We start from the raw sequence: 57671 nt of genomic DNA, 5'->3' as shown, positions 1-57671 counted from the left end.
CCGTGCGGGTACGCCACACACCATGCTGGGCGCCACCGCCACCATCGCCTGGGATCGTTACCTGAATAGTTTTAATCATGCCATTCCAGAATGGTTTGAAGAAAAAATTGAAGATCCGGGCGATTAAGCCGGGTTGGTTGGTTTGAGTTAGCGTATGTGTTTAAAATTGTTACTCTAGCTGAAAATATTTGAAGTTGAGATAGTGTTTTGTAGAAGGTTCGTCATGAAAAAATCCGCCATTAACCGTCAGCGGGGTTCCATTATCCTGCCCGTTGCCGTTTCTATACTGGTGGGGTTGATACTGTTGGGTGGTGTTCAGCTGGGCTATTACTTTTATATGAAGCGGGAGCTGCAGAATACAGCTGATATGGCGGTGCTAAGCGGCGTGCAAATGCTAAGCGAAAGTTGCCAGCAAGCGAAAGACACTACCAAAGCCAGTATTACGCAGAATTTCAAGCATGACACCCTGGATGATGACATGCTTGAAATGGAGTGTGGCACATGGCGTACTGACTTGCCTGCACCAAGACACTTTGTGAATACGGCAAATGCGGAAGGTTTTTATAATGCCCTTCGTGTAAGTGTTAATTACAACGCATTGCCATTTATGCCATTTTCTTCAAAATCCACCATTGCGGTAGAAGCAATTGCCAAAAGCAATATACCGGTAGCGGCATTTCAGGTTGGATCGCAATTGCTGCGGTTTGACAATAGTGCGTTGTTGGGTAGTTTGCTGGGAATTGTGGGGCTGGATGTTAATAATCTGACCTTGCTGGATTCTGACGGCTTGGCAAATACTAAAATTACTCCAGCTGGTTTGCTGGATTTATTGGGTGTGGATTTGGGTATTGGTGGTTTGGGTGTTTTGACGCCAGATGGGCTTGCCGATATTAATAATATTACCCTGTTGAACCTGGTTGATGCTTCGATTAATGCAGTAACAGACTCAACGTTGGGCGCCCAGCTTAATGTTCTTAGAACAAAACTGTTGGACCTTACCGTGGGAGCAATCAAATTGGGTGACGCTGTCATTCCCATAGGGGGAGCAGCGGGGCAGCCAGGTTTGTTTGCATTTCTGGGTATAGGAAAAGATGATCCGTTGGGTGCCGCCCTTGATGTAAAGCTGGGCTTGGGCGATATCCTGAAAACAGCGATAGCCCTGGGTGCGAACGGACATGCGCTTGATATACCAGACTTGAGTTTACTGGGGCTGGCGAAAGCAAAATTAACGATTGTGGAGCCACCGGTCATTGCGATTGGACCCGTAGGAACAACAGGACATAGTGCGCAGATACGTTTATGGGTAGATGTGAATACAGACAATATTCCCCTATTGGGAGCCTTATTGGGCATCTTGCAGACCAAGGTGCATCTGCCTGTTTCCCTGGATATTGTTTCAGGCACGGGCACGCTCGATAGCCTGCAATGCAGCAGGACTCCACCGGTTATGGATATTTCTGTGGTTTCCAGAGTGCTGAATGTGTGTGTCGGCAAGATGGATGCAGAAAGTATTATGTCTGATAAGCGTGGTTGTGAGGTAGGGTTGCAGGAACAAAATTTGATTAAATTGTTAGGTATACCTGTTTTGTCTGGCAAGTTACATGTTCCTGCATTGCAGGATAATGGTTTGGTGAAGAATCTGGCAGTTGGTCAAACCGGTGTTACGGATCCGAATAAGTTGCCGTTGGGAGATACCGTCGATGACTTGGTGACTGGTTTGCTTAATTTATTGAGTGGTCTCCTGAGGGAGCCGGTAGGACTTCCCGGAAATTGGAGTGGTTCGTATTCGGGTCCTGATTTGCTGCCCCAACTGGCAAAGTCTTACCTGGAGGCATCGAAAAAAAATGGACTTTATAATGTCGATGGTGTTACTGATCTGGTGCTTAACGGGAAAGGTAAGCCAGGGAATGATGATTATTTGCCGAAGCTGTTAACTAGTGATTTTGAGTTTGATAATGCAATTCCCAGAACTTGTGTACTGGATACTTGCCCCCAATCCATGTGGAAAAAAGGTCGCTTCAGTGAGGCTTTTAAGGCCTATACCAGTGATCCAGGAGGGCTGTTAGGTGTTTTGGGATTATCCATTTCGTCTTGGGGGGCAGGTTACAGTAATTGTGCCGGCTTACTGAATAATGTGGTTGGCGGTATAGTGGGTGCGGGTTGGAATACTTGTGTTGAAAATAATTTGGTTAAATTGATGGGGAATCATTCATCGTATGTCAATACTATTGACCCAAATAACAAGGAGATTCAGTCAATACTGGACAGAAATTCAAATGAAGTGACATGTAATGGGCTGTTGTGTATTGTTTTGAAGCCCGTTTTACTTGTTTTGAAACCAATCCTGAACGGTTTGGGTATTATTTTAACTAACTTGCTTGATGGCCTGTTAGGACTCGAACTGGGTCGTACAGAAGTCTCGGCCCTTGCCATTGAATGTGATCCGGCCCAACTGGTTTATTGAGTCTTACAAGAATCCGGTTATTTTCAAACAATAAAAATACCTGTAAAAATTTACAGGCATTTTTATTGTTTTTTCTTTTGGAAATTAATGAAATTAGGGCCAACTACTATAGAGGAAGAGATACGTGATGTGGCATACTTAACAGTATGATACATTTTTCCTTATTTCACGAACCGTATTCAATAGGCCAAGTACAGGCCAGGTTTCCTGAAAAAGCAGGTAAAAAAAGAGTTATGTTTTAAAAGGTTTCCCCATGCAAACGTCCTCTATTAACCGCCAGCGTGGTTCAATCATCATACCGGTTGCGGTTTCCCTGGTGGTGGGGTTGATACTGCTGGGTGGTGTCCAGCTGGCTTATTACTTTTTTATGAAGCGGGAGCTTCAGAATGCCGCAGATATGGCTGCCCTAAGTGCGGTTCAGCTTATTGAGAAAACAGGGGAATTAACCTGTAATAATGTAGAGCATCCGGCACAGAAGGCGGCAGAAGCCATCATCAAAGAAAATTTCCAGTACGGTGTCTTATCAAACATGACTGTGTCGTGCGGGGTTTGGGACCCTGTTAAATATGCGGAAAAAGAAGGTCATTTTACAAAAATTGAAGATGAAGAAGATAATGTTGAATATAACGCCATACTGGTTGACTTAACCTATGATGCCATAGGTTTTATGCCTTTTTCCACGGATGCAACCATCCGCACGAAGGCAATTGCAAAGAAAAGCTTTCAGCCTGTTGCGGTGTTTTCTGTTGGACCGTCATTGCTTGAGATTGATAATGGTGCATTGAATAATACGTTAAGTGCTGTTGGCTTGAATTTATTTGGTACGAATATTGGCAGTTTTAAAGGATTGGCTGATGCCAAAATCCAGACCTCCGGATTGCTGGAAAATATATTGGGTAAAGAGGCACTTGACGCAGTCGTAACAGTGGGTGATCTCAATAAATTACTGGATACCGAGGTGGGGCTTGGTGAAATTATGGTTGCGGCAGTAAAAGCAGCAGATTCCGAGGGAGTTATTGATGCAACGTTGTTACAGAGCATAGGAGTTCAACTTGATTCTTTAACCATACCCCTTGGTTCTGTAGATGAAAATGGCAGGGGTAGTTTTTTCGCCCATATCAAGGCGCCTTCCGCAAAGGCTGCTTTAGATACTATGGTGGGTGTCGGTGATATCCTGAATGTGGTGTTAGGTGTGGCTACCAAAAATAAGGCTATAGATTTACCATTGAATGTTGATTTGGGGTTGTTAAGGGCAGATGTGAAAGTGGGAGTTATTGAACCTCCTTCTATTGGCATTGGCGGGCCTGGTACAACGGCTTATAGTGCATCAGTCAGGGCGTTCCTGCGTTTGTGTGCTGATTTGAATGCAAGTAGCTGTGAAAGTGATACGGACGGCTTTTTAAGTGGCTTGCTAGAACTGAAAGTGGATATTCCTATTGGCATTGAAGCGGTAACGGGTAAAGCAACACTGGGCCCGATGTGTGAGAAAAAGGATGAGGTAAGTGGGAAACCCATAGCTGAAATAACAACTGATGCTGATTTTTTGGGTTTGTGTATTGGAGATATTACGCAAGCCAATGTCTTTTCAAATGTGTTCAGTTGTACCGCACCAAAACCAGCCTCTAAAGATATTGCGGCTTTAAAAACATTGGGTATTAATTTACTGACTTTGAATTCTAGTGCCGCTATTTCTGCATTACCAACGGAAGGAACGGAGGAATATATCGAGGGTGACGTTGAGTTTATTGGGAATAAGATTGATCTAAATTTAACTGTTTCAGACTTGGTGAGTGGCCTATTAAATGTAACCATGGGTACTAATGGTACTGGTTGGGAAAATAGTACTTCTGGGCAAGATCTTTGGGATGCTCAAAGAACAATATCAAACTGCGGTCCTGGGGATGATGGCTTCTCAGGTTATCAGTGTCGCAAAAGTATGAGATATACCATATTGAACGGTCTGGAGCAGGGCTTGAATGGTTTGGTAGGTGAGCTTGTTGATGATATTTTGAAGGGGAAATTACTTACGGGGGTTGTCAAGGTAGTTGGTGGATTAGTTAATGGGTTTATCAATATTGTTGGCATAGATACGGATCCCTGCACAACTAAATGGACACTTTTAGGAATCGGGTATTATGGTGGAGATGAGAGCGCATGTGTTGTCCAGATAGATGAAGTCTTGAACAGTATGAAAAACTCCGAAGTGCAGGATAATGACGGACCGGTTCCAGCCTTACTTGCATTAATTACAGGGATTTTGGAGCCTCTCTTGACGATGTTAGGAGGTGAAGACGGTGTACTGACTAAATTATTAGATAGTTTGGGTCTTGAAGTGAATAAAGTCCGAACAGAGCTGATTTCCCTTGATTGCGATAGTGCCGCGCAGCTGGTTTATTAATGGCTTAATGTAGACCACACCAGCGCTACACACCACCCTGGCGCTGCGCGCCACCCCTCCTGTGCAGGGGTGGCAGGCGAAGCCTGACGGGGGGTGGTTTACCCCACCGTAATCAATTCCACCCCCTCCGTTACCTGGTCACCCACGGCATAAAACACTTCCTCCACCTTGCCGTCCTCGGGGGCGGTGATGGTGTGTTCCATTTTCATGGCTTCCATCACCAGCAGGGCCTGGCCTTTGGTCACGGTATCGCCTGCCTGCACCAGCAATGAAATGATTTTGCCGGGCATAGGGGCGGTCAGGCCGCCACCGTGGGCGTCGCTGTCGTCGGCGGCATGCTGCAGTTCATCGGGTTTGCCGATGATGGTAACCGCGCCATCTTCAAAGATATGGGCCTGTTCACCGTTCATGATAACGGTGGCCAGGTGGTTGGAACCGTTCAGGCTTAAACGGCAGTGGCAGGTTTGGTCGGGGGTGATTTGCACCTGCCATTCAAAATCATAGCCAATATCGTTATCCATTAATTGCCAGCCACTGGCGGTTTTTTCCAGGGTAACAAGGCGGGCGTCGTCGTTGTCAATGACCCGGATGTGCTGGGTGTAGTGGCCGCTTAAACGCCAGCCATCGGTGGTTGACCAGGGGTCGGCTTTGTTGGCATAGCGGTTGGTGGTACTGCCGGTTTGCCCTTGTCGTGCCATGATGGCTGCCGTCAGGCTGGCCAGGGTAAAGATACTGGATGGTCTGGCAGCAGGCAGCAGCTGTTCGCTGTGCTTTTCAATTAAGCCGGTATCTAGGTCTGCGCTGGCAAAGGCGCTGTTTTGCATTAAACGGCCCAAAAAGGCCACGTTGGTATTCACCCCCACCACCTGCGTTTGTGCCAGCGCCTGTTGCAGGCGGGCAATGGCCTGCTCGCGGCTCTCGGCCCATACAATCAGCTTGGCAATCATGGGGTCGTAAAAGGGGGAAATGGTATCGCCCTGGCGCACGCCACCATCTACCCGTACATCGCCCAGTTCAAACTTGACGTGCTCGGGAAAGCTCAGGTGGCTTAAGGTACCAATTGATGGCAGGAAGCCTTTTTCGGGGTTTTCTGCATAAATACGGGCTTCAATGGCATGGCCTTCAATAAACAGCTCGTCCTGTTCGGCGGGCAGGGGTTCGCCAGTGGCCACGCGCAGTTGCCATTCCACCAGGTCGGTGCCGGTAATCATTTCGGTCACGGGGTGTTCCACCTGCAGGCGGGTATTCATTTCCATGAAGTAGAAGCGGCCATCGGGCTCGGCAATGAATTCCACCGTGCCGGCACCCACGTAGCCCACGGCTTTGGCAGCGGCCACGGCGGCTTCGCCCATTTCACGGCGGCGTTCTTCGGTCATGCCTGGGGCAGGGGCTTCTTCCACCACTTTCTGGTGACGGCGCTGCACCGAGCAATCGCGCTCGAACAGGTACACCGCATTGCCAAAAGCATCGGCAAAAACCTGGATTTCAATATGACGCGGCTTGGTCAGGTAACGTTCAACCAGCACTTTGTCATCGCCAAAGCTGCTAATGGCTTCACGCTGGCATGAGCTAAGCGCATCGGGAAATTCTTGTGATGACTTGACGATACGCATCCCCTTGCCACCACCGCCGGCACTGGCTTTGATAAGCACCGGGTAGCCAATCTGGTCGGCTTGCTGGTGCAGGAATTCTGCGTCCTGGTTGTCACCATGATAGCCGGGTACCAGGGGTACGCCTGCGGTTTCCATTAAGGTTTTGGCGGCTGATTTGCTGCCCATGGCAGCAATGGAGCTGGCGGGTGGGCCAATAAAAACGATGCCGGCTTCGGCGCAGGCTTGGGCAAAACCTTCATTTTCTGCCAGAAAGCCGTAGCCGGGGTGGATGGCCTGGGCCCCGGTTTGCCGCGCGGCCTGCAAAATGGCATCGCCACGCAGGTAGCTGGCGCGGGGTTCGGAGCCGCCAATATAAACCGATTCATCGCAGGCGGCGACGTGGGCGGCACCCGCATCGGCATCCGAGTATACGGCAACGGTCTGTATGCCCATGCGGCGGGCGGTAGCGGCAACGCGGCAGGCAATTTCGCCACGGTTGGCGATAAGAATTTTTTTAAACATGTGACGGGCTCCTGTTAAATGCGGAACACGCCAAACTGCGTGTCTTCAATGGGGGCGTTCAGGGCGGCGGAAAGGCTTAATGCCAGTACACGACGGGTATCTGCAGGCTGGATGATGCCGTCGTCCCACAGGCGAGCGGTGGCGTAGTAAGGATGCCCTTCTTTTTCGTATTGGTCGCGAATGGGGGCCTTGAAGGCTTCTTCCTCTTCGGCAGACCAGGTGCCACCTTTGGTTTCGATGCCATCGCGTTTAACGGTAGACAGCACGCTAGCGGCCTGTTCGCCACCCATGACCGAGATACGGGCGTTGGGCCACATGTACAGCATGCGGGGGCCAAAGGCGCGGCCGCACATGCCATAGTTGCCGGCCCCAAAAGAGCCGCCAATAATCACGGTCACTTTGGGAACGGCGGCGGTTGAAACGGCGGTAACCATTTTGGCACCGTGGCGGGCAATGCCTTCGTTTTCGTATTTGCGGCCCACCATGAAACCGGTAATATTCTGCAGGAAAACCAGCGGGATTTTGCGCTGGCAGCACAGTTCAATAAAGTGGGTGCCTTTTTGAGCAGCTTCAGAAAACAGGATGCCGTTGTTGGCAATAATGCCTACCGGCATACCATGGATATGGGCAAAGCCGGTGATCAGGGTGGTGCCAAAACGGGCCTTGAATTCATCAAATTCTGAACCATCGGTAATGCGGGCAATCACTTCACGCACGTCGTAAGGCTTGCGGGTGTCAGCCGGAATAATGCCATTTAATTCTTGCGGATCGTAAACGGGCGGGCGGCTGGGAATGATATGCAGCTGTTGCGGTTTTTTGCGGTTCAGGCGGGCCACGGCCTGGCGTGCCAGTTGCAAGGCGTGCATGTCGTTGTTGGCCAGGTGGTCGGCCACACCCGATAAGCGGGTGTGTACATCGCCACCGCCCAGGTCTTCGGCCGTGACCACTTCACCGGTGGCGGCCTTGACCAGTGGTGGGCCAGCCAGGAAAATGGTGCCCTGGTTCTTGACGATGATGGACTCATCGCTCATGGCGGGTACATAGGCGCCACCAGCGGTGCAGGAACCCATGACCACGGCAATTTGTGCAATTCCCAAAGAAGACATGACAGCCTGGTTATAGAAGATGCGGCCAAAGTGGTCGCGGTCAGGGAAAACGTCGTCTTGACGGGGCAGGTTGGCGCCGCCTGAATCAACCAGATAAATGCAGGGCAGGTTGTTTTGCTGGGCAATTTCCTGCGCCCGCAGGTGTTTTTTTACCGTGATGGGGTAGTAGGTGCCGCCTTTCACGGTAGCATCGTTGCAAACAATCATGCATTCAATGCCATTGACACGTCCAACGCCTGTAATAATGCCGCCACCGGGGGCTTCGTTGTTGTACAGGTTGTGTCCGGCCAGTGGTGACAGTTCCAGAAAAGGGGTCCCGGGGTCGAGCAGGCGTTCCACACGTTCGCGAGGCAGCAGTTTGCCACGCGCAACATGTTTGGCACGCGCCGCTTCACTGCCGCCCAGTGCCGTGTTTTCCAGCAGTTGTTTCAGGTCATCAACCTGTTGCTGCATGAATTGTGCATTGTCAATGAATGATTGTGCACGGGTATTGATTTTTGATGTAATGACTGGCATGTAGGTATGTCTCCTGTCCCTGCCTTGATGACCTTCCCTGTGTTGGCAGGGAAGGTGTGGAGGTCTTGCAATATGCAAATAATTTTATGGTTAAAATTATTTATCTTATTTGATTATTTATTTAATAATTAAAGCAGTTCAATGGCAACAGCAACGGCTTCACCACCGCCAATACATAGGGTGGCAATGCCGCGTTTGCCGCCGGTTTTACGCAAAGCACCAATCAAGGTGGTCATAATACGGGCACCCGATGCGCCAATGGGGTGACCCAGGGCGGTTGCGCCACCGTGAATGTTAACCTTGGCGTGATCCAGGTTAAGGTCTTTCATGGCGGCCATGGTGACCACGGCAAAGGCTTCGTTAATTTCATACAGATCCACTTCGTCGGCGGTCCAGCCCACCTGTTTCAGAAGCTTTTCAATCGCGCCAACGGGGGCGGTGGTAAACCACTCGGGCTCATGGGAGAACTGGGCCTGGCCAACAATTTTAGCCAAGGGCTTCACACCCATTTCTTCTGCGGTAGAGCTGCGCATCATGACCATGGCAGCGGCACCGTCAGAAATTGACGACGAGTTGGCGGCGGTAACACTGCCGTCTTTCTTGAAGGCCGGGCGCAGGGTTGGGATTTTTTCAGGTTTGGCTTTGCCGGGAGCTTCGTCAATGCTGACAACCGTGTTACCGCGACGGTCTTCGATGGTGACCGGGGTGATTTCCCATTCGAAGCTGCCGTCTTCAATGGCCTGCTTGGCGCGACGCAGGGATTCAATTGAAAACGCATCCTGCTCTTCACGGCTGAAGCTGTATTTGTCGGCACATAGTTCGGCAAATACGCCCATAGCGGTACCGCGCTGGTAGGCGTCTTCCAGACCGTCCAGAGCCATGTGGTCGTAAACGGTAGAGTGACCGTAACGGTAACCTTCACGGCCTTTAAGCAGCAGGTAAGGGGCATTGCTCATGCTTTCCTGGCCACCGGCAACCGCCACGTCAATAGAGCCGGCTGCCAGCATGTCGTGGGCAAACATGGCGGCTTTCATGCCTGAACCGCATACTTTATGCACGGTGGTGCAAGAAACGCTTTTGGGCAGACCGGCACCCAACGCTGCCTGGCGTGCAGGAGCCTGTCCCTGGCCAGCCTGCAGCACGTTACCCATAATGACTTCCTGAACAGCTTCAGGCTTGATGCCGGCGCGTTCAACCGCGCTTTTGATGGCGGCGGCGCCCAGCTGGTTGGCCGCCAATGGAGACAGGCTACCCATCATGCTGCCCATGGGGGTGCGGGCAACGGAAACGATTACGATAGGATCAGACATTACAATTCCTTTTGGTTGGTAAGTTCAGGCCGGCTGACATGCAGGCGACGGGAGAACGGATAAGGGAAAATATCCTCGATCTTGCCGGCGGCGACACGGTCTTTGCGTGTTTGCCACCATTGATAATCGAGTAAATTCGGATGGTGCTTCATGAAGGCGGCGCGTACGCGCGGGTTGCCCAGCAGGAAACGTTCAAATTCTTCGGGAAAGACATCGTTGAGATGCACGGGATACCAGGGTTCGTTTGACATCTCGGCCTCTTCGTTGGGGGCTGGCGGGATGGCGCGGAAGTTCATTTCGCGCATGGGCTGGATTTCGTCATAGTCATAGAATACCACCCGGCCCAGACGCGTGACACCAAAGTTCTTGAACAGCATGTCGCCGGCAAAAATATTGGCTGCGGCCAGTTCGGCAATGGCGTCGCCGTAGCCTTTGATGGCGTTGTCAAGGGCCTCATCGCTGGCCTGGCTCAGGAAGATGTTCAGCGGGGTCATGCGCCGTTCTATGTAAACGTGGCGAATCACGATGCTGTCTTCGGTTTCTTCAATCAGATTGGGGACCTGGCTGCGCAACTCTTCCAGCAATTGGGGCGAACAGCGCTTGCGTGGCAGGGCAACCAGCGAGTATTCCCAGGTGTCGGCCATGCGGCCAACCCGGTCATGCATTTTGACCATGTGATATTTTTTCATCACGATTTCATGGGTCATGCCGTCTTTATTAATGCGGTCGCGTATTAGTTTGAAGACATAAGGGTAAGAGGGCAGCGTGAAAACCGTCATGACCATACCCTTGATGCCGGGGGCGATATCGAACTGGTCGTGCGAGTTGTTAAGGTGGTACAGGAAGTCACGGTAAAACAGGGTTTTGCCCTGTTTTTGCAGGCCGATGGCGGTGTAAAGCTCTGCCTTGGGTTTGCTGGGCAGCAGGGACGACAAAAACGACACATAGGCCGAGGGCACTTCCATGTCGACCAGGAAATAGGCGCGGGTAAAGCTGAACAGGGTACTGATGTCATCGGGGGTGCTTAAGAATGCATCCAGTTCAATCTCGTTGGCGGGCGTGTGCAGCAAGGCAATGCCAAAGGGGTAGACAATATTGTTGTTAATGAAACGGCCAACAATATAAGCGCCCTTGTTGCGAAAGAACAGCGTGTTCAAAACGTGGATTTGGCAGTCGGGGGCAATGCGCTTGCCACCGCTTGAGGTTAATTTTTGGCGCAGGATGCCAATCGCCCTGCGGGCCACTTGGCGGGCATCGTAAGGCAGGTTCTTGAACGGGGCGGCCATGCCGTAGTCGGCCACCATTTTAATGACGCATTTTTCAATGCCATGGATGTGCGGGTAGTAAACGCGGTAGGACTGGTGTTCTGAATCCAGGTATTCGGTGGCAATGGCCGGCCGCACAAACAGGAAGGCATTGTGAAAGTAGTCGCGATGCAGGATGCGGCAGGTGACCGAGTTGAAAAAGGTTTCCGCACATTCGGGCTGCTGGTGGTTGGTGAGCAGGCGTACGAACGCTTGCTTGATAGACTGCCAGTAGTTAATTTGCTGCGGTGTCAGGTCACCGTGTTTTTCTTGCGATAGGCCCTGGGTCTTGTTCAACATAGTGTTGACCTGGTGGGTGCATTCACGCACACGGATATCGTAGTATTCGATCCGCTCTTTGGACACCCGCTGGATGCCGTGCCAGTCATGCGATTCAAACAGGGACTTGGCGCGCTGGGCCACATAGCGGAACAGGGAATAATGCCGATCAAATCCGGCCAGGATCTTTTGTGCCACTTCCACCGGAGGTGGAAGGGTTTTGTCCAGTTGCTGTATGAGCTGATGATCGGCGTTATAAGTCATGACGATAGGTGACGAGTGATTAAAACCCTATTATTGCCTTATTTTGTTTCATTGAACAGTTCCCGGCCAATTAACATGCGACGGATTTCACTGGTGCCGGCACCAATTTCATACAGTTTGGCATCCCGCCACATGCGGCCGGTGGGGTATTCATTAATGTAACCGTTGCCGCCCAGGATTTGAATGCCTTCACCAGCCATCCAGGTGGCCTTTTCGGCGCAGTATAAAATAACAGCGGCACAGTCTTTGCGCACTTCGCGCACATGGCTGCTGCCCAGGCGATCCAGGTTTTTGCCAACGGTGTAACAAAAGGCGCGGCTGGCCTGCAGGGTGGTGTACATATCGGCCACTTTGCCCTGGATAAGCTGGAACTCGCCAATAGACTGGCCAAACTGTTTGCGGTCATGAATGTAGGGAACCACCACGTCCATCACGCCCTGCATAATACCCAACGGGCCACCGGCCAGCACGGCGCGCTCGTAGTCCAGCCCGCTCATGAGTACCTTGACCCCGCCGTTCAGTTCACCCAGGATATTTTCTTCGGGCACTTCGCAGTTGTCAAACACCAGTTCGCCGGTGTGGCTGCCTCGCATGCCCATTTTGTCCAGTTTTTGCGCCACTGAAAAGCCCTTGAAACCCTTTTCAATAATGAAAGCGGTAATGCCGCGCTGGTGGGCTTCGGGATTTGTTTTGGCATAGACCACCAGGGTGTCGGCATCGGGGCCGTTGGTGATCCACATTTTGGTGCCGTTCAGGACGTATTTGTCACCTTTTTTCTCGGCGCGCAGTTTCATGCTGACCACGTCAGAACCGGCGCCCGGTTCGCTCATGGCCAGGGCGCCAATATGTTCACCGCTAATCAGCTTGGGCAGGTATTTTTGTTTTTGGGCTTCGGTGCCGTTGCGGTTAAGCTGGTTGACACACAGGTTTGAATGGGCGCCGTAGGAAAGGGCAATAGCGGCGCTGGCGCGGGACAGTTCTTCCATGGCAATCATGTGAGCCAGGTAGCCCAGGTTGGTACCCCCGTACTCTTCGCTAACGGTCAGGCCCAGCAGGCCCAGATCGCCAAATTTTTTCCATAAGTCCATGGGAAACTGATCGCTGTGGTCAACTTCCTGGGCACGGGGGGCAATTTCTGCCTGGGTAAAGGTACGCACGGCATCGCGCAGCATGTCCAGGTCTTCGCCCAAGTCGAAATTCAGTCCGGGTAGATTCATGAGGTTTGTCTCCTGTGAAGTTTTTTATTTAGATTATATATATGAAATATAACAGAAATAAGATATTCCGTTTACGTTAACGTCAACTTTAGGTTGGCGCGTGATTTTTTAACAACTCCATACAATGTTCTTCCTGGGTATGGATTTCCTGCAAAATGGCTTCAAGATCACGTTTCTGGCTTTCAAGCTGTTCTTTGTGCCGGTTAAGCATGGCGATGTATTGTTTGAGCTGGGGGGTGGTACTGCCCGGACCATCGTACATGTCGATCAGGCTGCTGATGTCGGCCAGCTGAAACCCCAGCCGTTTACCGCGCAGGGCCAGCTTCAGGCGGGTTTTGTCTTTTTGCGTATAAATACGTTTCTGACCTTCGCGCCTTGGGGTGATAATGCCGTGGTCTTCATAAAATCGTAAAGTACGCGGGGTTATATTGAATTCCTGCGCTAATTCCGATATGGACCATGTTCTTTGTGTCATAATTAATTCTAATACTTACAGTTTACGTAAACGTAAAGTATCATCCATGAATTAAATATAAAAGTCAATAAGGAGAAATAATGAACGAGAATGAAGCCAAGCTGGTTTATCCCTTGGGTAATACACAGCCAGAGCCGGGTTTTGCACTGGAAGTGGCGCCGGGCGTTAAATGGATACGTATGCCTTTGCCATTTGCGCTGGACCATATTAATTTGTGGTTACTGGCCGATGAAATCAATGGGCAAAAGGGCTGGACTATTGTGGATTGCGGCATTGCCAAAGATCCGGTCAAGGTGTTGTGGGAAGAAGTGTTCAAGAATGAACTGGACGGTTTGCCCGTGCTGCGGGTGGTGGTTACCCATATGCACCCTGACCACGTTGGCCTGGCGGGCTGGTTGTGTGAGAAACACAATGTGCCCCTGTACATGAGCATGACCGATTATTACGTGTCACGCATGTGGTCGTCGCAACCGGTGGGTGGTGCGGGCACGGGGGGCGATGTGGCGGTACGGCATTTTTCCCGTCATGGCATGACAGATCCTGATTCCCAGGAAAAAATCCGTGCCAGGGCCACGTATTATCCTGGCTTGGTCTGTACACCGCCTAACCGTTTCAACCGCTTAATGGATGGCGATACCCTGCGTATTGGCAATAATGACTGGCAGCTTATTTCCGGCTATGGTCATGCGCCCGAGCATATGGCCCTGTACAGTCCCGCGCTGAAGGTATTGATTTCGGGTGATATGGTGCTTCCGCGCATTTCAACCAATGTGAGTGTGTTTGATCATGAACCCGATGGCAACCCGCTGCCTTTGTATTTGACGTCATTAAATAAATACCTGGGCCTGGACGAAGATACCCTGGTGCTGCCTTCACACGGACGTCCGTTCAAGGGTTTGCATGAACGGATTCGCCAGCAGCACGAGCACCATGCCGAGCGCCTGGCTGAAGTGCTGGAATTATGCCAGGAACCCATGAGTGCCAAGGATGTGGTGCCGCATATGTTCCGGCGTGAGCTGGATTTGCACCAGCTTACCTTTGCCATGGGCGAGGCGCTGGCACACTTGCATGCCTTGTATTTTGACGGCAAGCTTAATCGCGAAACCGGTAGCGACGGTATTGTGCGGTTTGCCGTTATTTAACGCTGAATGCCAGCCTGACGGCCAGCCCTGCAAAGACCAGCGCGGTGAAGCGGTTCAACATGACCTGCGCCCGGGCCGATCTTTTCAGGAGCTGGCCAAAATAGCCTGAAAACACCACGATGCTGCAGAACACTATTAATGTGGACAAGATAAAAATGGCACTAAGCCAGATGAACTGCCATTTGATCGAACCACTGGCCGGATTGGTGAACTGGGGTAAAAAGGCCAGAAAGAACAGGCTGACCTTGGGGTTGCTGATGTTCATTAAAATGCCGCGTCGGTAGAATTGACGCCCACTTAGGGCAGGTGCAGCAGGGCTGTCTTCTTTGGTAGAAACCGCCCCTACCGGCCCCGCCTTCAGGGCGCCCCACGCCAAATACAGTAAATACGCGGCACCCAGCAGTTTCAGGACGGTGAAAGCAGTTGCAGAAGCGGCAATCAGCCCGGCCACGCCCACTGTAACCAGAAAGGTATGAAACAGCAGGCCGGTACACAAACCCAATACAATCATGAAGCCGGTGCGATAACCGTGCAGGGCGCTTTGCAGCAAAACAAAAATATTGTCGGGGCCAGGGGAAATGGCCAGCAAAATGCACAGGCCAAGGTATACGAAGAGGGTTTCAGGTGTCATAAAACTGGGTAGAGCCAGGTAAACTAAAAGGGTATTTTAACGGGCTTGCCTCTATAATGGGGGGTAATATTTCACCCAAAATAAAGAATATCCTTATGGACACAAAACTTTCCCTGCTTACCCAATTACAGCATCTTGGCACGGCTCCCTGTGATGAAACCACACCGGTTGCGCCAGTGGGCCTGCCTTCCATCCGAACCAGCACGGTTCGTTTCAATACCCTTGAAGACCTGGAGGCCACTTACCGCCGTAAAAGCAAGGGCGAGCGGCTGGTTACTTATGGACGCATGGGCATGGAAACGCATGCCGCCCTGGAAACTGTTTTTTGCCAGCTGGAAGGGGGCAAACGCTGTTTTCTGGCGTCCTCGGGGCTGGGGGCCATTGCCATGTCGCTGCTGTCGCTGTTAAGTGCGGGCGATCATATGCTGGTGGCCGATTGCGTGTATGGGCCGGTGCGTCATCTGGCCAATACGGTGTTAAGCCGCATGAATATTGAATTTACCTATGTGCCCGCACAATCCCTGGACGCCCTGCAGGCGCAGCTCAAGGCCAATACCAAGGTTTTGTATGTGGAATCACCTGGTTCTTTGTTGTTTGAGATGCTGGATATTCCTGCCCTGGCGGCATTTGCCAAACAGCATGGGCTTATTCTGGTGGTGGACAACACCTGGGGTTCGGGTTATGCCTATCAACCGCTGGAACTGGGCGCTGATGTGAGCGTGATTGCCGGGACCAAGTATGTGGGGGGGCATTCTGATTTAATGCTGGGCGCAGTGGTGGCCAAAGATAAGGCGCTTATCGAACGGATAGACCTGAACCAATATGCCATGGGGTATTCCGTCAGTGCCGACGACGCCTGGCTGGCGATTCGTGGGGTGCGTACCTTGCCCATCCGGATGGACCAGCATGCTCGCAGTGCCTTGCAGGTATGCCGCTATTTTGATGATTTGCCAGAAACCCGACGTGTTTTTCATCCGGCTTTTGAAAAAGATGCCGGTCATGCTTTATGGAAGCGTGACTGCACCGGTTCCAACGGCATGCTGTCAATTGAACTGGCGCTTTCCGATCGCCAGATTCGTACTTTTGTGAATGTGCTGGAACTGTTCAGCATTGGTTATTCGTGGGGGGGTTTTGAAAGCCTGATCCAATGGGTAGACCGCCCGACACTGGAAAACCATGCTTACTGGAGCCGGGAAGATACGCAGATTATCCGCTTGCATATTGGGCTGGAAAGCGTCACGGACCTGGTTGATGATTTGGACCAGGCGCTGCAAAAAGCCCGCGCAATTTGACGAATGTGATTGGGCGGGCCTGGCTTGGGGGATGCGGTTAATCTGCTTTTTTCTCTGCCAGTATCTGGTTTAACAGGTCTTGCGCTTCCAGGATGCTGGATGCATAGGTGCCGGTCATACCGGGTGAAGTCAGGTGTTTGCCACCAATGGCAATTGAAGGAGTAGCCTGCACCTGGTAGGTATCAGACAGTTCGCTTGCCCGCTTGGCTTTGGCTGAAACACCAAAAGAGTCGTAGGCGGCAATGAATTCGTCTTTATTAATGCCCTGTTCTTCAGCCCATTGAATAATGGCATCACGGTTGAACAGTTTTTTGCCCTGTTTGTGGATGGCGTTAAAAACCTGGGGGTGCAGGTCTTGTTTATCTAGTGCCACCAATGAGTAATACAGGTGCTGCATGGGCTGCATGGACGCGTTGAAAGCGACCGGTACGGGAATGAACGCCACATCATCAGGTAATGTCTTTTTCCAGTCCTGGAACAGGGGTTCCATTTCAGCGCAGTGTGAGCAGCTATAGGAGAAGAATTCAAGCACTTCGACTTTATCAGGGGTATCAGAAGGCTGGGCGGTTTCAAGCGTGATGTATTTAATACCTGATTGGGCCATGGCTGGAACAAAAGCGGCGGCACCCATAATGGCCAGGGCGGAAAACGTGTGTTTGAAAATTGTTTTAAGCATCATTGTTTATTCGCATTAAAAAGTATTGATCAGGGGCTTGTTGTACTAACTGTCCATGCTAATGGGGCAGTTAGTTGAAAATAGCGGAAAATTATCGTAAAAACCTTGGTAAGACAGGTTATAAAACAAAAAGTTCAGCTCGTGTATTGATGGAAACGCGATGTAACCGGTCGTTGGTGCATTATTTATCGAACAATGGTTGAGCTGATTTTCGCTTTGCTTAATTCGGTGCGCGAGCGGTTCAGTTCATTATCGTTCTTGAAGGGGCCAATCCGAACCCGGTTTATTTCCACATTATTAACGGTTACTTTGGTAATTTCCGCGTTGTAGCCCATCAGGATCATGCGCGCCCTGATAGAGTCGGCCTCTTTGGCATTACGAAAAGCGCCTACCTGAAGATAGCGGCCACTGGTGGTGGCGGGTTTGGCGGTATTAGTATTAAGTGGAATGTCTTTACCCTTGGCAGTCAGGGCAAGTTTTTGTTCGGTGGCAGGGGCAGGGCTGGCAGGCGTTGCTGTTTTGGTGTCGGCACTTGCCCGGGCAGGTGTGCTGGCAGCAGGTAACTGCTTGATTAATGAAGCAATTTGGTCTTGTGACTGGCCCGACTGCGGCGTTTTTGCCGGTTCTGCCGGTGTTAACGGGCGAATCGGGGGCGGATTGCTGGTGCCTGTGGCGGCATTTTGCTGGCTGGTGATACGGCCATCGTTGCTGAGCCAGGCGTTGGGGTCTATTAAAGGCTGCTTGCCAGCCGACATGCTGCCCACTGTGGGCGATGAGGTGCCAGGCATTTTGAGGCCTGAAGAAGACGTACTGCCCGTGTTGTCCCTGAGGGGTACCGGTGTGCGGGTAAGCATGAAAGCGGCAATTGCGGCAATGGTAAGGCCGATAATAAGCCCCGTCAGGATTGACGAGAACGAACCGCTACTGTTGCTGCTGCTTCTGGACCTTGAGGGTGAGGATCGGGTGGTACGTCTTTTTGCCATATTACATTTTTTCTGGAGCGCTAACCCCAAGCAGGTTAAGGGCGTTTGCAATGACTTGGCGGGTGCTGTCGGCCAGGCGCAAACGGGCCAGTTTAAGTGTCTGGTCTTCTACCATAATGCGTTCGGCGTTGTACCATGAATGGAAATCAGCGGCACAGTCCAGCAGCCAGAAGGCAATATGATGGGGGGCAAGCTCTTTTGCGGCCAACTGAATGACGTTGGGCAGTTCTGCCAGGCGGCGCAGCAGGGTAATTTCGCAGGGAGCCGTTAGCAGGGAAACATCCGCATCTTTAAGATAACCCAGCATGTTGGCAGAGTCACGTAAAATCTTGCAAATTCGGGCATGTGCGTACTGAACGTAATACACCGGGTTCTCTTCGCCCTTGGCAAGCGCCAGGTCAATGTCGAAAACGAATTCGGTATCGGCACGGCGCTGGATCAGGAAAAAACGCACGGCGTCTTGCCCAACCCATTCGATCAGGTCGCGCATCGTTACATAACTGCCAGCCCGTTTGGAAATTTTGACTTCCTGGCCACCGCGCATGACCTTGACCATTTTATGCAGGATATAGGCGGGGTAGTCTTTGGGAATGCCCATGTTAAGGGCCTGCAGGCCGGCACGCACGCGCGCCACCGTACCATGGTGGTCGCTGCCCTGGATATTGACGGCATGGTTGTAGCCACGCTGCCATTTGGTCACGTGGTAGGCCACATCGGGTACAAAGTAGGTATAGCCGCCATCGGATTTGCGCATGACGCGGTCTTTGTCGTCGCCAGTACCCAATTCGGTGGTTTTAAGCCACAGCGCGTTTTCATGTTCGTAGGTATAGCCGCTTTCAATCAGCTTTTGTACCGTATCAGCTACTTTGCCATCGCTGTACAAAGAGCTTTCCAGATAGTAGTTGTCAAATTGCAGGTTGAACGCTTGCAGGTCCAGATCCTGTTCATGGCGCAGATAGGCAACGGCAAAATGGCGGATATCGTCCATGTTGTTGATATCGCCGGAAGCGGTAACGGTTTTGCCATCGGCTTCGACTGATTTTTTATCAAGAAAGTCGCGGGCAATGTCGGCAATATAGGCGCCACGGTAGCCATCGGCAGGATAGGCGTCTGAATCAGGGGTAATGCCTTTGCCGTGGGCCTGGACACTGATGGTCAGGTTGTTGATCTGGTTGCCGGCATCGTTGTAATAGAACTCGCGGTGTACTTGATAGCCACTGGCGGAATACAGGCGGCAAATGCAGTCACCCAGCGCAGCCTGGCGGGCATGCCCAACGTGCAGCGGGCCGGTGGGGTTGGCGGAAACGAATTCAACAATCACGCTTTCCCCATTGCTGGCGGCATTGCCATAAGCACTGCCCTGTTGGGCAATGACATTGGCCACGGCCTGATGGGTGGCCTGGGTAAGACGCAGGTTGATAAAACCCGGCCCGGCAATTTCAGCGGCAGCCAGAAAAGATTTCGTGTTTTCATTACCCAGCAGGGCACTAACGATTTCCTGCGCCAGTTCACGCGGATTGCGTTTGTTGGGCTTGGCCAGTTGCATGGCAACGTTGGTGGCAATATCGCCATGTTCGGGTTGTTTGGGGCGTTCCAGTTTGATAACCGGGTTGCTGCCGGGCAGAATGCCTTCAACAGCGGTGGCCAGCGCGGCCTGGATTTTTTGTTGTAGCTCTGGGAGCATAGGAGTTGACTGTATAAAAAAGTGGTAAAAAAGCCGGCGACACGATGATTGCCATGAACAGCAGCGGCCTGCCAGCCTGTTTAATGAATCTTGAAAATTGACATAATCATAGCATATTGACCGTTTTTAACGGCCAGATCGTTGTTACCTTGTTTCCTTTAGCGCTGGAAGCGGGAGTGGATATGGCAAGTGTTTTGTACCCAGATTAAGCCCGGTGTTACAACGTCTGATGACATCCTCAGCCTCTTTGGCCAACCGTCCTATCGGGATGATGGTGCGAAAGGGCCTAATTATTGGTCCTATGATGAGTCCGATGATAATGCCTTGTTCAGTACTGCCATGAGTTCTTTGGGGCTGGGTACCGCTGGCAATGCAATGTCTACCAAGCGTCAACTGAATATCCACTTTACCAATAATCGCGTGCACGACTTTAGCGTTACCCAATAGTAACGTTTGAAGGAGTTGGTTTTGGCCAGTTGGTAAACCCCTTTTGTGTTGAGCAGGAGGGGTTTGTTTTTTTTGCCAAATCAAGGCTGGCCTATTACTGCCCGGGTAGCGAAATCCAGGAGGTGTTTTCGGGAATGCGGTTAATGAGTTGTTCCAGGTTTTCCCGGGTGTGTGGGCTAAGGTCGGGATGGTGTCGGTAATACGTGCTGTCGGGGGTATTGGCCAGTTTTTGCTCTCTGGCAGCGGCATCGTTACTGACAGTATTACAGTTTTGTGGGGCATTTTCTTTACGCCAGTCTACCCACGTCAGGGGAAGGGTGGAAAAATCGCTGTACATGCCTGGCTGTGATGTGGGGGACGCTTGGCGTGATCCACTTTTAATGGCCCCGCTAATAGCGGCATGCGGGCCTAAAAACGTTTGTTGCTTCTGGTTTTCAGGCTGTGGCGGTAGGTTGATTGGCTTATTGTTGTCAGTGGGTGTCGTAAGCGGAAATGGTGCGCCGGTGTTGTTGTGTGCCTGGATTATATTCAGGGCAGCTGCTTTGGCAGCTCTGTCAAAGAGTATTTGTGGCTCTGCGTAATAATCGGACCCTTTTGTATAAAGTGCCTTGATTTGATCAAGGCTGGTGCTTTCGTACGCTTTTTTGCCTGCATCATCAAAAGCAATCGGAAATAAACCCAAGGGGTTAATAAATCTGCGTGGCTGATGGTTGGCATAAGCAAAAGGCGGAAGGCCAGTTTTTACGCCTGCCACTTCAGGTTCAAGATAGTGACCGGCAGCCGGGTCGTAGTAGCGATTTCCATTGTAATGCCAGCCGGTTTCTTTGTCGTAATACTGGCCGGGCAGGCGCAGGTTGAATTCAATATCGGCATGAAGGATGCGGCTTTCTCCTGTTGGGCTGTTTTGGGCTAACCAGCGGATATTGCGGGTCTCATCCGTAACCATGAAGGGTTGGCCGATATGGTCGGCATGGATGAAGAAAAGCTTTGCGGTACGCTGGTTAAGGGGTATGGCCATCCGGACAAGATAAGGCTTTATCCAGGCGGGAATGTCATCACCAAAAGTGTTAGAGCCGGGATTCAGGAATAATCTGGCATCATCATGTCCGTAAAAATACCCACCGCTATACTCTATAAATGCAACGGGCAGTTGTCCGGCATAAATATAGCGGCGACTAATGGCACCGTTATTGGCATAAATCGAGTCATCGTGATGGGCATGAATACCCCATTCACCTATTAAGCGGTTGTTTTCATAATAGAAAAAGGTGGCGCGGTCAGCGAGATATTTCATAACTCTTTGGCCCTGGAAGTTATAGCTGTATTCAGCCACAACATTTTCATCCAGGGTGATTTTCGCGGGTTTTCGGTCATTGTCGAATTCAATGCTTTTATTGCCGACCTTTGTTGGCAGGCCGCTGGCGTCCCGAGATATTTGTGGTGTGGCGGTGCTTGCGTCTTTGGTGTAAGAGTCATTGGAACCATCGGGGTTCCAGCTATATTGGTAGCGGCTGGTGGTGTTTTGCTGATAATGCTGTGTATTGACGGTTGCGTTTATTAGCCGTTTTTGTGAATCGTATGAATACCGGCTTGTGCTGTGCAGTTGCCTGGCAGGCAGACTGGTTCGTTCTTCAGTCAAAGTGCCATCGGTGGAAAAGTTCAGCTCCTGGGTCCAAACCGGTTGTTTCCGGTAGGCATTCCATAAGCTTAGCTGGGTTTTTGCTGGTGTTTTGGATTGCGCACGAAATACCAGCTGGTTGCCAAAGATATAGCCGGGAGCATGGATGCTGGTGTTCAGAATGGATCGGGTTTTTTGGCCATACCGTGGGGTCCAAAGGATTTCTTTGATTTTATTGTCGCTGTCATGGCGGTAGGTCAGCATGCCGCCTTCAGGCAGGATATGTTCGATGGTTTGTGTGTCTTTGACTATGCGGTAATAGTCGTGATAGCTGATTTGTATGATTGAGTTCAGCGGAATTAAATGTCTGAGTGATTTTATCGCAACGACATCCTCATTGAGTCTATTAAAGGCAAGAATTTTCTTATTATCCTGTAAAGTTGCCTTGCTTCGGTCGTTATATTCCAGCTTGACCGTATCAGCCCATTGGCTGCCGTTCTTTAGTTTGTTTATATAGTTTAATTTTCCTTTTTCATCATAGGCAAATTGTATTTTGTCACCATTGGAAAACGCTTGCAGGATAAGCTGGTTTTTTTCATTGGTGCCGTAGGTTTCGGTGCTGCTGATGTTGCTTAGACGGATAACGGCATCAACAGAAGTTGTGTTGGCATGGCAGGCAAACGGAAATAGCAGGAGGAGGATTTTTTTCATTTTACCAAATTATTTTAAGCTTATATTTTTTGTTGGGTAGGCAAGCTGTTTGTGAGAACAGCGTTGGATATTCTTTGTCCTTATCATATTCACGTGGCTTATTAATGTTTTAAAATGGGGAGTCCCAGCCGAGTTCGTTTTCTAGCCACGTTACATAATGCGTTGCATCTACGGTTCCAATAATTTTTTGTGAAAGTAGGCTATCTTCTGAGGTGTCTACGGGGAAGCGGGTAATGAATTTTTCCACTTCCTGACGGGCTGCTTGGCCAAGCGTGGCATGTTCCCGTTGATATTTGTCGGTAGCATTACTCCCGGGCTCTTGTATGTACCGGTCCAGGTCAGGATTTGGCGAGCTTCTGGCAGGTGTACCATGCAGTACAGGGTTGTCAATACCACTGAATGGTTGGGTCTGTGTTGATGGGTTGCTTAAGGATTCCATGGAAGCCCCCGCCTGTTCTGCTTGCCATACCATCCATGCCAGAGGTATATCACCAAGATCTCCGTATTGGCCTTTTTTCGGGTTGAGCCGGTCTTTGAGGTCTGATTGCCAGGTGAAACCGCCAACATCGGAATGGGCTCCTATGAAGCCTTGCTCTATCCAGTTATTTCCTTCTCCCACTAATGGGGTAAGGGGAAATAATTTACGGTGTTCGTTCAGGGAAGCAGCATGGGCAATCCAGTCCCATGAGTCAGGAACGGTATATGTGTAAAGGTCGTTTAAATTTCCCAGGTAACCTATTTGCGGTACATTGTCGAATAAACCGATAAAGCGCAGGTCAAGGCAGGCATTGATTGTGTCTTTTCTTTTTCCATGAAGAAGAGAGGTCCATTCCATCGAGAAAAAACCATGTTCGTCAGTATGATCGGCCAGCATATTGGCAAAGATCAGGGCGATGGCCGAACCACGTGAAAAAGCAATAATATCAATTGGCAAGAGGGGATTATTAGTGTTATTAATGTTAAAAGTATTAGGTATGGTATTAACCAATTCATTGATTTGATGGTTAATAATGTTCATGATGTTATAACCTAATGCGGCATCAAGCATTCCAGCAGTATGGGTTGTGGGAAGGAACTTGCCTGTTCCTGAGGTATAGCTTTTGTCTCCAATATAAAGCCTCGTAAACTTCAATACATTGGTATTTGAATATTTGTTATTTTCTGTGCCATCAAATGCAAACAGCAGCAATCCCAAGGGGTCAATAAACAGACGTGGTTGCTGGGCAGCATAACCAAAAGGGTCGTTATTTGGTACGGGTCCAATCGGGTCAGGCTCCAGATAATGGCCGGCTTCCGGGTCGTAATAACGGTGCATGTTGTAGTGCCAGTCGGTTTCCTGGTCATAGTATTGTCCGGGTAAACGTAGATTGAATTCAATATCGGCGTGCAGAATATGGCTTTTTCCGGTGGGGCTATTGTGTGCCAGCCAGTGGATTTTCTGTTCTTGGCCGGTCACCATGAAAGGCTGGCCGATGTGGTCGGTATGAATGAAATACAGCTTCGACAGATGAGGACGCCGCCTGGGGTCATCCATGGGTATCTCCTCAGTGGGTAGTACCTTAAGAGGGAAAGTCGCCCGTTCATATTCTATGAAAGCAACGGGCAGCTTACCGGCATAAATATAACGGCGGCTGATATTGTCATTGATACCATGCGTGGTGAGCTTGTCCCGTTGGATAGTCCACTCTCCAACCAGTAAATGGTTTTCATCATAGTAATAATGGGTATGCGCGTCAGGGGTGGTTTTGATGGTTCGCTGTCCATGCGCATCATAAAAGTAGGTGGCTAAGAAGGCTTTATTTTTAGTAATGTAATGCAGTTTGCGATTGGGGCCATACTCAAGTTCAAGTTCCCCCGTTTTGATTGGCAGGCCGCTGGCATCACGTTCAATAGCGGGTTTAATGGTATCGCGGCCATTAAAATAAGCGGCACTGGAGCCATCCTTGTTCCAGGCATAATGGTGCAGGCCAGACAAATCTTGTTCTTTATATAGGGCACTGGTTTTGGTGCTGATCATTCTTTGGGATGGATCATAGGCATAATTGCGGCCTGCTTCGTATTTTGCGTCTGGCACAATGATGGTTTCGCTGCGCAGCGTATTATCCGGGGAAAAATCCAGGGCCTGTGTCCAGAACCGTTTGTCTTTATTCCATAAGCTAAGCTGGGTTTGTCCTGACTCGGTTTTAAGGGCATGAAAGGCCAGCTGGTTGCCCAGGACATAGCCTTTTTCAGGAATGTTGGAGTCCAGAATCAAGTGGTGTTTTTTGCCGGATTGTTCAGTCCAGATAATGGTTTCCGGCTTATTTTCCTCATTGTAAAAATAACTGATGTATCCCCCTTCGGGTAAATGGTGGATTTTGGTTTTGCCTTCATTTTCAAAGGTGTATTCATCATCGTATCTAATTGAGGGCATCCAGTTCTCAACGCCCTTCCTGTTTGTGGATAACCATTCTATTTGACGGCTGGTATGGATGTTTAGCGTGTTTTTTTGCAGCGTAAAGTACACTTTTTTTTCGATGTTATTTTCGTCACTATATTCAATGGCAAAAAAATTATTTTTTGGTTCTGATACTATTTTTGTGGTTACAGGCCTGGCCTTGTTTTTGCTTGATTCCATCACCTTTATCAGGTGCCCGTCTTCATCATACTGAAAGAAAGCTTGGTCGCCATTGGCAAAGGTTTTCTGGATTGGCTGGTTTTTTTCGTTGAAACTGATTTTTTCAGTACCGGTAATATTGCTGAACCAGGAAGCTTGCCGGTCTTTTTCATAATTCAGCTGCAGGTTTTCCCAGGGGGAGTCGGGGATGGAGAGTTGAGAAACATGCCCTTGCTCATTACGCTGGATATGTGTTCCATTAATGAGCGTTAGGTTGCCTTGTTCATCATAACGGGCCTGCGTGCCAGCTGCAGCACAACCATGGCAGCCATGGCCCATGACATCTTCAAGCACATAATTACCACCTTTGATGGAGGTATGCATATCGGTAATATTACCCTCGGTATCGGTAATGCGGGTAAGGCCTTTGGTATTTTCTGTGCCGGGTGTGGCAAGGTATTCAAAATCAAGACGAAGCCGGGTGTCTGTTTGTGAGCCTTGAATGGAGCGTATGGCTTTTCCCTTGTCGTTATAAGCCCATGAGTTGGTTCTGAGCGCGTTTTTTCCGCTGCTGTCATGAATGCTGATGCCAGTCAGTAGAAAAGGGTTGCCATGCTGGTGTTCGGGTTCATGAAAATAGGTTTTACCCATATTGTCAGGGCGTAGCATACCGGTCAGGCGCTGTCCCTGATGATCCTTGGGTTGGTCGTGTCGGTACAAAAACAGCCCGGCAGGGGTTTCAATGCGGCTGAGTCTGGCTGTATCGTTGATGGTTTCATAGTGAAAAACCAGCTTTTCCTGTTTACCGCCATGCACTTCCAGAATGGCACCCTGGGTTGGGCCCGGGGTTTCATCGCGAGTAATGTGTAGGGTTGCCAGTCCGGGCAACTTGATGGTAATGAGCCTGCCTTTGGCATTGAATGTTTTTTCGAGACCGGGTTTTAATTGCCATGTCCATGTGTGATCCTGGTGTTGGTAAATAAGCTTGCCATGGTTGCTTTCCCGGGCCAGGGCAGTGTCTCCCTGTCGTGGCTGGAACAGGGTGCGAGAACCGTCCGCGTGCACAATTTGCGGTTTCCCGCCGGCAAACCACAGGCGGGTTTCATAAGAATGTGACCAACCTTCGCCAAGCAGGGTTTTGTTGGCGCCCAAAGAATTGTAGTAACGCACCAGCTCAAGGCCTGAAACCCGCATGGGCAGATCAGTTTCCTGCTGGTATTTATTGCCGGTAATAAGGTGGATGGGGTTGCCTGCCCCCAGGTTAAGTGACGGTTTTTTTGCCACGTTCTGGCAGGTGCTGCCGGTTTTTTCTGGAGAGCAAGCCACAGACTGAGGGGCGGTAGGGTTGGCGCTGGCGGCAAATGGCAGGACTAAGGCAAACAGGAACAGGGCGACAGACTTTTTCATTTTAAGAGGCTTTGCAAGGCTGGACGATTTGGTTCACGCTTTAAAAAAATAGTGGACCGGATTGTCTTGAACAAAAAATGAAATCATCGGCCTTAAATGCTTCTTGTAGTAAACTTGATGTATTACTTTATCTATTGTGGGAAACCGAAGATGCTGATTACTTTCCGCTCAAATGCAAGTGCTGATGTTGTGATGCTGGACAAGCATGCCCTGTCTGTTCTGAAGGCTGCAGGGCGTGATTATGAAACCTTGCCTGAAAATGGCGTGTTTACGGTAGCGCAACTGGATGAAGCTATTCAGAACATTACCCGTGCCGTTGCTGAAGACCCTGATTCCAATCCTGACCAGGTATATGCCGATAAAGACAGGGAAGAAGAAGATGACGAGTATCCGGAAGAAAAACCGCACCCGGTAATGGAAAAGGTTACTTTGCGTCGCCGTACTTTCCCGTTGCTGGATATGCTAAGAGCCGCTAAGGTACACGGCAAGGAAGTGGTGTGGGAAGTGGGAAGCGCCTGGTAAACAATTCATGCTGCCAAGCGGTTAATATTTACCCATAAATTTACCCATAAAAAAAACCCAAACAACCTGGGATATCCGGTTAGTTTGGGTTTTTTTGTATTTGCCGTTTTTGTCTGGTTTTGTACCTGTTTGGTTCAGAAAACTGGCTTGGTCCCGCGGTACGGGATCAAGCAGGACAATTGCCTGCCCGTATTTTTAATACGGGCCTGGCAATACGGGCTTATCAATGTTTAAACCGCAACGGTTTCAACGTTTTTTTCTTTAGCGGTTGTCCCTTGCTGAATATGACGGTTAACGGCACTTAACACGGCCTGGAATGAGGCGGTCACGATGTCTTTGTGAACCCCAACCCCGAAACCGGTAGCCGAATCGTCCAGACGAAGCTCTACATAGCAGGCGGCCCGTGTTTTTTCACCGGAACCAATGGCGTGCTCATGGTAGTCCATGAAACGGATAGGCAGATTCAAGGCGTTGATGAAGGCTGAAATAGCGCCATCACCTTTGCCATGTGCCTTGACGACAGTACCATTGTTTTCCAGTTCAACTTCAATGCTGAACGTTTCATCATCAGCGCCTTCAGGATGGCTGTTAATTTGATGCTTGAGCAATTTCCAGGGCGAAGTCTGTTTCAGGTATTCTTTCTCGAAGATTTCAAATACGGCATTGCCATTAACTTCGGCACCGGTTTCGTCAGTTACGCGCTGGATGGCGCGGCTGAATTCAATTTGCAGGCGACGCGGCAAGTTCAGGCCTTGTTCCTGTTCAAGCAAGTAAGACACCCCACCTTTACCAGACTGGCTGTTGACACGGATCACGGCATCGTAGCTGCGGCCCAGGTCGGCAGGGTCAATAGGCAGGTAAGGGACTTCCCAGACGCCATTGGGGTCTTGCTGTGCAAAGCCTTTCTTGATGGCATCCTGGTGAGAGCCTGAAAAGGCGGTAAACACCAAGTCGCCCGCATAGGGGTGGCGAGGATGGACGGGCAATTGGTTGCAGTATTCAGCGGTACGGCGGACTTCGTCAATATCTGAAAAATCCAGTCCAGGATGGACGCCTTGGGTATACAGGTTAAGGGCCAGGGTAACCAGGTCGACGTTGCCGGTACGTTCGCCACTGCCAAACAAACAGCCTTCAACACGGTCTGCACCGGCCATGACCGATAATTCGGCCGCTGCAACCGCAGTGCCCCGGTCGTTATGAGGGTGTACGCTAACGATAATGCTGTCGCGGTTTTTTACGTTTTTGCAGAACCATTCAATCTGGTCGGCATACATGTTGGGAGAGGTGGATTCAATGGTTGCGGGCAGGTTGAAGACAATTTTGTCTTCTGGGGTAGGTTGCCATTCTTCTGTTACGGCGTTACAAACTTCCACGGCAAATTCAGGCTCGGTGGTACTGAATACTTCGGGTGAATATTCATAGCGCCATTTGGTTTGTGGATATTTTGCCATGGCCTGCTTAACCCAACGTGTGCCCTGAATGGCGACGTCCTTGACCTCGTCTTTGCTCATGTTGAAGACGATTTTGCGGAAAGCGGGGGCGCAGGCATTGTAAAGGTGGATCATGGCGGTTTTTGCACCTGCGGCTGCTTCGGCAGTTCGCTCGATCAGCTCTTGACGGGCCTGGGTCAGGACGATAATGGTCACGTCATCAGGAATCAGGTTTTCTTCAACCAGGATACGGACAAAATCAAAATCGGTTTGTGATGCAGAAGGAAAGCCGACTTCAATTTCCTTGAAACCAATAGCCACCAACTGTTTGAAAAAACGTAATTTACGCTCGACACTCATGGGCTCGATCAGGGACTGGTTACCATCGCGCAGGTCGGTACTCATCCAGATAGGAGGAGTCGTAATGGTTTTGCTGGGCCATGTGCGCTCGGAAAAATCCTTGACGAACGGTTTGAATGGAACGTATTTTTTTGCTGGGTTGGAAAGCATCATAATGCACCTGTTTGACATGAATCCCGGTGCTGGAACTGGCGTTTGCCTGTTTATTTGCCCGGGATATTACAATTTAATAAAAATCCGGGTGGCTGATACAGGGCTGCCGAACTGCCACGAATGCTCTAGGCTCGGCAACCGGGCACTAGGAGTAGAAGAGAAGAGAGTGCGCAAACCAGCAAGTCGCTGCTGCGACCTGCATTTAATTGGGAGAAATTGAAAGTTTGCGTTTTCATAATACGTTTATTATGAGCATGAAAGGGGGGTAAAGTCAAGGGTTTTTTTCATCTAGGGCTAGCTCGGGAATAGAATTGTGTTGCAACAGCGCCTTTTGCTCTTTTATTTGAGTCAGCTTGTCAACGCGCCCGTTGCGTAATTCATGAAGGGTTTCTTTTAAGGTAATGAATTTAATGGGTTCGGTGCGATCACTCCAGGCCCAGCCCAGGACTTCTTTGCCTTCAGGAGACAGGTTGTTAATGAGCTGGTTTATTTTTTGCGGTGGCGGGCAGTTTTCACCGGCACGGCTAATGCTGCCGCTTAGCCAGCTGCTTAATATTACATAAAGAATAAGGCTGCCTAGCAGAACAAGGCCCCACCAAATATAATTGTTTATACTGTTCAGGTAGGTTACCAGCTGGTTGCTGAAGGCTTCCAGCCCGGCGTAGTCCTGTTTTTTGCCAAAATCAATGATTTCACGGGCAAAGAATATCCAGGCAAGTGTGAAGATAACAATAATAGTGCTACGTAAAACAAGTTGTGGCATTGCCAGTTTTAACAGGGTTTTGCTGAGTACGGCGGTATCATTTTTGTAGGCCGCGGTTTTTTTTTGTTTCATAAAGAATTTTTACTATGCGTCAGGCGTTAGAGTTAAAAACAGGCCAGCATTTGGTTATGACCCCTCAGTTGCAGCAGTCATTGCGATTGTTACAATTTTCGGGTCTGGATTTCCAGGTTGAGCTAATGCGTGCCATTCAGGATAATCCGATGCTGGAGTTAGTAGATGATAACCAGATATCATCTGAAACACCAAATTCCGAGGCATCTTATGCTGAGGTTTTACAACAGGATTGGGATCAGCGCAAACCGGCATCGGCCAATGCCGAAGATGATGATTTCTACCCTGAAACCGCCACCAGTGTCAGTCTGGAAGCGTATTTGCGCAGTCAGCTGGGTACCACGCGTGCGCTGGAACGTGACATGCTTTTGGTAGATGTCCTGATTGATGAGCTGGATGAAAATGGATATCTGCATACCCCGCTGGAAGAGGTGGCCGGTTTTTTTGAGGCAGAGCATGAAGTAACGGTTGAGGAGTTGACGGTCGCATTACGTTTGTTGCAATCGTTTGACCCACCGGGTATTGCGGCGCGTAGCCTGTCTGAGTGTCTGTTATTGCAGCTCTCGCGTGAAATCAGCCCAGAACCCGATCGTGAGGTACTGGATTGTGCCAAAAAAGTTTGTACCCGTGCCCTGGATGCGCTGGCGGCGGCCGATATGGCTGCCCTGCAAACCATAACCGGTGCCGATATTGCGTTAATTCGTCAGGCCCATAGCCTGATCCAGCGTCTTGACCCGCGCCCTGGCAAAGCCTGGAGTACGCCGGCTGCCGATTATGCGGTTCCCGACGTGCTGGTGCGGAAAATTAATCATGAGTGGGTGTTATCGCTTAATCAGGGTGTTTTGCCAAAGGTTCGGATAAATGCCGAATATGAAAGCATGATCCGGACCCTGGGGAAAAAGGACGATACCGGCTTGAATGAACAATTAAGTCATGCAAAAGGGCTTTTAAAACAGGTTAATCATCGTTTTAGTACCATTCTGGATGTTTCCCGGGTGGTTATGAAGTATCAAACCGCCTTCCTTGAAGAAGGGATGTCTGCCATGCAACCCCTTACCTTAAGAGAGGTGGCGCAGGAGTTGGAGATTCATGAATCAACCGTATCGCGGGCCACCACGCAAAAGTTTATTGCCACTCCGCACGGGGTATTTGAACTGAAGCATTTTTTTGGTTCGGGGCTGGCGACCGAGTCGGGAGAGCAAACCTCGGCCAAGTCGATCCAATTAAAAATAAAAGCCCTGGTTGATGCCGAAGATGTTAAAAAGCCGCTGTCGGACAGTAAATTATGTGACTTGCTAATGGCTGATGGTCTGGTGATTGCCCGCAGAACCGTAGCCAAATACCGTGAGGCGATTGGTATTCCGCCTGCTTCCAGAAGAAAAGCCCAGGCATTTCTTAAAGGTTAACAATTAGTTAAATAAAAGCTGGTAAAAAATATTGCGAAAAAAATAAAAATAGATGATAATGATTCGCATGTATATTTGTATTTGTAATGCCATCACAGAAAAAACCGTTATCGAGGCAGTCAATAACGGTGCGTCAACACTGGGAGATTTACAGGCCGAGTTGGGTGTTGCATCGTGCTGTGGTTGCTGTGCTCAAACTGCCAGCGAATATCTTCCTCAAGGTTCAGCCTCTACGTCTGCAGTTAAGCAAGAGTATGTTAGTGAGCGCCATGGCCGTAAGGCAGTTGTGTCTACCGTACTTTGGCCGGCTTAATAAACGCTTGACCTGTTTTTTCGCGTAAGCGCCTTCTGCGGCAAGCAGGGGCGGCTTTGTGCTTTTCTTTTCATTAAGTCTGTTTTGTCATCACTTCCATTATACAATTGGCGCATAGGGACGGGCGTTGTCGTGGCATGCCTGGCCCTCTTGGATAACTTGAAAAAGGAAGGGCTATGAAAGGCGATAAAGAGGTTCTTAAATACCTGAATAAGCAATTAACCAATGAATTAACGGCTATTAACCAATACTTCCTGCATGCCCGTATGCTGAAAAATTGGGGCTTTAATGAGTTGGGAAAGCATGAGTATAAAGAATCCATTGAAGAAATGAAACATGCTGATGCATTGATGGAACGTATTTTTTTGCTTGAGGGATTACCCAATTTGCAAGACTTGCACAAGCTGCGCATTGGTGAAGACGTGCCGGAAATCCTGTCTTGTGATTTACACCTTGAAGTAGCGGCTCATGGTACGCTTATCGAAGCCATTGCCCATTGTGAGAAAGTACGGGACTACGTTTCACGTGATTTATTCCGCCGTATTCTTGATGACACCGAAGAGCATATCGACTGGCTGGAAACCCAGATTGAACTGGTAGAAAAAGTGGGCTTGCAAAATTACCTGCAAAGCCAGATGGGCGAAGAGTAAGCCAGGCAGGAAAAGTAAGCAAAATTAGTCTGTTTTGCAGGTTAACCGCTTAAGTTAAGTAACAAAAAAATGGCCCGGGAAGCATTTTCCGGGCCATTTTTTGGTTTAGCGTTGGGGGCAGTCTTTGACTTTGCCCCAAGCGTTGTTGGCACCGCAGTATTGCTCACGTACCTTGCCCAGGCAAGTGGGGCGCTCAAAGAAGCCCAGGGTGCGGCAGTGTGCAACTTCCCGGTGAAAGGCGGATTCCCAGGCATAACCGCCACCTGATGTGCCCGGCACCTGTGTGGGGCGGGTGATAGGCGTGGTCTGAATGGGGGCAGCGTCGATACGGCCGCTGGCCGTGCCAATGGTAACGTTTGGATTGTACTGGCTGCTGGATGCCGTCAGGATGTCGGATTTTTGTGAGGCGGTGACGGCCCAGTCTATGCCTGTCGGACTTTCAGGGACACCCTGTGCGCCACTCATGAGGGGCTGCTGGGGCTGGCGCAGCACAGGACGCCCGAATTGGTCAACTTGCGGGGGGGGATCGAACTCGCTAACGTTGGGTATATTGGCAGTAGTGGGCGTATGTGCAATAAGCCATTCGCCCGCCTGGATGCCGCCCCACGTGGCCAGTCCGGCAAATATCAGTAAAGAAATGAATAAAAAACGCCAAGACATTAATAAATTACCCTTCATTGATGTGTAGTTCATTTTAGCTGTTTTCCTAGAACATCTGTCCGGCATGTTCACGCATTGCATGAAAATTAATGTCAGGGTTCAGGTCCTGGGCCACACGAAGCTGGGCCGGAGAGCTAATCAGGAAAGCAAGCGCATCAACCACATCGTAAGCGATATGGGCAGCGTTGCTGTCCATGAATTTGCGCAGTGCTTTCGGATTGTCGCTGGTTACCCAGCGTGCCATTGTATATCTAGAAGGCATTAAACGCGCTTCCACGCCATATTCGGTTTTCAGGCGGTGAGCAACCACTTCAAATTGTAATTGGCCAATGGCGCCCAGCAATAGCGCACCACCGGCCGCTTCGGGACGGAATACCTGGATGGCGCCTTCTTCACCCAATTGGGTCAGGCCGGTACGCAGTTGTTTGGTACGCAATGGATCTTTAACTTCGACGCCCTGGAACAGCTCAGGGGCAAAGAACGGCAGGCCGGTAAATTGCAGGATTTCGCCTTCGGTAAGGACATCACCCAGGTGTAGCACACCGTGGTTGGGAATACCAATTACATCACCGGCATAGGCTTCGTCAAGCAGGTCACGTCGTTGTGACAGGAACGAAACCACGTTGTTGGGACGGATTTCTTTGCCGGTGCGGCTGACTTTCAGGCGCATGCCGCGTTCAAATTTACCCGAACTGACCCGTACAAAAGCCACGCGGTCGCGGTGGGCCGGGTCCATATTGGCCTGTACCTTGAAGACGACACCTGAAAACTTGGGCTCGTCGGGTTGGACGATGCGTTCCAGGGCCTGACGGGGACCCGGTTTGGGTGCCCATTTAACCAGGGCGTCAAGCACTTCCTGTACGCCAAAATTGTTGACGGCCGAACCAAAAAAGACCGGTGTTTGTTGTCCTGCCAGGAAGGCCTCGTGGTCAAAATCGGGGGTGGCCTCTTGAATGAGAGATATTTCTTCGTGGGCCTTGTCGAAGGCAGAGCCGAATTTTTCCCGGATCAGCGGGTTTTCCAGGCCTTCGATAAAATCATCGTGGCCGCGTCGTTCCTGGCCGGGGCGGAACAGGCGCATGCGGTCTCGCTGCAGGTCATAAACACCACCGAATGATTTGCCCATGCCAATTGGCCAGGTAAACGGGATGGTATCCATGCCCAGATGTGATTCAATTTCACCAAGCAGGTCTAGCGGTTCACGGACTTCGCGGTCAAGTTTGTTGATGAAGGTGAGAATGGGGGTGTTGCGGGCCCGGCAAACCTGCAGCAGGCGAATGGTTTGCGGTTCGATACCGTTTGCGGCATCAACCACCATGATGGCCGCATCAACAGCCGTCAGCACCCGATAGGTATCTTCTGAAAAGTCCTGGTGCCCGGGGGTGTCCAGCAAGTTGATGACACAGTCCTGGTATTCCATTTGCATGACGGATGAGGCCACTGAAATTCCGCGTTGCTTTTCAATTTCCATCCAGTCTGAGGAAGCATGACGGCTTGCTTTTCTGGCTTTTACGCTACCGGCAATCTGAATGGCGCCTGCAAACAGGAGCAATTTCTCGGTTAGTGTGGTTTTCCCTGCGTCGGGGTGGGAAATAATGGCAAAGGTGCGGCGCCGCGCCACTTCCTGCTTGATTGATAAGTGTGACATTAATTAAAAACGGTAGTTAGTCACCCGGGATGGGATGATAAGCTTACAGATTGATGGATGATTCGGGGATTCGTGCAAAAACATTGGTAGAATGCCAGAAAATGTTGTTTATTATAGATCTTTATCGGTTTTTTTTGTGAAAGAAAAGGGATACAAAGGCTAAGTCATTATGGCAAACAGGAAAATTAAAACACAGGACTTTCTTTCCAATGTCCCATTGTTCAGTGAGCTGGAGCTGGCCGAGCTGGATGCCATTGCGCTAGGAACCACAGAGATGAAGGTTAGGCGTGGTGAAATTGTGTTTCAGCGTGGCGAACCTTGCCTTGGGTTGCATGTGCTTATTTTCGGGCAAATCAAGCTGTCAGTGACTTCATCACCCGGCAACGAAAAAGTCGTCAAGATTATCCGTGCCGGAGACAGTTTTGGCGAGGCGCTCATGTTTATGGGCAAAAACTATATCGTGACAGCGCAGGCGCTGGAAGACAGTCTGGTACTGCATGTTAGCAGTAGTGTTATTAAGGCTGAGCTGGCCAAAAACCATAATTTGACGGTTAACATGCTAAAGGGACTTAGCCAGCGGCTGTATGGTCTGATGGAAGACGTTGAGTCCTATTCCCTGCGTTCAGGCGCACAGCGGGTGATTGGTTATTTGCTTAAGCACGATCATTGTGAAAACGGGGAAACCATTACATTAAGTACCAGCAAGGCCATTATTGCTTCGCGCCTTAACATTACCCCCGAGCACTTTTCGCGTATTTTGCTGGATTTAAGCACGCACGGCCTGATCAAGGTAAAGAGCAAAGAAATTACTATTCTGGATATGCAGGGACTTATTGATTTTTAAGCGGTTTTTTTATATTGCCTGGCAAGCCGGTGATAGATGTTGACGGCACCCAGCAAGTTGAAAAACAGCATGCCTGCCGATACCAGCAGTAACAGTGCCGCCAGGGTGGCAAAGCCGGGAACCTGCCAGGCGGCAGCCAGCATGGCCGGTACGGTTAACAATTGCACCCAAAACTGGCGCATGGCCTTGGCTTCGGGCAAAATATCTTTTATTTTAGGTACCGCACCCGAACGGAACGGGACGATTTCCTGGCTGTGCACCAGTACTAAAAAAGGCACAATTTTGTACAGCATGCCATTAATGGCAGAATAGGCGCAACCCAGAATAAATAATATGCCCAGCGACAGTTCCAGTTGCGGCAGGCTAAACAATTGCAGTAGCGCTAACAGGATGCCGCTGCCAAACAGGCTGCCCAGTGACAGTCGCCAGAATAAAGTGGTGACATCGGGTTCGGGACGTTTGCGGCCTTTAAGTAAAATGCCAGTCTGGATGGTAAAAACAAGGGCCAGAATAACCAGTACAAAAACCAGTGCGGTTTGAAAAATGCCCGAATGCAGGCCGAACCATTCAGAGAAAACCGTCCATAGCAATAACACGATAAAAAGGGCGGGCAAGAGTCGTCGCGTCATGCTCGCAGGATAAATTTCTGTGACCTGGAACAGGGGGATGACCTGAAAGCTGATGCCCATTAGCAACATGGCTACCCAGCCGGCCAGGCCCCACAAGGCATGCAGATTGGTAAGCGCCACCAAAGACAGGCCCAATGGGTGGGTAAACGCGTAAACCAGGATCAGGCCAAGAATAACCGTGATGGCCAGGCTGGCGACGCTATAACGGACTGCCAGGATGGATGCCCTGGCTTTTTCTGCCTGCTGCCTGCGTGACCGCCAAAACCCAAGATTAAGGGCAAAAATGCAAATGGCCAGGCCGCTTCCCAGCAGGATGGCCGCTGTGATGAAAAGCGGGTTGGACAGGGCCAGGAAGGCGCTTGCCAGTGTTAAGGTCCCGATTCCCAGCAGCAGGAAGACAATCAGCCCCAAGGGGTTGGGAAAAGGAATCTGAATACGGAAGGCAACCGGTAAGAGCTGGATTAATGAGCCGGTCATGCTCATGGTCAGAATGCCCAGCGTGAAAAGATGGGTAACACTTAACATGACCGGTGACCACCGGCTTAACCAGGCATCGGAGCCCGACAATAGCAGCAGCAAGGCCGCCAGCATGGCAAACAGTGGCGCCGCCAGAAAAAAACGCATGGGCGCCATCAGACCGGGCATGCTGTCGAATGTCAGGGCACGTTGCATTAAGCCTTTTTCCAGATGATGACTTCATAAGAGTAATCAGGCTGCTTGCGGATACTGTATTCGAACTGTTCGCTTTCCAGAATGCGAAACAGGGGGATGGGTTCGCGGTCTATTAGCATGCGCAGGCGTTTTTCACCGTTGTTGATTTGGGGCAGTATGTCCAGCACCTGTTCCATGGGTTCGGGCGGGGGCAGGCCGCGTACGTCCAGCTGAATGTCATTGTTCATGTTTAATCCGTAAATCAAGGCGGTTAGTGGGCCTGATAAAGAAATCGCTAGCAGGCGTTATGTAGATACATATCAATATATTATCAAATTAATATTGATGTCTTGTTTTTTCTTGATATTACTCAAGGTTGCGCGATGAGCTGGATTGTTATATTCAATCATTACTTCTTGCTTGAAACCAAGCGTCAATAATATTCAAGTTTAAATTAATATGTCAAGTATTTCGCCAGTAAACGGTAACGGCCAGCCCGGTTCAGGGCAGCCAGTTATAGAGTTAGTGTGTCCGGCCGGTAGTTTGCCTGCCCTGAAAAACGCGGTGGATAACGGTGCAGACTGTGTCTACCTGGGGTTTCGGGATGCTACCAATGCCCGCAATTTTGCCGGGCTTAATTTTGATGACGCGGCCATACGTGAAGGGATAAATTACGCACATGCCCGGGGTTGCCGGGTATTTGTTGCGCTTAACACGTATCCCCAGCCCGGCAGCACCGGTTTATGGACGCAAGCCATCGACCACGCTGCCAGTATGGGGGTAGATGCCCTTATTATGGGCGACTTGGGCTTAATGGCTTACGCGGCCCATAAATATCCCGATTTACATCGTCATTTGTCGGTACAGGGCTCGGCCACCAATTACGAGGCGATTGCTTATTACCAGCAGCAGTTTGGTATTACGCGGGTTATTTTGCCGCGAGTCCTTTCGCTGGCCCAGGTAGAGCAGGTGGCTGAAAACACCACGGTAGAAATAGAGGTATTTGGGTTTGGCAGCCTGTGCGTCATGGTAGAAGGGCGTTGCGCCCTTTCTTCTTATGTGACTGGCGAATCGCCCAATACGCATGGTGTGTGTTCGCCTGCCAAGGCCGTACGCTGGCAACAAACCCCCAATGGGCTGGAGTCACGCCTTAATGGTGTGCTGATAGACCGTTATGGTGATAATGAAAATGCCGGTTATCCTACCCTGTGCAAGGGCCGGTTTGATGTTGAAGATGAAAACTATTATGCGATTGAAGAGCCTACCAGCCTGAATACGCTGGAAATCCTGCCCCGGCTGGTTCAGCTGGGGGTGCGTGGTGTCAAAATTGAAGGACGCCAGCGCAGTCCGGCTTATGTTGGCCAGGTCACCAAGGTATGGCGTCAGGCCATAGACAACTGCCTGTCCCAGGCGCAGCGTTATTCAGTCAAGCCCGAATGGATGGCCAGCCTGAATAAAGTGGCCGAAGGGCAGCAGCATACGCTGGGTGCCTATAACCGCCCCTGGAAATAATTCAACAATCAAATATATTTGCATAAAGGTATTCTTGTGAAAATCGCACTGGGACCCATACAGTATTACTGGTCACGCAATGAAGTCGTGTCTTTTTACGGAAAAATGGCCGAAAGCGCCGCACAAATCGTGTATCTTGGGGAAACGGTCTGTTCGCGCCGCCATGAGCTGCGCCTGCCCGACTGGCTGGATATTGCCCGTGACCTGAAGGCCTGTGGCAAAGAAGTGGTTTTGTCTACGCAAACCTTGCTGGAAGGCGAAAGCGACCTTAAAGTACTCAGAAAAATCGTGGCTAACGAAGCGTTCACGGTGGAAGCCAATGACATGGGTGCCGTGCATTGCCTGCAAGGGCAAGGTTTTGTGGCCGGTCCCTTTTTAAACCTGTTTAGCGTGCCTTCCCTTGAGTTGCTGGTTAAGCAGGGGGCCAGGCGTTGGGTGATGCCGCTGGAAATGGGACAGGCTGGCCTGGCCAGCATTCTGGCCGAAAAACAGTTTCCGGTAGAAACCGAAGTGTTTGCCTATGGCCGTTTGCCACTGGCCTTTTCAGCCCGCTGCTTTACCGCCCGAAACCGCAACCTGCCCAAAGACAACTGTCAGTACGTGTGCATGGATCACCCAAATGGCCTCATGATGAAAACCCGCGAAAGCCAGCCTTTCCTGGTGCTTAACGGCATACAAACCCAGTCGGCGCTGGTGTATAACCTGCTGGCCGACGTGCACAGCATGCGTGAAACGGGCGTGGATATTGTCCGTATTAGTCCGCAATGGCAAGATACCGACAAAATTGTTGAACTGTACGATGCCGTTATTAACAATCGTCTTGATGTGGCCAGTGCCATGGCACACATTGAACCCTTAATGCCCGAACAAGGTTGTAATGGCTACTGGCATGGCAAGCCGGGCCTTGAACAGGTGGCGGCTTAAGCCATCTTTGGAGAAATACGATGGACAAGCCTTTTTTGCTTCCGCCGTTTGTGAAAACGGTTTTTTCAAAACTGCCGTCTTATCCCGGCACGTTTTTCTTTGTTAACGGGCTTAACCTGTTATTGAAAAAGCATTTGCCTGAAGATGTGCTAGGCCGCCTTCAGAATAAAAAACTGCGTCTGGAGGTCAAAGACGCGGGCATTTCTTTTGACTATAGCTGGCGCAACCGTGCGTTTGTGGCCTGTGCCCGGTATGCTGAAGAACCAGACTTGGTTATTGCTTCAAGCCTGTACGATTACTGGCAAATGATCCAGCGTAAAGAAGACCCCGATACCCTGTTTTTTAGTCGTCGCATGATGATAGAAGGCGACACAGAGCTGGGTCTGATGGTTAAAAATACGTTGGATGGGATTGATTTATCGGTGCTGTCGCCCGAACAGGTATTAAAAAACCTGCCTGGCATGCAGATCATTGGCCGGTTAGTTAGGCCTGCCAACGATGCTAGGCATTCTTCCTTAATGTAAAACGCGTAAACATGGCCGATACCTGTTCAACCAATGCTTCAGACGGGTATCCGGCCAGGGTGGTGCTGTTCAGGACGACATCGTTGCAACCCTGGTCACGAAACAGTTGCCATACATAATTGTTCACGTTCATGTTGGCCAAGCTGTTGGCCAGTTCCAATAAGTCTTCTTCGGGCAGCAGCAGGGGGTGCAGGGTGGTGCGCAGTTCATAGTCTACCCCGCTGGCCAGCACCGCCTGTAAACAGGCCAGGGCCTGGTCGCCACTGCCGGCAAATTGTGTGATATGGGCGTATTTATTAAATGTCGCCTTGATATCCAAGCCAATCCAATCTACCAGTGGCAGTACTTCTTTCAGCCGTCGTGGGTAAATACCCGCGCAATGCAGGCCGATTTTATAACCCAGTGCCTTAACCTGTTGCATGGCTTCTTCCAGGGCAGGGTCAATGGTGGGTTCGCCACCACTGAATACCACGGCGTCAATCAGGCCGGCCCGCTTTTGCAGGAACGTCATGATGTTGTCCCAGTCCAGCGGGTTGCTGGTTCCCCGTTCCTGCAAATGCGGGTTATGGCAGTAGCCACAGCGCCAGGGGCAACCCTGCACAAACAGTACGGTGGCCATCTGGCCGGGGTAGTCCGAGGTGCTGAAGGGGGTCATGCCCCCAACCCTTAGCGAAGAAGCTGGTGCTGCGTCAGGATTCAAAGGCGGGCCTCTTTTTCGCTGAAGTATTTTCTTTCATGAAATTCACCTTTTTTGCCAATATTGAATGAAGACATGGGGCGGTGGTAGCCCATGACCCGGGTCCAGATTTCGCATGGCTGGCGTTCTTCGTCGCTAAGCGTGATGTTTGCGGGTTTGTTCATGAGGGTGCTTTGCATTTTATTTCCTTTAGATTTGAATTGATTTGGGTTTGTTTAGATTAAATGAATCTATGCGGCTTCTTTCAGTTTTTTCTGGATCAGTTCATCGTCACATTTCGGGCAGAATTTATGGCTTCCGCCCAGGTAGCCATGTTTGGGGCAAATGGAAAACGTGGGCGTCACGGTTATGTAAGGCAAATGAAAGCGCCCCAAGGCACGCTTGACCAGGTTGCGGCAGGCATCCGCCGTGGAAAGCGGGTCGGTCATGTACAGGTGTAAAACGGTGCCACCGGTATATTTGCGTTGCAAGTCGTCTTGCCTTTCCAGTGCCTCGAAGGGGTCGTCGGTAAAACCGACCGGTAACTGGGAAGAATTGGTGTAATAGGGCATGTCTGTCGTGCCCGCCTGCAAAATAGCCGGGAAACGTTTGCGGTCTTCCTTGGCAAAACGGTAGGTGGTGCCTTCGGCCGGGGTGGCTTCCAGGTTGTACATATGACCGGTTTTTTCCTGGAAAACCAGCATTTTGGCGCGGATATGATCCAGCAGGCGGATGGCGAAGTCATGCCCCCATTCAGACGTAATATCATGTTCGTCATGAGTGAAGTTGCGGATCATTTCATTAATGCCATTCACCCCCAGGGTTGAAAAGTGGTTGCGCAAGGTGCCCAGGTAACGTTTGGTGTAGGGAAACAGGCCGTTATCCATGTGTTTCTGGATTTCCGTGCGCTTCAGTTCCAGGCTGGTTTTGCCCAGTTCCATTAGTTCGTCCAGCCGCTTAAACAGGGCGGCTTCATTGCCGGCATATTGGTAGCCAAGGCGGGCGCAGTTAATGGTAACCACACCCAGGGAACCGGTTTGTTCCGCTGAGCCGAACAGGCCATTGCCCCGCTTGAGCAATTCGCGCAAGTCCAGCTGCAGGCGGCAGCACATGGAGCGGATCATATTGGGCTTGAGCTCGGAATTAATGAAATTCTGGAAATACGGCAGGCCGTATTTAGCGGTCATTTCAAACATCAGCTCGGCGTTGGGGCTGTGCCAGTCAAAGTCTTCGGTAATGTTGTAGGTGGGAATCGGGAAGGTGAACACCCGGCCTTTTTCATCGCCCTGCATCATGATTTCAATGTAGGCGCGGTTAATCATGTCCATTTCGGTTTGCAGCTCACCGTAGTTGAATGGCATTTCCTTGCCGGCGATAACCGGCGTTTGTTCACGCAGGTCTTCGGGGCAGATCCAGTCAAAAGTCAGGTTGGTAAAAGGGGTTTGCGTACCCCAGCGTGAAGGCACGTTCAGGTTGTAGATGAGTTCCTGCATGTATTGCTTGACGGTGGGGTAGTCCAGTTTGTCTACCCGTACATAAGGTGCCATGTAGGTGTCGAAAGAGCTGAAAGCCTGGGCGCCGGCCCATTCATTTTGCAGGGTACCCAAAAAATTCACAATTTGCCCGATCGCGCTGGACATGTGTTTGGGCGGGGAAGACTCCACTTTGCCGGGCACGCCATTCAGTCCTTCGTTCAGCAGGGTACGCAGTGACCAGCCGGCGCAGTAGCCGGAAAGCATGTCCAGGTCATGAATGTGCAAGTCGGCATCACGGTGCGCCTGGCCGACTTCGGGTGGGTAAATGTGGTTAAGCCAGTAGGTGGCAATCATTTTGCCGGAAATGTTCAGAATCAGGCCGCCCAGCGAGTAACCCTGGTTGGCATTGGCGTTAACACGCCAGTCGGCTTGGCTGAGATATTCATCAATGCTGGTTTGGGCATTGATCAGGCTTTCCTGTGACATGCGTTTATCCTTGAAAAACTATATATGGTGTTTTTATGGATATTAAACACAAGATGTAGTTGTTTCAAGGGTGGGTTTGCAATAAAAGCGGATAGCTTGATCTGGATTAATCTTCTGCCGGATTCTGATTATATTTATTTGGCAGCGCGTTCTGACACTGCCGATTTGCGCCGACGCCGCTTCGCGCCGAAGTCGCTGCATCGGCAGTGTCAGAACGCTTTACTTTACTCGCTAGGAATCCTCATTCCCACGCAGGAGCATCGGAAGAAAAAACAGACCGCTTCCCGCACTCAACTCGTCCTCGTTCCGACGCTCCTGAGTGGAAACGTATACAGCCAGCTTTCTGTACAGGAACACCTCTTAGCCCAGCTTTTGCCCCATGCCTGCCATAAACAGGGCAGCCATAATAAATAACACCCCAAAGAACTTATTCATTCTGGCCGCATGATGCGGGTTGCGCATGAGATGCATAACCTTGGCCGCCAGGCCGGTATAAACGGCCATCACGGCCAGGTCCACAGCGCACAGGGTAGAGGAAATTAACGCATACTGGATAAGCAGCGGTTTGGACAGGTCAAGAAATTGCGGAATGACCGCCAGCAGGAAAATGGCCCCTTTGGGGTTCATGATATTCACCAGGATACCCTGCATAACCAGTTTGTGGGCAGGCGTATTGGGTAGAGAATCCTGCTCAAGCCGGATCATGGCAACCGGCGAACGGTATTGTTTATAGCCCAGGTAAATAAGATAAAGTACGCCCGCCCACTTGACGATATTAAACGCCATTTCAGAGGTGGCGAGCAGGGCACCAACACCAATCACGCTAATGACAAACTGGATGGCAAGGCCAATAGCCAGGCCAATGGCGTTCCAGTAACCCCGTTTGAATCCAAAGCGCAAACCCGATGACATGGATGCCACGGCACCCGGCCCGGGTGAGATTGAAATAGCCCAGGAAGCGGCAAAAAGGGTAAGCCAGACGGAAAGAGACATGGTGAGGGCGGGAGTAGAGAGTTAGAAATAATGCGGGAACCTTGAATTTTACCATGACTCCAGCATTGAAATTGACCGTGCCAGGTTAAGGAGCATGATGTTTAACTTATACGACCTTATACTTTTTTATGCTTGTCTGGGTTTTCGCTGATTTGCTGTAGTTATCGAATCTAAACCCCGCGAGGCCTCGTTGATTACCTTCCTGGCTGCCGCAGCAAATATCACCTTGTTGGGCCTTGGTTTTTGCATTAATTAACCCGATTACCCTGTTTACGCCGTTTTTTTACAACGGCTGGCACGCCTTGGCAGGATATAATCCCCCTGAACAGGCCTGTTTTGCCTTGGCCCTGCTTATTCAAGTCTTAAAGAGAAATCATGAAACGAATTTTTTCCCTCATTAGTGTTTTTTTGCTGTCAACGGTTTTGGCTGGCTGCGGCTATAACGAGATCCAGACGCTGGATGAAGGTGTCAAGGCTTCCTGGTCCGAGACCCTTAACCAATACCAGCGCCGTGCCGACCTGGTGCCCCAGCTGGTGTCCAGTGTTAATGCTTATATGGTTAATGAGCGCGAGGTGCTGATCGAAGTGACCAATGCCCGTTCACGGGTGGGCTCGGTGCAGGTCTCGGCCGATAAACTGCCTACCGGTGAAGAACTAGCCCAGTTCCAGGCCGCCCAGGGGCAACTTACTTCGGCCCTGTCCCGCTTGATTGCCGTGTCAGAAAATTACCCGCAACTGAAGGCAGATGCCTTGTTCCGCGATCTTAACGTGCAGCTGGAAGGCACTGAAAACCGGATAGCCACTGCCCGCGGCCGTTATATTAAAGAAGTGCAAGGCTACAATACGCTTATCCGTACGTTCCCCACTTTGATTACCGCCAAAATCTTTGGCTACGATGTCAAGCCCAATTTCGGGGTAGAAAACCAGGCGGAAATCATGCGTGTGCCTGAAGTTCGGTTTGATACTTCGCCACGGGCCAACCAACCCGCAACGGTACAGTAATGTCTGCTTCATTTGTTCGTTCCCCCGTAATGACACGCTATGTCCTGTCATTGCTTTTCATGCTGCTGGCATTGGCAGGGTGGCAGGCCAGCGCCCAGGAACTGGTGCCCGTACCCAACCTGCAGGCGCGGGTAAGCGACCTTACCGGTACGCTTTCAGCCGCGCAGCAGGCCGATATCGAACAAAAACTGGAGGCCCTTGAAAAAAGCAAGGGCGCCCAGGTGTTTGTGCTAATGGTGCCCACGGTGGGGCCCGATACGGTTGAAACCTATTCGCGCCGGGTTTTTGATGAATGGAAAGTGGGCCGGGCCAAGGTGGATGATGGCATTCTTTTCTTGATTGCCAAGGATGACCGCCGCATGCGGCTGGAAGTGGGCTATGGCCTGGAAGGTGCAGTGCCCGATGTCCTTGCCTCGCGGATTATCAATGATCATGTGGCACCGCATTTCAAGATGGATGACTATGCCGGTGGCGTACAGGCCGGTGTTGATGCGCTGGTGGACCTGATTGAAACCGAAGAGCTGCCCCCACCCGTTAATGATTGGCAGCAGTCATCCGATTTTGATGAAGAGGATTGGCCGTTTTTTATTTTCATGGCATTTTTTATTTCCCTGTGGCCGGCCTTGCTGGCAGCGGTCATTGCCGGGGTGGTTATTTTTGGTGTTACCGGCAGCTTCGGTTTTGCCCTGCTGGGTGCCGTGGGCGGGTTTTTAATTAGTTTTATTGCCCATAAGTTCATGCCCGAACGCAAGATCAGCAGTGCCAGCCGTGGCCGTGGCAGACGCGACGGTTTCGGTGGTGGCTTTGGTAGCGGAGGTTTTGGCGGTGGCGGTTTTGGTGGCGGTGGCTTCGGCGGCGGTGGTGGCGGAAGCAGTGGCGGAGGAGGAGCATCCGGTGGCTGGTAAATGGTTAAAATGGCTCGATTTGGATTCTATGCATGGCTGGTGGCTGAGACGCAAGCACTTTCACGCCGGTTTCATGAAGGACATTACCGAACAGATCCGCGTCAGTGAAGAAACCCATCATCATGGCGAGCTGGTGGTTGCCATAGAAGCGGCCATGCCTTCGCATGTCAAAAGCAGTGCCGAACGGGCTCTGGAGGTTTTTGGCCGCCTGCGAGTGTGGGAGACGCCCCATAACACGGGGGTGTTGCTATATATTGCACTAGACCGGCACAAAATTGAAATTATTGCTGATAAGGGCCTGAAATCGGCGGAACATGAATGGAAGGCGGTTTGTTCGGGACTGGAACTGCGTTTTTCTGAAGATCAATATCAGGAAGGCCTGACCGAAGCCGTGATTGGGCTAGAGGCCATTCTGGCCCAATATTGCACTCAGGAAGCGGGTGAGAATGGCCCCAATTTCCTGCCCGATGCGCCGGTGATGCTTTAAGGGTAGGCGTTTTTGTGTGACGCGGAGCGTTCCCAAGCAGGAAAATGGGGCCAGGAACCACCCCGTCAGGCTTCGCCTGCCACCCCTCCACAGAGGGGAATGCAAACACAGATGTTGCCACGAAGAAGAAAAATTCCCCTCTGTGGAGGGGTGGCGCGTAGCGACGGGGTGGTGGCCTTTCCCCGCTCCCATGCCCTGACCTCCAGAAGTTGGACTCCTTTTCGTTCTCATGTTCTGATACAGATGTTGCCACGAAGAAGAAAAATTCCCCTCTGCGGAGGGGTGGCGCGTAGCGACGGGGTGGTGGCCTTTCCCGCTCCCATGTCCTGACCTCCAGAAGTTGGACTCCTATTAAACTTATTGGGGTCAGTTCACTCCAGCGTGGGAATGCGCATTTATCGGATTTGCGCGTAAAACCCCGTCGTTCAGGGCGGGGAGGATGTCAACCACTACATCGTATAACCCCGCCCTTCAGCACCTGTTAACGAAGTTTACGTGCCAGCGACTTGATGGCGGCATTACGACGGGCGCCGGTTTCAAAATGCTCGCTCATTTTGGACCATTGCGGCAGGCTGCGGGCTTCCAGGATTTCTTCGGGTAAATCACCTTCCTTGAATTGGTCGGTAACGGTTTCCGTGTTCAGCATAATGGGGCGCTGGTCTGCGTGGCCACGCATTTCCAGGGCGTTAAGCAGTTGCAGGCTGCGGATGCCCAGCAGGCGGATAATCGCGTCATCAAGGGTAATTTCGCGGTAGCCCTGCAGCTTGCCCAGAATGCGCTTGCCAAATTTGTCCACGCCCTGCCATACGCTGCCAATCACGCCGCCAATCAGGGTGGCGGTGCCCAGACTTAGTCCGGCTGACATGACATCGACCGCTGCGCCGGCCATGGCCCCGGCCACAAACCCTTTACTCACCTGGATGCCCATTTCCATCAATGCTTGCGGTTGGAACAGGTCCATGCCCCAGCGCCCACCTTCAATGGGCAGGGTCTGGTCGGGATAGTCTTCCTGCCTGAAACGGTAATGCGTTAGCAGGGCCTGGATGCTTTCCTGTTCCCGCTGGCGGATCACGTCCTGTAACAGGGCCGTGGCGCTTTTGATGCTTTCTTCATCACCCGCGCAGGTATAGCGAAAAGCGGCCACATCAATCAGGAGCTCGGCAATCATGTTGTAGGCAATGTCCCGTCGCAGTTTGCGTTGCCGGTGGATGTCTTCAGATAGCGCTTTCAGGGTAGCGGCATGGCCGTCCAGGACCAGGGCTAGCTTCTGGTAAAGCTGTTCTTCACCATCCAGGGCCGGGGCAACCGAGTCAAACTCAATGCTTAAATGCAGGCCCAGGCGGCTTAGGGATTCTTTCCAGTCAGCAAGGTAATTGGGACTGCTGTGCATGAAATTAAGAATGGGCACCAGCGGTCGTCCGCACCGGCTTAAAATGGCCAGTTCATCCCGGTGCTTGGCCAGTACGGGGTCGCGAATATCAATGACATATAAACCGGCATCACATTCCAGCAGTTTGCGTAAAACCCGGGCTTCCTGTTCAAAACGCTGCCTGCTTTCCGGGGTGTCCAGAAACTGCTGAATGCTTTCCGGGCCATCAAAACGGGATGAATCTTGCCGGGTCTGCGCTTTAAGCTGGTCCAGGTAATCCAGCAGGGCAATGCCGTCTTCCAGCCCCGGGGTGTCAAACAGTTCAACCGCGGCCTGCCCGTTCAGGAACAGGCGGGCGCCTTCCACATGACGGGTGGTGCCGGGAAAGTCGGCAATTTCCCCAAACCCGGTATCATGGGTAAGGGTTCTTAATAATGAGGTTTTGCCGGTGTTGGTGTGGCCAACAACCGCCAGATGCAGTATTTTATTTGGTTCCATATTCATCAACTTGCCTGAATCCATTGTGGCAGTGTTTTTTGTGTGTCATGCAACTGTTCAATGCCAAAACCGGCCTGTTGCAGGCGCTCTTTCCATAATGGCAGGCGGTTTTCCGCTTTGCCGTGACCGCTTTGCAGATAGATATCGGTGCGCGAAGCCAGATTGGACAGGTCGGTAATGAAATGCAGGGTGCCTCGATCGGGGGTTTGTGCAGCATCACACACAATCAGCAGGGCCGGTACGGTTTGGCGGGTCATATGTGCCAGCAGCTGGTGGCGCTGCTCGCGGCTTTCCAGCTTGCCCTGGTCATGCACGGTGGCGGGCAGTGCAAAGGGTGGCCATGGCGCACGCGGGCTTAATTCCAGCCCCACCACCAGCGGGCTGCCTGCCGGTACCAGTGCAGGATGAGTGTTGCGCCGGGCGGTTTGCAAGGCCGGGGCGGGGGCATCCACCCCGATATGCTCGCTGTGTGCAGACAGGCGGTCTACCAGGCCGGCATAGGCGGGCAGGGTTTCATCAATCTGTATTTGGCGCATGGCTTGCCGGGTTTTCCAAAGGCACAGCAGCAGGCTGGCCAGGCGCAGCAGCAAACCGTACACCATGACTGCACCAATCAGCCAGGAAGACCAGATGGCCTGTGATGCGGGGCCGGCGGTTTGCAGGCCGCTGCTTTGCTGGATGATATCAGCCGAAGGAATGGAAAAGCCCAATAAATGCGGCAAAAAGCCAATGCTCTGGGTGATGGACACAAAGGAAGAGGTGGGCAGGATGGTGGTTTCCCAGCCGAAGGTATATTGCCGGGCTGCCAGCAGGGCCAGCAGGGTAATAATACCAGCCGCCATGATCACCACCCAGATACCATGGCTAATGGCCGACAGTAGCCAGCGCAAGCCGTTGTTCTGGTTAAGGATATTAATAAATGCCTGTGGGGCCAGGGTGGCATCGGGCCCACGGGCCAGTTTTTTGCCCAACCAAAGCCAAGCCTGGCCCAGCAGGGTACCACCATGATAAGGGGCCAAAAAAGACAGCAGCCAGAATAAATAAGTAATGGCGTGCAAGCCCAGCAAGGCAACCAGTGCCAGCAGCAGGTTGACATGACCCGTTCCCAGGGCACTGGCTGCCATGCCGATACCGGCAAAAATGGCCAGCAATGCCATGGCCCAAAAAGCCAGGCGTGCATGGGCACTCCATTTTTCAATGGTGGCTGCCAGCCCGTCCCGTTTGGCCATTAAGACGGCACGCTGGATGATTTTATGGCTGACGGGTTCCTGGCTATGGCGGATCTGGTGCAGCAGGGTGGCGTCTTCAATGGGCCCCCAGTGCTCTTCCCTAAGCCTTAGGGTTTCGGTTATCCAGTAATCCTTGAGTGAGTGTTGCGGCATAAATAATCGTGAGTAATGCAAATAAACGATTATTGCCTTTATTCAAACCACTTGTCTAATGTTTGCCGTGCCTGTTGTTTAACGTCGGCGGTAATATATAAAGAGACCGTTGCCAGGGCAGCGGTAATAATGCCCAGGTCATCGGTAAAACCGGCAACGGGCATCAGGTCGGGAATAGCATCAAGTGGCAAGACAAGATAGGCTAGTGCACCGTAAATAACGCGTTTTGCCCAGGCCGGTGTTTTAGGGTTTTGTACGGCGAAAAACAGGAACAGGGCTTTTTCAATGACAGGCCTGCCTGCTTTTTTTGCCAGGCGTGCCAGCTTGCTGATGACGCCAGATTGATTGCGGGCGCTTGATTGGTCACCGAAACGGGACTGAATCATTGTTTTTCCTTAAAAATTGCGGGTGTTATGGCATGCAATTGACCAAGCGTGCAGCTATTTCTTTTTGGCGATTAAACCGTAAACAAACAGGACAATCATGGCGCCAACGACCGAGCCAATAAAGCGTGCGCTGCTGCCGGCCTCATAAAAACCGACTGCGACACCCAAATGGGTGGCAACCAATGAGCCAACCACACCCAGTAGGGTCGTCATGATTAATCCCAACGACTGGGAGCCGGGCATAAGGGCACGGGCCACCAGACCAACCAGAAAACCAATGATTATTTCCCAGATAATATCCATTTATGACGCTCCGAGTGGATGAGGCCTTCATGCTTAATATAAGGCTTGTTTACCTGTAAGCAAGGCCGGAAATGTTTCCGAATGTGCGCTTACAAGTGTAAGGGTAATTTCTGTTTATATCTTTGTCTGCAAGGTAAAAAATTGTTCAGTTTTGATTGTAAATGTATTTTGCGTGAGCAGAATATATCTGTATTTTAATTTGGTGGTGCACTAAAAAGTGTTTTTTGGGATTTAATGGGAGGTAATTAATTTACGTAGCCTGGGGCCAAAGATGTTTACAATCAGGCCCAGCATAACCACCGCACCCCCCAGCCATTGCAGGACAGACAGCTGTTCATTCAGGATCCATGTGGCAGACAGCAGGCCAATTACCGGCACCAGTAGGGTTAGGGGGGCGATAAGGCCCACCGGGTGCTTACTAAGCAGGCGTCCCCACAATACGTAACCCACCAGCGTTGCACCATAAGCCAGGTACATAATAGCGGCAATACCGGTAAAGGTGGCCGATTGCAGGCTGGCCACCATAAGGTCGCCACCTTCAAAAATCCATGAACAAAGCAGGAACGGAATAATGGGAATGGTACCACCCCAGACCACCAGGCTTAGCATGTTTACATTTTTGGCCTGCTTGATAACAATATTGCCAGTGGACCAGCTAAAGGCGGCCAGAAAGATAAACACCAGTCCCAGAAGGGGAATGGGGGGGCCGGCACTGGCATTGGTGTTAATAATAAAAAGGCCAAGCAGGGAAATGGCAATCGCCAGCAGGTTATGGGGCCGGATTTTTTCATGCTGCACCAGGGCGGCCAGCAAGACCGTGAAAAAAGCCTGTACCTGCAAAAGCAGGGAAGCCAGCCCGGCTGGCATACCAACCGCCAGCGAGGTAAACAGGAAGGCAAACTGCCCGAAACTGATGGTGAGCCCATAAACCAGCAGCAGCTTGAAGGAAATGTTGGGGCGCTTGATAAAGAAAATGGCCGGGAAGACAACCGCCATGAAACGCAGTGCGCCCAGCAACAAAGGTGGAAAATCAACCAGGCCGAATTTAATCGCAATGAAATTGATACCCCATACCACAATGACAAGGAGGGCGAATAACCAGTCGGTCAACGGCATAATGGGTTCCTGAAAGATTAATTGAACATTGCCAGCAGCCAGGCCAGCAGGAAGGGGGCCACAAGGCTAAGGAACGCCCCGCTGAAAATGGCGGTGGCAATGTAATGGTTGCCCGACATTTTCTTGATAATGGGCAGGGTGGTATCCAGAGCCGTAGCACCGGCTGTGCCAATGGCAGGTACCGGATGGCGGGCACCCAGAAAAAACAGCACCACAATAGACAGCAACTCTCGGAACAGGTCGGTCATAAGGGAAGTGGCACCGTAGAATTCGCCCAGACGGGCCGTAACCATCACGCCAGATAGCGAAAACCAGCCGAAGCCGGCAGACATGACCAGGCCATTGCGGATATCCATGCCCATTAACCAGGCAACGACAGCCCCGCCAAACAGTGAAAACAGAATAACCACGACGGGCGTGGCAATGGTCCTGAACTGCAGGAACTTGAGGGAAATGGGGGCGTTGATCAGGTCGATGCCAATCAATACCAGCAATATATACAGGAAAGTTTCAACCGAAGGCAGCAGTTCGGTATTTAATTGGGCCATTAGTAACAGCTTGGCCAGGCCAATACCCGCCAATATAAAGGCAAAGGCAATGCCACACTCCCAAATCACATGCCAAATGCCAAAATCCGAGGTGGCTTCGGCAGTGGTTTTGGGGCCTTTTGGGAAGAGCATCCACAAGCCAATAAAAGAAAAAACCGTGGTACCCAGGGCGTAGGCCAGGGCAATGCCTAAAATTTGCGTGACATTTTGCAGGTTTTCCAGTTGCAGACCAAATTTATAGCCAATGGCAAACAGCAGCAGCCAGACAAACGGCGTCACCAGCCGGGCCAAACGGGCCGACTGGGTGGCAGGCAGTATTTTGCCAATTATCAGACCAAGAACCAGATACAGGCAAATCGGCAATAACGACAGTAGCAGGTCTTTCAAGAAGGGCACCTTTTGAGGCCTTATGCCTGTTTAAGTATGGCAAACAGGCATAAGGCCGTTAAATGGCTTAAACCGGGGTGTTTTTATTGAAGGCGGCCAGTTTTTCTTGCAGTGACTTTTTAATGGCCGGCCATTCTTCACGGGTGACGCTGTACATGACCGTATCCCTGATAGAACCGTCGCGACGCTTTGCATGGCCACGCAATACGCCGTCTTTTTTGGCACCCAGCCTTTCGATGGCTTTTTGTGAAGTCTGGTTGATGATGTCGGTACGCCAGCCCACGACATTGGCCTGCAGGCTTTGGAAAGCATAAAATAGCAACAGGTATTTGCAGGCGGTATTCACATGGGTGCGCTGCCAGGATTTGGCATACCAGGTATAGCCAATTTCAAGCCGGGCAATGTCCGTGACTATATCGTGATAACGGGTGGTGCCGATGACTTTTTTGGTTTTGGCGTCAAGCACGGTAAACGGTAGCATGTGACCGTCCTGCTGGCCTTTCAGGGCGGTTTCAATATAGGCCGTTTCCTGGCCCGGTTCGGGCGCCGAGGTATACACCAGGTTCCAGAGCTCACCGTCACTGGCGGCATTTTTCAGGCCTTCGGCATGAGCAAGGCGCATGGGTTGAAGAATAACCCCAAAGCCTTCAAGCTGGACTGGGTGGATGGGGGTGGAAAAAGGAGTAACTGCTGGCTGGCCGGATTCTGAAGAGATGGTCATGGTGTAAGGCTGCAAAAGAAAAAGCAAACGGGAATGAAATCCAGAAAAATCACAGTGTATCAGATTGCGGCCTGCGCCATCTGCGGTAAACTGGATGCCCAAATGTGTTTGGGTAGAGCAATAGTTTTATGAAATTTTTATCAGGTAACTTAAAGTAGCAATTATGACCTTAACAATAACAATGATTCTGGCCCTGTTGGCATTGGGCACATTTGGTGGTTTTATGGCCGGTTTGCTGGGAGTGGGCGGGGGAATGGTGCTGGTGCCGTTTCTGACGATGCTGTTTGCATGGCAGAAGATGCCCGCTGATCTGGTTGTGCACGCTGCGATTGCCACTTCCATGGGCATGATTGTATTTACGTCGCTGTCCAGCATGCGTGCCCATCATAAAAAAGGCGCTGTGATGTGGTCGGTGGTTTATTCACTGGTGCCTGGCATTATCCTGGGTGGATTGCTGGCCGGTGGTGTGGCTTTCAGGTTTATTAATACGGCCTGGCTGGCTTTGTTTTTTGCGGTTTTTGTGGGTTATTCCGCCATGAATATGTTGCGTAATAAAAAACCCAAGCCTTCACGCCAGTTGCCGGGGATAGCTGGCCGTACGGCCGTGGGTGCCGGGATTGGTTTTATTTCGGGTCTGGTGGGGGCCGGTGGTGGTTTTTTGTCGGTGCCGTTTATGGTCTGGTGTAATGTGTCTATTCGCAATGCGGTGGCAACATCGGCGGCGTTGGGGTTTCCGATAGCGGTTGGCAATAGTATCGGGTATATCAGCTCGGGGATAGAAACAGTGGGTATCCAGGATGGGATGTTGGGTTATGTGTATTGGCCGGGCTTGCTGGTGTTAATTACCATGAGTGTGTTGCTGGCGCCGGTAGGGGCAAAGTGTGCGCATAGCTGGCCGGTTGACAGGCTGAAGCGGATTTTTGCTTGTTTACTGTTTTCGATTAGTGCGTATATGTTGTATAAGTCGCTGACCGCGTTTGGGGTGATTTAGGTAAGCTTGCCGTTTTTTTGCAAGGTTATACGTATCCGGGCCTGATTAAGGCTACCAGTTTGCTCCGAGGCCCCTTCGGGCCGAAGTCGCTGCACTGGTAGCCTTAATCAGGCCTTTTTGGTGTCCTGAAAACCTTGTTGTCATTGTAAAAACTGACTTGTGCCTGCTCTTCATGCCAGCCCGGAATACCAAAAATTTGCAGCGGGATAAAAGGCTTGGTTTGCAGGCTTTGTTCTGTCAGGAACCTGGCCAGATAATCGTCTACTTGCTGGATGGCCGCTTCTGAAAATATCTCAGGCGTGTCGGGATCGGTTTTGTCTTTAGCGGTCACGTTGGCTGCCAGCTCATCCGGGCCAGTCTTTTGGCTGCCTGGCGCAATGGAATTGGGTATGCGGATGGCATGGGCGGTAATGGCTTTGTAAGGGTTCACCAGCTTTTCCAGCAGGGCATGGCCGAAGGCGATAACCCGGGTTTGGCGCCACAGGGGGCGTAAGGCCTGGAAGGCGGTTTGCCACTGTTTGGCTTGCAGGGCCTGCCAAAGTTCGTCCGGGCATTGGATGAAGAAGCCGTTTTCATCAATAATCGTAATGGCATCCCTTGTTTTTCCCCTGGTATCACCCACACCTGCTTGTTTTATTTGCGCCGCCTGTAACCGGTTAAGGCGGATTTTGGTGTTCGGGAAGGTAAACCAGCACAGGGCATTGAAATAATCATGCAGGCCATCACGGGTGGGCACACTGCCGGTTTCATAAATATAGGTTTCATAGGCCATGCCATCGGGCAGGGTTTCCTGTGGGACGAAGTTAACCGGTAGGAGGGCAGGGCGATGGTCGTTCAGGAATGCGTGAACACTGGGTACGGTTTTCTGCGGGGCAGGGAAACGGGTTTTCCAGGGGGACCAGTAGGGGGCATCAAGATTGATCCTGTTCAGGATAGAGATGGGCATGGCTTTGCATAAAAAGTTAATCCGCCCCTGTGGCAAGGGCGGAGAAGGTAAAACCGGCTTATAACGGGCGTGGACAACTATTTTTTAAAAGTGACTTCGGGCATTTTATCGCCCCAGGGCATAAGCGGAACGCCTGATATGCTGTTGTAGGGTGAACCTTCAATCACTCGTTCACTCACCACCAGGTAAACCAGCGTTTTGTTGGGTTTATCCAGCAGGCGGGTCACATTCAGGTCTTTGAATAACAGGCTCATGCGCTGGGTGAAAATATTTTCTTTTTTATCGGGGATGGCTTTTGCCGCTTTGATGGGGCCGACCTGGCGGCAGGAGATGGCAAAGCGGGAGGGGTTTTCGGCCAGGCCCAGTGCGCCTGAGATACCACCGGTCTGGGCGTGTGACAGGTGGCACACCACACCTTCAATATCCGGGTCATTGAAAGATTGCACACAGACTTTGTCGTTATTCACAACGCGCCAGGTAGTGCTGACGCAGCCCACTTCTGCTGCATTCACGGCAGGCTGAAAGAAAAGGCCTGATAGGGCAAGAGTAGCCAGAAGTATTTTTTTCATGGTGAGTATCTTTTGGGTAGTTGCTGATCGCTATAATATGATGATCAGATCCTTATTATTGTAATGTTAAAAATGAACCCGCTGGAAAAACTGCGTATTGATAAATGGCTTTGGGCCGCCCGTTTCTACAAAACCCGTTCGCTTGCCGCCACCGAGGTTGGCAAGGGCAGGGTTGATGTGAATGAACAGTCTTGCACCAAGCCTGCCCGGGAAGTCAAGGTGGGCGACAAAATTACCATTCGGCAGGAACGCATGCACCGGGTGGTGGAAATCAAGGCCTTAAGTGCGGTACGCGGCCCGGCGCCGGTGGCGCAATTGCTGTACGAAGAAACCCCTGAAAGCATCCAGGCCCGTGAGGCAGAGCAGGAAAGAAGAAAACTGGCCAATGAACCTGCCGATACCATTTTGCATGGCCGCCCCACCAAACGGGACAGGCGTTATCTGGATGACTTAAAACGACGGTATTGAGCGACTCCCGCTTCTAAGCCTTCTCGTTCCCATGCTCTGAACTGACCCCAATAAGTTGAATAGCTGTCCAACTTTAGGGGTCAGTTCACTCCCCGCGTGGGAATGCGTATTGCCCCCGGTTTTGTTCCACACATAAAACCAGACATAAAACCAGACATAAAACCAAATAAGTGGTATGTTTTGGGTTCAAATAAAAATATAAAAAACACCCACAAAGGAGGCATTATGTCTATTCAATTCAAGCGAAGTAGGGTTGTTACATTCCTTGGCCTGGCATTACTGGCAGGGGTTTCTATTACACCGTTACAGGCCAAAACGCCCGCTCCAGTAGCACCGCCCCAGGTGCAGTATGACTATGATATGGATGTTTTCCATCCGGTCATTGCGCATAACGGGATGGTGGCAACCGAGCAGCATCTGGCTTCTGTCATAGGGCTGGATATCCTTAAAAAAGGGGGCAATGCCGTTGATGCGGCCGTGGGTATCGGCTTTGCGCTGGCGGTTGCCCTGCCCAATGCCGGCAACCTGGGCGGTGGCGGTTTCATGATGGTGCATGACAAGGATAGTGGCCAAACCATTGCTCTTGATTTCCGGGAAATGGCACCGGCCAAGGCAAGCCGTGACATGTATCTGGACGAAAAGGGGGACGTGGCTGCCGGCCGTTCGCTATATACCCACCTGGCGGTTGGGGTGCCGGGTACGGTGGCCGGTATGGAACATGCCCTGAAAAAATGGGGCAGCATGCCCTTGGAACAGGTTATTCAACCAGCCATTGATCTGGCTGAAAATGGTTATGTCGTTAGCAATTCACTGGCAGAAAACCTGGCAGCCACTAAAGAAAGTCTGGGTAAGTGGGAAACCACCAAGGCGGTTTTCTTTAAAGATGGCGAGCCTTTGAAGGCGGGGGATTTACTGGTGCAAAAAGACCTGGCCGAATCCATGCGTTTAATTGCGAAAGAAGGCGGTGATGCTTTCTACAAGGGGGAAATAGCCAAGCAGATTGTAGCGGAAATGGGCAAACATGACGGCCTTATTACTAAAGAGGACCTGGTCAATTACAAGGTGGTGGAACGCGAGCCGGTGAAAGGCAGTTATCGCGGGTATGAAGTGGTTTCCATGCCGCCGCCCAGCTCGGGGGGGATTCATGTGATCCAGATGCTGAATATGCTGGAGCGTCATGACCTGAATGCCATGGGGCTGAATAGCGCCAAAACCATTACTCTGGTGGCTGAAACCATGAAGCGGGCTTATGCCGACCGCTCCGAATATCTGGGCGACCCGGATTTTGCCAAAGTACCGCAAAAAGGCCTGACCTCAAAAGCCTATGCCAACAGTCTGGCCGATGCCATTTCTTCTGATAAGGTCACACCGTCCAAAGAAATTTTGCCGGGCAAGCCGCAAACTTATGAAAGTGACCAAACCACCCATTATTCAGTGGTAGATAAAAACGGTAACGCGGTTGCGGTTACCTATACGCTTAACCTGAATTTTGGCAGTGGTATTGTGGCTGGTGAAAGCGGTATTTTACTGAATAATGAAATGGATGACTTTTCTGCCAAACCAGGTGTGCCCAATGCGTTTGGCCTGATTGGGGGTGATGCCAATGCGGTTGAGCCGGCAAAACGGCCTTTGTCTTCCATGACGCCCACATTGGTATTGAAAGACGGCAAGCCATGGCTGGTAACCGGTAGTCCCGGTGGGGCACGCATTATCACCACCGTGCTGCAAACCATTCTTAATAGTATTGATTTTGGCATGAACCCGGCTGAGGCGGCGTCAACCCCCCGTTTCCACCATCAGTGGCTGCCCGATGAACTGCGTATAGAAAAAGGTTTTAGCCCCGATACCCTGGCTTTGCTTAAGGAAAAGGGCTATAACATTGCCCTTAAGCCTTCCATGGGGCGTACGCAAACCATCCAGGTACGTGATGATGTCCTGTACGGTTATTCTGATCCGCGTAACCCGGATGGCGTGACGATTGGTTATTAAGAGGGGCAGTTTAACTGCGCGTTATGTTTCAGCTCGTCAGGTTTCCAATGAAACTTGACGTTCTCTGAAGAGCAGTGTTTGCCGCGCCTTAGATCAACTCCCCGTTGTATTCGCCATTTACCATTAAGTGCGGAAAGCCCCATCATTCATGTTGGGGATGGATAGCACAGGGTCCGAAGGACACCATTTTCCTGCACTCTTTTCTGTTTCAATTATACTAAACCCATGCAACGTCTCCAAGCCTACCGATTTGAACTCATGCCCAATGGGCAGCAACAG

52 protein-coding genes (1 of these 52 running past the window's edge) are annotated in these 57671 nt (G+C 50.9%); 21 read left to right on the top strand and 31 right to left on the bottom strand.

Annotated elements, in window-relative coordinates:
• The 3 genes from JHL22_RS01850 to JHL22_RS01840 form a co-directional block, all read left to right on the top strand.
• Positions 1-127 carry the 3' portion of a DUF3613 domain-containing protein gene (locus JHL22_RS01850; protein ID WP_200233244.1) on the top strand. It extends 254 nt beyond the left edge of the window, so only the last 127 of its 381 coding nucleotides appear in the window; the start codon falls outside the window, past its left edge; the stop codon is at positions 125-127.
• 96 nt (positions 128-223) lie between these two features.
• A complete protein-coding gene (locus JHL22_RS01845) occupies positions 224-2464 on the top strand; it encodes a pilus assembly protein TadG-related protein (protein ID WP_200233242.1) in 2241 nt (746 codons plus the stop codon).
• A gap of 253 nt (positions 2465-2717) precedes the next feature.
• On the top strand, positions 2718-4862 hold the full coding sequence (locus tag JHL22_RS01840) for a pilus assembly protein TadG-related protein (protein WP_200233240.1): 2145 nt from the start codon (positions 2718-2720) through the stop codon (positions 4860-4862).
• Positions 4863-4960: 98 nt separating this feature from the next.
• Here the strand turns inward: JHL22_RS01840 and JHL22_RS01835 are convergent, their stop codons facing one another.
• The 6 genes from JHL22_RS01835 to JHL22_RS01810 all read right to left on the bottom strand — a co-directional run bounded on the left by JHL22_RS01835 (position 4961) and on the right by JHL22_RS01810 (position 13447).
• The gene (locus JHL22_RS01835; protein WP_200233239.1) at positions 4961-6976 is read right to left on the bottom strand and encodes an acetyl/propionyl/methylcrotonyl-CoA carboxylase subunit alpha; all 2016 of its coding nucleotides are present in this window, start codon (positions 6974-6976) and stop codon (positions 4961-4963) included.
• A 14-nt stretch (positions 6977-6990) separates the two neighbouring features.
• Positions 6991-8598, bottom strand: coding sequence for a carboxyl transferase domain-containing protein (locus JHL22_RS01830; protein ID WP_200233238.1), 1608 nt, complete (start codon positions 8596-8598; stop codon positions 6991-6993).
• A 128-nt stretch (positions 8599-8726) separates the two neighbouring features.
• Positions 8727-9908 carry an acetyl-CoA C-acyltransferase gene (locus JHL22_RS01825; RefSeq protein WP_200233237.1) on the bottom strand — a complete coding sequence of 394 codons (1182 nt, stop codon included), beginning with the start codon at positions 9906-9908 and terminating at the stop codon, positions 8727-8729.
• Complete coding sequence (aceK, locus tag JHL22_RS01820) at positions 9908-11755, bottom strand: bifunctional isocitrate dehydrogenase kinase/phosphatase (RefSeq protein ID WP_200233234.1); 1848 nt, start codon at positions 11753-11755, stop codon at positions 9908-9910. Before aceK ends, JHL22_RS01825 begins: the two co-directional genes overlap by 1 nt.
• Positions 11756-11793: 38 nt before the next feature.
• Entirely contained in the window at positions 11794-12972 is a 1179-nt protein-coding gene (locus JHL22_RS01815; RefSeq protein WP_200233232.1) for an isovaleryl-CoA dehydrogenase, read from the bottom strand.
• 88 nt (positions 12973-13060) lie between these two features.
• Complete coding sequence (locus tag JHL22_RS01810; RefSeq protein WP_200233230.1) at positions 13061-13447, bottom strand: MerR family transcriptional regulator; 387 nt, start codon at positions 13445-13447, stop codon at positions 13061-13063.
• A gap of 80 nt (positions 13448-13527) precedes the next feature.
• On the opposite strand from JHL22_RS01810, the gene JHL22_RS01805 reads away from it, so the two are divergent.
• Positions 13528-14589 carry an MBL fold metallo-hydrolase gene (locus JHL22_RS01805; protein ID WP_200233228.1) on the top strand — a complete coding sequence of 354 codons (1062 nt, stop codon included), beginning with the start codon at positions 13528-13530 and terminating at the stop codon, positions 14587-14589.
• Here JHL22_RS01805 and JHL22_RS01800 read toward each other — a convergent pair.
• Positions 14582-15220, bottom strand: a complete 639-nt coding sequence (locus JHL22_RS01800) for a LysE family translocator (RefSeq protein ID WP_200233225.1) — start codon at positions 15218-15220, stop codon at positions 14582-14584. The two genes, JHL22_RS01805 and JHL22_RS01800, sit on opposite strands and share 8 nt — an antisense overlap.
• Positions 15221-15315: 95 nt before the next feature.
• Between JHL22_RS01800 and metC the strand changes: the two genes are divergently transcribed.
• Complete coding sequence (gene metC, locus JHL22_RS01795) at positions 15316-16512, top strand: cystathionine beta-lyase (RefSeq protein WP_200233223.1); 1197 nt, start codon at positions 15316-15318, stop codon at positions 16510-16512.
• A 37-nt stretch (positions 16513-16549) separates the two neighbouring features.
• On the opposite strand, the gene JHL22_RS01790 is transcribed toward metC, so the two are convergent.
• The 3 genes from JHL22_RS01790 to argS form a co-directional block, all read right to left on the bottom strand.
• Positions 16550-17191, bottom strand: a complete 642-nt coding sequence (locus JHL22_RS01790; protein ID WP_234041052.1) for a thiol:disulfide interchange protein DsbA/DsbL — start codon at positions 17189-17191, stop codon at positions 16550-16552.
• 182 nt (positions 17192-17373) lie between these two features.
• Complete coding sequence (locus JHL22_RS01785) at positions 17374-18171, bottom strand: SPOR domain-containing protein (protein WP_200233221.1); 798 nt, start codon at positions 18169-18171, stop codon at positions 17374-17376.
• 1 nt (position 18172) lies between these two features.
• Entirely contained in the window at positions 18173-19855 is a 1683-nt protein-coding gene (gene argS, locus JHL22_RS01780; protein WP_200233220.1) for an arginine--tRNA ligase, read from the bottom strand.
• Positions 19856-20044: 189 nt separating this feature from the next.
• On the opposite strand from argS, the gene JHL22_RS01775 reads away from it, so the two are divergent.
• A complete protein-coding gene (locus JHL22_RS01775; protein ID WP_200233219.1) occupies positions 20045-20302 on the top strand; it encodes an outer membrane protein assembly factor BamE in 258 nt (85 codons plus the stop codon).
• Between the two features lie 94 nt (positions 20303-20396).
• Here JHL22_RS01775 and JHL22_RS01770 read toward each other — a convergent pair whose 3' ends face one another.
• Entirely contained in the window at positions 20397-22631 is a 2235-nt protein-coding gene (locus JHL22_RS01770; RefSeq protein ID WP_200233218.1) for an RHS repeat domain-containing protein, read from the bottom strand.
• A 109-nt stretch (positions 22632-22740) separates the two neighbouring features.
• A complete protein-coding gene (locus JHL22_RS01765) occupies positions 22741-26634 on the bottom strand; it encodes a DUF6531 domain-containing protein (protein ID WP_200233217.1) in 3894 nt (1297 codons plus the stop codon).
• Positions 26635-26784: 150 nt separating this feature from the next.
• On the opposite strand from JHL22_RS01765, the gene JHL22_RS01760 reads away from it, so the two are divergent.
• Positions 26785-27156 carry a DUF1840 domain-containing protein gene (locus JHL22_RS01760; RefSeq protein WP_200233216.1) on the top strand — a complete coding sequence of 124 codons (372 nt, stop codon included), beginning with the start codon at positions 26785-26787 and terminating at the stop codon, positions 27154-27156.
• Positions 27157-27386: 230 nt separating this feature from the next.
• On the opposite strand, the gene leuA is transcribed toward JHL22_RS01760, so the two are convergent.
• Together leuA and JHL22_RS01750 are read right to left on the bottom strand one after the other, a co-directional pair.
• Positions 27387-29099 (bottom strand): 2-isopropylmalate synthase, encoded by a 1713-nt coding sequence (leuA, locus tag JHL22_RS01755; RefSeq protein WP_200233214.1) that lies wholly within the window; start codon positions 29097-29099, stop codon positions 27387-27389.
• 271 nt (positions 29100-29370) lie between these two features.
• On the bottom strand, positions 29371-29934 hold the full coding sequence (locus tag JHL22_RS01750; protein WP_200233210.1) for a hypothetical protein: 564 nt from the start codon (positions 29932-29934) through the stop codon (positions 29371-29373).
• A 14-nt stretch (positions 29935-29948) separates the two neighbouring features.
• On the opposite strand from JHL22_RS01750, the gene rpoN reads away from it, so the two are divergent.
• The 3 genes from rpoN (at position 29949) to bfr (ending at position 32303) form a co-directional block, all read left to right on the top strand.
• Positions 29949-31340, top strand: coding sequence for an RNA polymerase factor sigma-54 (gene rpoN / locus JHL22_RS01745; protein WP_200233209.1), 1392 nt, complete (start codon positions 29949-29951; stop codon positions 31338-31340).
• A 67-nt stretch (positions 31341-31407) separates the two neighbouring features.
• Positions 31408-31653: a (2Fe-2S)-binding protein gene (locus tag JHL22_RS01740; RefSeq protein ID WP_200233680.1), complete on the top strand. Its 246-nt coding sequence runs from the start codon at positions 31408-31410 to the stop codon at positions 31651-31653.
• A gap of 176 nt (positions 31654-31829) precedes the next feature.
• The gene (gene bfr, locus JHL22_RS01735) at positions 31830-32303 is read left to right on the top strand and encodes a bacterioferritin (RefSeq protein ID WP_200233201.1); all 474 of its coding nucleotides are present in this window, start codon (positions 31830-31832) and stop codon (positions 32301-32303) included.
• Positions 32304-32408: 105 nt separating this feature from the next.
• Here bfr and JHL22_RS01730 read toward each other — a convergent pair whose 3' ends face one another.
• Together JHL22_RS01730 and JHL22_RS01725 are read right to left on the bottom strand one after the other, a co-directional pair.
• Positions 32409-32996 (bottom strand): hypothetical protein, encoded by a 588-nt coding sequence (locus JHL22_RS01730; protein WP_200233191.1) that lies wholly within the window; start codon positions 32994-32996, stop codon positions 32409-32411.
• 13 nt (positions 32997-33009) lie between these two features.
• On the bottom strand, positions 33010-34611 hold the full coding sequence (locus tag JHL22_RS01725) for a peptide chain release factor 3 (RefSeq protein WP_200233189.1): 1602 nt from the start codon (positions 34609-34611) through the stop codon (positions 33010-33012).
• A 169-nt stretch (positions 34612-34780) separates the two neighbouring features.
• On the opposite strand from JHL22_RS01725, the gene JHL22_RS01720 reads away from it, so the two are divergent.
• Positions 34781-35455: a Crp/Fnr family transcriptional regulator gene (locus JHL22_RS01720; protein ID WP_200233187.1), complete on the top strand. Its 675-nt coding sequence runs from the start codon at positions 34781-34783 to the stop codon at positions 35453-35455.
• Here JHL22_RS01720 and JHL22_RS01715 read toward each other — a convergent pair.
• Both JHL22_RS01715 and JHL22_RS01710 read right to left on the bottom strand, forming a co-directional pair.
• On the bottom strand, positions 35452-36756 hold the full coding sequence (locus JHL22_RS01715) for a hypothetical protein (protein ID WP_200233186.1): 1305 nt from the start codon (positions 36754-36756) through the stop codon (positions 35452-35454). The two genes, JHL22_RS01720 and JHL22_RS01715, sit on opposite strands and share 4 nt — an antisense overlap.
• Positions 36756-36983, bottom strand: a complete 228-nt coding sequence (locus JHL22_RS01710; RefSeq protein WP_200233185.1) for a DUF2249 domain-containing protein — start codon at positions 36981-36983, stop codon at positions 36756-36758. Before JHL22_RS01710 ends, JHL22_RS01715 begins: the two co-directional genes overlap by 1 nt.
• 211 nt (positions 36984-37194) lie before the next feature.
• On the opposite strand from JHL22_RS01710, the gene ubiU reads away from it, so the two are divergent.
• From ubiU to ubiT, 3 genes are read left to right on the top strand one after another with little or no spacing between them, the layout of a single operon-like run.
• Positions 37195-38247, top strand: coding sequence for a ubiquinone anaerobic biosynthesis protein UbiU (ubiU, locus tag JHL22_RS01705; RefSeq protein WP_200233184.1), 1053 nt, complete (start codon positions 37195-37197; stop codon positions 38245-38247).
• A gap of 36 nt (positions 38248-38283) precedes the next feature.
• Positions 38284-39171, top strand: a complete 888-nt coding sequence (locus JHL22_RS01700; protein ID WP_200233183.1) for a U32 family peptidase — start codon at positions 38284-38286, stop codon at positions 39169-39171.
• 20 nt (positions 39172-39191) lie between these two features.
• Positions 39192-39695, top strand: coding sequence for a ubiquinone anaerobic biosynthesis accessory factor UbiT (ubiT, locus tag JHL22_RS01695; protein ID WP_200233182.1), 504 nt, complete (start codon positions 39192-39194; stop codon positions 39693-39695).
• Here ubiT and JHL22_RS01690 read toward each other — a convergent pair.
• From JHL22_RS01690 to JHL22_RS01675, 4 genes are all read right to left on the bottom strand, one after another.
• Entirely contained in the window at positions 39673-40395 is a 723-nt protein-coding gene (locus tag JHL22_RS01690) for an anaerobic ribonucleoside-triphosphate reductase activating protein (protein WP_407926753.1), read from the bottom strand. The two genes, ubiT and JHL22_RS01690, sit on opposite strands and share 23 nt — an antisense overlap.
• Positions 40392-40571 carry an anaerobic ribonucleoside-triphosphate reductase gene (gene nrdD / locus JHL22_RS01685; protein WP_200233180.1) on the bottom strand — a complete coding sequence of 60 codons (180 nt, stop codon included), beginning with the start codon at positions 40569-40571 and terminating at the stop codon, positions 40392-40394. The genes JHL22_RS01690 and nrdD overlap by 4 nt, the downstream gene beginning before the upstream one ends.
• 51 nt (positions 40572-40622) lie before the next feature.
• On the bottom strand, positions 40623-42332 hold the full coding sequence (locus tag JHL22_RS01680) for a ribonucleoside triphosphate reductase (RefSeq protein ID WP_200233178.1): 1710 nt from the start codon (positions 42330-42332) through the stop codon (positions 40623-40625).
• Between the two features lie 360 nt (positions 42333-42692).
• The gene (locus tag JHL22_RS01675) at positions 42693-43325 is read right to left on the bottom strand and encodes a LysE family translocator (RefSeq protein ID WP_200233177.1); all 633 of its coding nucleotides are present in this window, start codon (positions 43323-43325) and stop codon (positions 42693-42695) included.
• Positions 43326-43700: 375 nt separating this feature from the next.
• Here JHL22_RS01675 and JHL22_RS01670 point away from each other — a divergent pair, with 375 nt between their 5' ends.
• From JHL22_RS01670 to JHL22_RS01655, 4 genes are all read left to right on the top strand, one after another.
• Positions 43701-44327, top strand: a complete 627-nt coding sequence (locus JHL22_RS01670; RefSeq protein WP_200233176.1) for a LemA family protein — start codon at positions 43701-43703, stop codon at positions 44325-44327.
• Positions 44327-45232 carry a TPM domain-containing protein gene (locus JHL22_RS01665; RefSeq protein WP_234041050.1) on the top strand — a complete coding sequence of 302 codons (906 nt, stop codon included), beginning with the start codon at positions 44327-44329 and terminating at the stop codon, positions 45230-45232. Before JHL22_RS01670 ends, JHL22_RS01665 begins: the two co-directional genes overlap by 1 nt.
• Positions 45222-45719, top strand: a complete 498-nt coding sequence (locus tag JHL22_RS01660; protein ID WP_329610615.1) for a TPM domain-containing protein — start codon at positions 45222-45224, stop codon at positions 45717-45719. Before JHL22_RS01665 ends, JHL22_RS01660 begins: the two co-directional genes overlap by 11 nt.
• A gap of 99 nt (positions 45720-45818) precedes the next feature.
• Positions 45819-46049, top strand: a complete 231-nt coding sequence (locus JHL22_RS01655) for a hypothetical protein (RefSeq protein WP_200233175.1) — start codon at positions 45819-45821, stop codon at positions 46047-46049.
• Positions 46050-46200: 151 nt separating this feature from the next.
• Here JHL22_RS01655 and JHL22_RS01650 read toward each other — a convergent pair whose 3' ends face one another.
• The 7 genes from JHL22_RS01650 to JHL22_RS01620 all read right to left on the bottom strand — a co-directional run bounded on the left by JHL22_RS01650 (position 46201) and on the right by JHL22_RS01620 (position 52429).
• A complete protein-coding gene (locus tag JHL22_RS01650) occupies positions 46201-47592 on the bottom strand; it encodes a GTPase/DUF3482 domain-containing protein (protein WP_234041049.1) in 1392 nt (463 codons plus the stop codon).
• On the bottom strand, positions 47592-48968 hold the full coding sequence (locus JHL22_RS01645; protein ID WP_200233174.1) for a DUF2868 domain-containing protein: 1377 nt from the start codon (positions 48966-48968) through the stop codon (positions 47592-47594). Before JHL22_RS01645 ends, JHL22_RS01650 begins: the two co-directional genes overlap by 1 nt.
• Positions 48969-49006: 38 nt before the next feature.
• Positions 49007-49354 (bottom strand): YkvA family protein, encoded by a 348-nt coding sequence (locus tag JHL22_RS01640; protein ID WP_200233172.1) that lies wholly within the window; start codon positions 49352-49354, stop codon positions 49007-49009.
• A gap of 54 nt (positions 49355-49408) precedes the next feature.
• Positions 49409-49657, bottom strand: a complete 249-nt coding sequence (locus JHL22_RS01635; RefSeq protein WP_200233170.1) for a GlsB/YeaQ/YmgE family stress response membrane protein — start codon at positions 49655-49657, stop codon at positions 49409-49411.
• 231 nt (positions 49658-49888) lie between these two features.
• On the bottom strand, positions 49889-50773 hold the full coding sequence (locus JHL22_RS01630) for an EamA family transporter (protein WP_200233169.1): 885 nt from the start codon (positions 50771-50773) through the stop codon (positions 49889-49891).
• Positions 50774-50790: 17 nt separating this feature from the next.
• Positions 50791-51708 (bottom strand): LysO family transporter, encoded by a 918-nt coding sequence (locus JHL22_RS01625; protein WP_200233167.1) that lies wholly within the window; start codon positions 51706-51708, stop codon positions 50791-50793.
• 67 nt (positions 51709-51775) lie between these two features.
• Complete coding sequence (locus JHL22_RS01620; RefSeq protein ID WP_200233165.1) at positions 51776-52429, bottom strand: GNAT family N-acetyltransferase; 654 nt, start codon at positions 52427-52429, stop codon at positions 51776-51778.
• 181 nt (positions 52430-52610) lie between these two features.
• Here JHL22_RS01620 and JHL22_RS01615 point away from each other — a divergent pair, with 181 nt between their 5' ends.
• A complete protein-coding gene (locus tag JHL22_RS01615; RefSeq protein WP_200233664.1) occupies positions 52611-53420 on the top strand; it encodes a sulfite exporter TauE/SafE family protein in 810 nt (269 codons plus the stop codon).
• 103 nt (positions 53421-53523) lie between these two features.
• Here the strand turns inward: JHL22_RS01615 and JHL22_RS01610 are convergent, their stop codons facing one another.
• Together JHL22_RS01610 and JHL22_RS01605 are read right to left on the bottom strand one after the other, a co-directional pair.
• Positions 53524-54366, bottom strand: coding sequence for a DUF3025 domain-containing protein (locus JHL22_RS01610; RefSeq protein ID WP_200233163.1), 843 nt, complete (start codon positions 54364-54366; stop codon positions 53524-53526).
• A gap of 77 nt (positions 54367-54443) precedes the next feature.
• Entirely contained in the window at positions 54444-54935 is a 492-nt protein-coding gene (locus tag JHL22_RS01605) for a CreA family protein (protein WP_200233161.1), read from the bottom strand.
• Between the two features lie 72 nt (positions 54936-55007).
• Between JHL22_RS01605 and JHL22_RS01600 the strand changes: the two genes are divergently transcribed.
• Both JHL22_RS01600 and ggt read left to right on the top strand, forming a co-directional pair.
• Positions 55008-55403 carry an RNA-binding S4 domain-containing protein gene (locus JHL22_RS01600; RefSeq protein ID WP_200233159.1) on the top strand — a complete coding sequence of 132 codons (396 nt, stop codon included), beginning with the start codon at positions 55008-55010 and terminating at the stop codon, positions 55401-55403.
• 225 nt (positions 55404-55628) lie between these two features.
• The gene (gene ggt, locus JHL22_RS01595; RefSeq protein WP_200233158.1) at positions 55629-57392 is read left to right on the top strand and encodes a gamma-glutamyltransferase; all 1764 of its coding nucleotides are present in this window, start codon (positions 55629-55631) and stop codon (positions 57390-57392) included.
• Positions 57393-57671 lie beyond the last annotated feature (279 nt).

Source organism: Advenella mandrilli (assembly GCF_016595155.1).
Taxonomy (GTDB): Bacteria; Pseudomonadota; Gammaproteobacteria; order Burkholderiales; family Burkholderiaceae_B; genus Advenella; species Advenella mandrilli.
This window is presented reverse-complemented; position numbering and strand designations above follow the sequence as displayed.

Bases quoted from the DNA above. Each gene is read 5' to 3' on its own strand.
- rpoN (WP_200233209.1), top strand. From the start codon at position 29,949: ATGCGTCAGGCGTTAGAGTTAAAAACAGGCCAGCATTTGGTTATGACC.
- JHL22_RS01785 (WP_200233221.1), bottom strand. From the start codon at position 18,171: ATGGCAAAAAGACGTACCACCCGATCCTCACCCTCAAGGTCCAGAAGC.
- JHL22_RS01605 (WP_200233161.1), bottom strand. From the start codon at position 54,935: ATGAAAAAAATACTTCTGGCTACTCTTGCCCTATCAGGCCTTTTCTTT.
- JHL22_RS01655 (WP_200233175.1), top strand. From the start codon at position 45,819: ATGCAAACACAGATGTTGCCACGAAGAAGAAAAATTCCCCTCTGTGGA.
- JHL22_RS01600 (WP_200233159.1), top strand. From the start codon at position 55,008: ATGAACCCGCTGGAAAAACTGCGTATTGATAAATGGCTTTGGGCCGCC.
- JHL22_RS01680 (WP_200233178.1), bottom strand. From the start codon at position 42,332: ATGTCACAGGAAAGCCTGATCAATGCCCAAACCAGCATTGATGAATAT.
- JHL22_RS01645 (WP_200233174.1), bottom strand. From the start codon at position 48,968: ATGCCGCAACACTCACTCAAGGATTACTGGATAACCGAAACCCTAAGG.
- JHL22_RS01835 (WP_200233239.1), bottom strand. From the start codon at position 6,976: ATGTTTAAAAAAATTCTTATCGCCAACCGTGGCGAAATTGCCTGCCGC.
- JHL22_RS01750 (WP_200233210.1), bottom strand. From the start codon at position 29,934: ATGAAACAAAAAAAAACCGCGGCCTACAAAAATGATACCGCCGTACTC.
- JHL22_RS01720 (WP_200233187.1), top strand. From the start codon at position 34,781: ATGGCAAACAGGAAAATTAAAACACAGGACTTTCTTTCCAATGTCCCA.
- JHL22_RS01635 (WP_200233170.1), bottom strand. From the start codon at position 49,657: ATGGATATTATCTGGGAAATAATCATTGGTTTTCTGGTTGGTCTGGTG.
- argS (WP_200233220.1), bottom strand. From the start codon at position 19,855: ATGCTCCCAGAGCTACAACAAAAAATCCAGGCCGCGCTGGCCACCGCT.
- JHL22_RS01710 (WP_200233185.1), bottom strand. From the start codon at position 36,983: ATGAACAATGACATTCAGCTGGACGTACGCGGCCTGCCCCCGCCCGAA.
- aceK (WP_200233234.1), bottom strand. From the start codon at position 11,755: ATGACTTATAACGCCGATCATCAGCTCATACAGCAACTGGACAAAACC.
- JHL22_RS01760 (WP_200233216.1), top strand. From the start codon at position 26,785: ATGCTGATTACTTTCCGCTCAAATGCAAGTGCTGATGTTGTGATGCTG.
- ubiT (WP_200233182.1), top strand. From the start codon at position 39,192: ATGGACAAGCCTTTTTTGCTTCCGCCGTTTGTGAAAACGGTTTTTTCA.
- JHL22_RS01740 (WP_200233680.1), top strand. From the start codon at position 31,408: ATGTATATTTGTATTTGTAATGCCATCACAGAAAAAACCGTTATCGAG.
- JHL22_RS01830 (WP_200233238.1), bottom strand. From the start codon at position 8,598: ATGCCAGTCATTACATCAAAAATCAATACCCGTGCACAATCATTCATT.
- JHL22_RS01670 (WP_200233176.1), top strand. From the start codon at position 43,701: ATGAAACGAATTTTTTCCCTCATTAGTGTTTTTTTGCTGTCAACGGTT.
- JHL22_RS01630 (WP_200233169.1), bottom strand. From the start codon at position 50,773: ATGCCGTTGACCGACTGGTTATTCGCCCTCCTTGTCATTGTGGTATGG.
- ggt (WP_200233158.1), top strand. From the start codon at position 55,629: ATGTCTATTCAATTCAAGCGAAGTAGGGTTGTTACATTCCTTGGCCTG.
- JHL22_RS01840 (WP_200233240.1), top strand. From the start codon at position 2,718: ATGCAAACGTCCTCTATTAACCGCCAGCGTGGTTCAATCATCATACCG.
- JHL22_RS01765 (WP_200233217.1), bottom strand. From the start codon at position 26,634: ATGAAAAAGTCTGTCGCCCTGTTCCTGTTTGCCTTAGTCCTGCCATTT.
- JHL22_RS01675 (WP_200233177.1), bottom strand. From the start codon at position 43,325: ATGTCTCTTTCCGTCTGGCTTACCCTTTTTGCCGCTTCCTGGGCTATT.
- JHL22_RS01790 (WP_234041052.1), bottom strand. From the start codon at position 17,191: ATGATGCTTAAAACAATTTTCAAACACACGTTTTCCGCCCTGGCCATT.
- JHL22_RS01800 (WP_200233225.1), bottom strand. From the start codon at position 15,220: ATGACACCTGAAACCCTCTTCGTATACCTTGGCCTGTGCATTTTGCTG.
- JHL22_RS01725 (WP_200233189.1), bottom strand. From the start codon at position 34,611: ATGTCACACTTATCAATCAAGCAGGAAGTGGCGCGGCGCCGCACCTTT.
- leuA (WP_200233214.1), bottom strand. From the start codon at position 29,099: ATGATGCTTTCCAACCCAGCAAAAAAATACGTTCCATTCAAACCGTTC.
- ubiU (WP_200233184.1), top strand. From the start codon at position 37,195: ATGTCAAGTATTTCGCCAGTAAACGGTAACGGCCAGCCCGGTTCAGGG.
- JHL22_RS01610 (WP_200233163.1), bottom strand. From the start codon at position 54,366: ATGCCCATCTCTATCCTGAACAGGATCAATCTTGATGCCCCCTACTGG.
- JHL22_RS01815 (WP_200233232.1), bottom strand. From the start codon at position 12,972: ATGAATCTACCCGGACTGAATTTCGACTTGGGCGAAGACCTGGACATG.
- JHL22_RS01845 (WP_200233242.1), top strand. From the start codon at position 224: ATGAAAAAATCCGCCATTAACCGTCAGCGGGGTTCCATTATCCTGCCC.
- JHL22_RS01650 (WP_234041049.1), bottom strand. From the start codon at position 47,592: ATGAATATGGAACCAAATAAAATACTGCATCTGGCGGTTGTTGGCCAC.
- JHL22_RS01810 (WP_200233230.1), bottom strand. From the start codon at position 13,447: ATGACACAAAGAACATGGTCCATATCGGAATTAGCGCAGGAATTCAAT.
- bfr (WP_200233201.1), top strand. From the start codon at position 31,830: ATGAAAGGCGATAAAGAGGTTCTTAAATACCTGAATAAGCAATTAACC.
- metC (WP_200233223.1), top strand. From the start codon at position 15,316: ATGGACACAAAACTTTCCCTGCTTACCCAATTACAGCATCTTGGCACG.
- JHL22_RS01805 (WP_200233228.1), top strand. From the start codon at position 13,528: ATGAACGAGAATGAAGCCAAGCTGGTTTATCCCTTGGGTAATACACAG.
- JHL22_RS01825 (WP_200233237.1), bottom strand. From the start codon at position 9,908: ATGTCTGATCCTATCGTAATCGTTTCCGTTGCCCGCACCCCCATGGGC.
- JHL22_RS01640 (WP_200233172.1), bottom strand. From the start codon at position 49,354: ATGATTCAGTCCCGTTTCGGTGACCAATCAAGCGCCCGCAATCAATCT.
- JHL22_RS01665 (WP_234041050.1), top strand. From the start codon at position 44,327: ATGTCTGCTTCATTTGTTCGTTCCCCCGTAATGACACGCTATGTCCTG.
- JHL22_RS01715 (WP_200233186.1), bottom strand. From the start codon at position 36,756: ATGCAACGTGCCCTGACATTCGACAGCATGCCCGGTCTGATGGCGCCC.
- JHL22_RS01770 (WP_200233218.1), bottom strand. From the start codon at position 22,631: ATGAAAAAAATCCTCCTCCTGCTATTTCCGTTTGCCTGCCATGCCAAC.
- JHL22_RS01620 (WP_200233165.1), bottom strand. From the start codon at position 52,429: ATGACCATCTCTTCAGAATCCGGCCAGCCAGCAGTTACTCCTTTTTCC.
- nrdD (WP_200233180.1), bottom strand. From the start codon at position 40,571: ATGCAAAGCACCCTCATGAACAAACCCGCAAACATCACGCTTAGCGAC.
- JHL22_RS01730 (WP_200233191.1), bottom strand. From the start codon at position 32,996: ATGAACTACACATCAATGAAGGGTAATTTATTAATGTCTTGGCGTTTT.
- JHL22_RS01615 (WP_200233664.1), top strand. From the start codon at position 52,611: ATGATTCTGGCCCTGTTGGCATTGGGCACATTTGGTGGTTTTATGGCC.